This window comes from Streptomyces sp. CA-249302 (assembly GCF_050936785.1).
GTDB lineage: Bacteria > Actinomycetota > Actinomycetes > Streptomycetales > Streptomycetaceae > Streptomyces.
Genome location: NZ_JBNJMG010000001.1, coordinates 9,634,381 through 9,689,280, shown reverse-complemented (window position 1 = coordinate 9,689,280; position 54,900 = coordinate 9,634,381). Strand labels below are relative to the sequence as shown.

Annotated in this window: 54 protein-coding genes, 1 tRNA gene and 2 pseudogenes (2 of these 57 cut by a window edge); 19 read left to right on the top strand and 38 right to left on the bottom strand. The window is 71.0% G+C overall.

Annotation, left to right across the window (positions count from 1 at the left end):
* Positions 1-325 carry the 3' portion of an RNA polymerase subunit sigma gene (locus ACQEWB_RS43710; protein WP_432841401.1) on the top strand. It extends 389 nt beyond the left edge of the window, so the window shows 325 of its 714 coding nt (coding positions 390-714); the start codon falls outside the window, past its left edge; the stop codon is at positions 323-325.
* Here the strand turns inward: ACQEWB_RS43710 and ACQEWB_RS43705 are convergent.
* Positions 317-658 (bottom strand): hypothetical protein, encoded by a 342-nt coding sequence (locus tag ACQEWB_RS43705; protein WP_432841399.1) that lies wholly within the window; start codon positions 656-658, stop codon positions 317-319. The genes ACQEWB_RS43710 and ACQEWB_RS43705 overlap by 9 nt on opposite strands.
* A gap of 245 nt (positions 659-903) precedes the next feature.
* On the bottom strand, positions 904-1,554 hold the full coding sequence (locus ACQEWB_RS43700) for a GntR family transcriptional regulator (protein ID WP_432841397.1): 651 nt from the start codon (positions 1,552-1,554) through the stop codon (positions 904-906).
* A gap of 242 nt (positions 1,555-1,796) precedes the next feature.
* Between ACQEWB_RS43700 and glyA the strand changes: the two are divergent.
* From glyA to ACQEWB_RS43665, 7 genes and pseudogenes are all read left to right on the top strand, one after another.
* Positions 1,797-3,124 (top strand): annotated as a pseudogene (glyA, locus tag ACQEWB_RS43695) (serine hydroxymethyltransferase).
* Positions 3,121-4,341, top strand: a complete 1,221-nt coding sequence (locus ACQEWB_RS43690; protein WP_432841395.1) for a sarcosine oxidase subunit beta family protein — start codon at positions 3,121-3,123, stop codon at positions 4,339-4,341. The pseudogene glyA and the gene ACQEWB_RS43690 overlap by 4 nt, the downstream one beginning before the upstream one ends.
* Positions 4,342-4,360: 19 nt before the next feature.
* A pseudogene (locus tag ACQEWB_RS43685) lies at positions 4,361-7,437 on the top strand (sarcosine oxidase subunit delta family protein).
* On the top strand, positions 7,427-8,020 hold the full coding sequence (locus ACQEWB_RS43680; RefSeq protein ID WP_432841394.1) for a sarcosine oxidase subunit gamma: 594 nt from the start codon (positions 7,427-7,429) through the stop codon (positions 8,018-8,020). Before ACQEWB_RS43685 ends, ACQEWB_RS43680 begins: the two are co-directional and overlap by 11 nt.
* A complete protein-coding gene (locus tag ACQEWB_RS43675) occupies positions 8,017-9,396 on the top strand; it encodes an L-serine ammonia-lyase (protein WP_432841392.1) in 1,380 nt (459 codons plus the stop codon). Before ACQEWB_RS43680 ends, ACQEWB_RS43675 begins: the two co-directional genes overlap by 4 nt.
* A 10-nt stretch (positions 9,397-9,406) precedes the next feature.
* A complete protein-coding gene (gene purU / locus ACQEWB_RS43670) occupies positions 9,407-10,261 on the top strand; it encodes a formyltetrahydrofolate deformylase (protein ID WP_432841390.1) in 855 nt (284 codons plus the stop codon).
* A 49-nt stretch (positions 10,262-10,310) separates the two neighbouring features.
* Positions 10,311-11,177 (top strand): bifunctional methylenetetrahydrofolate dehydrogenase/methenyltetrahydrofolate cyclohydrolase, encoded by an 867-nt coding sequence (locus ACQEWB_RS43665; protein ID WP_432841388.1) that lies wholly within the window; start codon positions 10,311-10,313, stop codon positions 11,175-11,177.
* Positions 11,178-11,407: 230 nt separating this feature from the next.
* Here ACQEWB_RS43665 and ACQEWB_RS43660 read toward each other — a convergent pair.
* Together ACQEWB_RS43660 and ACQEWB_RS43655 are read right to left on the bottom strand one after the other, a co-directional pair.
* A tRNA-Pro gene (locus tag ACQEWB_RS43660) sits at positions 11,408-11,481 on the bottom strand.
* 130 nt (positions 11,482-11,611) lie between these two features.
* A complete protein-coding gene (locus ACQEWB_RS43655) occupies positions 11,612-13,051 on the bottom strand; it encodes an MFS transporter (RefSeq protein ID WP_432841386.1) in 1,440 nt (479 codons plus the stop codon).
* 165 nt (positions 13,052-13,216) lie between these two features.
* Between ACQEWB_RS43655 and ACQEWB_RS43650 the strand changes: the two genes are divergently transcribed.
* Positions 13,217-13,798, top strand: coding sequence for a TetR/AcrR family transcriptional regulator (locus ACQEWB_RS43650; RefSeq protein ID WP_432841384.1), 582 nt, complete (start codon positions 13,217-13,219; stop codon positions 13,796-13,798).
* A gap of 61 nt (positions 13,799-13,859) precedes the next feature.
* Here ACQEWB_RS43650 and ACQEWB_RS43645 read toward each other — a convergent pair whose 3' ends face one another.
* Complete coding sequence (locus tag ACQEWB_RS43645) at positions 13,860-14,609, bottom strand: polysaccharide deacetylase family protein (protein WP_432841382.1); 750 nt, start codon at positions 14,607-14,609, stop codon at positions 13,860-13,862.
* On the bottom strand, positions 14,606-16,018 hold the full coding sequence (locus ACQEWB_RS43640; RefSeq protein WP_432841380.1) for a glycosyltransferase: 1,413 nt from the start codon (positions 16,016-16,018) through the stop codon (positions 14,606-14,608). Before ACQEWB_RS43640 ends, ACQEWB_RS43645 begins: the two co-directional genes overlap by 4 nt.
* 127 nt (positions 16,019-16,145) lie before the next feature.
* Here ACQEWB_RS43640 and ACQEWB_RS43635 point away from each other — a divergent pair, with 127 nt between their 5' ends.
* Both ACQEWB_RS43635 and ACQEWB_RS43630 read left to right on the top strand, forming a co-directional pair.
* The gene (locus ACQEWB_RS43635) at positions 16,146-16,583 is read left to right on the top strand and encodes a BlaI/MecI/CopY family transcriptional regulator (protein WP_432841378.1); all 438 of its coding nucleotides are present in this window, start codon (positions 16,146-16,148) and stop codon (positions 16,581-16,583) included.
* 4 nt (positions 16,584-16,587) lie between these two features.
* Positions 16,588-17,550 carry a M56 family metallopeptidase gene (locus tag ACQEWB_RS43630; RefSeq protein WP_432841376.1) on the top strand — a complete coding sequence of 321 codons (963 nt, stop codon included), beginning with the start codon at positions 16,588-16,590 and terminating at the stop codon, positions 17,548-17,550.
* Positions 17,551-17,602: 52 nt separating this feature from the next.
* Here the strand turns inward: ACQEWB_RS43630 and ACQEWB_RS43625 are convergent, their stop codons facing one another.
* The 5 genes from ACQEWB_RS43625 to ACQEWB_RS43605 all read right to left on the bottom strand — a co-directional run bounded on the left by ACQEWB_RS43625 (position 17,603) and on the right by ACQEWB_RS43605 (position 24,065).
* A complete protein-coding gene (locus ACQEWB_RS43625; protein WP_432841374.1) occupies positions 17,603-18,667 on the bottom strand; it encodes an Ldh family oxidoreductase in 1,065 nt (354 codons plus the stop codon).
* 14 nt (positions 18,668-18,681) lie between these two features.
* Entirely contained in the window at positions 18,682-20,391 is a 1,710-nt protein-coding gene (locus ACQEWB_RS43620) for a thiamine pyrophosphate-dependent enzyme (RefSeq protein ID WP_432841372.1), read from the bottom strand.
* A 13-nt stretch (positions 20,392-20,404) separates the two neighbouring features.
* On the bottom strand, positions 20,405-21,265 hold the full coding sequence (locus ACQEWB_RS43615) for an amidohydrolase family protein (RefSeq protein WP_432841370.1): 861 nt from the start codon (positions 21,263-21,265) through the stop codon (positions 20,405-20,407).
* 132 nt (positions 21,266-21,397) lie between these two features.
* The gene (gene lhgO, locus ACQEWB_RS43610; RefSeq protein ID WP_432841368.1) at positions 21,398-22,606 is read right to left on the bottom strand and encodes an L-2-hydroxyglutarate oxidase; all 1,209 of its coding nucleotides are present in this window, start codon (positions 22,604-22,606) and stop codon (positions 21,398-21,400) included.
* Positions 22,599-24,065: an aldehyde dehydrogenase family protein gene (locus tag ACQEWB_RS43605; RefSeq protein WP_432841366.1), complete on the bottom strand. Its 1,467-nt coding sequence runs from the start codon at positions 24,063-24,065 to the stop codon at positions 22,599-22,601. Before ACQEWB_RS43605 ends, lhgO begins: the two co-directional genes overlap by 8 nt.
* A 181-nt stretch (positions 24,066-24,246) precedes the next feature.
* Between ACQEWB_RS43605 and ACQEWB_RS43600 the strand changes: the two genes are divergently transcribed.
* Positions 24,247-24,534 (top strand): putative quinol monooxygenase, encoded by a 288-nt coding sequence (locus tag ACQEWB_RS43600; RefSeq protein WP_432841364.1) that lies wholly within the window; start codon positions 24,247-24,249, stop codon positions 24,532-24,534.
* A 36-nt stretch (positions 24,535-24,570) separates the two neighbouring features.
* On the opposite strand, the gene ACQEWB_RS43595 is transcribed toward ACQEWB_RS43600, so the two are convergent.
* The 12 genes from ACQEWB_RS43595 to ACQEWB_RS43540 all read right to left on the bottom strand — a co-directional run bounded on the left by ACQEWB_RS43595 (position 24,571) and on the right by ACQEWB_RS43540 (position 35,575).
* On the bottom strand, positions 24,571-25,548 hold the full coding sequence (locus ACQEWB_RS43595) for a methionine synthase II (cobalamin-independent)-like protein (protein ID WP_432841362.1): 978 nt from the start codon (positions 25,546-25,548) through the stop codon (positions 24,571-24,573).
* 3 nt (positions 25,549-25,551) lie between these two features.
* Positions 25,552-26,022, bottom strand: a complete 471-nt coding sequence (locus ACQEWB_RS43590; RefSeq protein ID WP_432841360.1) for a GlcG/HbpS family heme-binding protein — start codon at positions 26,020-26,022, stop codon at positions 25,552-25,554.
* Positions 26,019-26,804 (bottom strand): alpha/beta fold hydrolase, encoded by a 786-nt coding sequence (locus tag ACQEWB_RS43585; RefSeq protein ID WP_432841358.1) that lies wholly within the window; start codon positions 26,802-26,804, stop codon positions 26,019-26,021. The genes ACQEWB_RS43590 and ACQEWB_RS43585 overlap by 4 nt, the downstream gene beginning before the upstream one ends.
* Before the next feature lie 26 nt (positions 26,805-26,830).
* Positions 26,831-27,202, bottom strand: coding sequence for a VOC family protein (locus ACQEWB_RS43580; RefSeq protein WP_432841356.1), 372 nt, complete (start codon positions 27,200-27,202; stop codon positions 26,831-26,833).
* The gene (locus ACQEWB_RS43575; RefSeq protein WP_432841354.1) at positions 27,199-27,969 is read right to left on the bottom strand and encodes a fumarylacetoacetate hydrolase family protein; all 771 of its coding nucleotides are present in this window, start codon (positions 27,967-27,969) and stop codon (positions 27,199-27,201) included. Before ACQEWB_RS43575 ends, ACQEWB_RS43580 begins: the two co-directional genes overlap by 4 nt.
* Positions 27,966-29,414 (bottom strand): NAD-dependent succinate-semialdehyde dehydrogenase, encoded by a 1,449-nt coding sequence (locus tag ACQEWB_RS43570; RefSeq protein WP_432841352.1) that lies wholly within the window; start codon positions 29,412-29,414, stop codon positions 27,966-27,968. Before ACQEWB_RS43570 ends, ACQEWB_RS43575 begins: the two co-directional genes overlap by 4 nt.
* Before the next feature lie 14 nt (positions 29,415-29,428).
* The gene (locus ACQEWB_RS43565; RefSeq protein ID WP_432841350.1) at positions 29,429-30,340 is read right to left on the bottom strand and encodes a VOC family protein; all 912 of its coding nucleotides are present in this window, start codon (positions 30,338-30,340) and stop codon (positions 29,429-29,431) included.
* A gap of 151 nt (positions 30,341-30,491) precedes the next feature.
* Positions 30,492-31,403 (bottom strand): LysR family transcriptional regulator, encoded by a 912-nt coding sequence (locus ACQEWB_RS43560; RefSeq protein WP_432841348.1) that lies wholly within the window; start codon positions 31,401-31,403, stop codon positions 30,492-30,494.
* A 45-nt stretch (positions 31,404-31,448) separates the two neighbouring features.
* Positions 31,449-32,405, bottom strand: a complete 957-nt coding sequence (locus ACQEWB_RS43555; protein WP_432841346.1) for a sugar ABC transporter substrate-binding protein — start codon at positions 32,403-32,405, stop codon at positions 31,449-31,451.
* Positions 32,406-32,460: 55 nt separating this feature from the next.
* The gene (locus ACQEWB_RS43550) at positions 32,461-33,471 is read right to left on the bottom strand and encodes an ABC transporter permease (protein ID WP_432841344.1); all 1,011 of its coding nucleotides are present in this window, start codon (positions 33,469-33,471) and stop codon (positions 32,461-32,463) included.
* On the bottom strand, positions 33,468-34,979 hold the full coding sequence (locus tag ACQEWB_RS43545; RefSeq protein ID WP_432841342.1) for a sugar ABC transporter ATP-binding protein: 1,512 nt from the start codon (positions 34,977-34,979) through the stop codon (positions 33,468-33,470). Before ACQEWB_RS43545 ends, ACQEWB_RS43550 begins: the two co-directional genes overlap by 4 nt.
* 29 nt (positions 34,980-35,008) lie before the next feature.
* Positions 35,009-35,575, bottom strand: coding sequence for a carboxymuconolactone decarboxylase family protein (locus tag ACQEWB_RS43540; protein WP_432841340.1), 567 nt, complete (start codon positions 35,573-35,575; stop codon positions 35,009-35,011).
* 235 nt (positions 35,576-35,810) lie between these two features.
* Here ACQEWB_RS43540 and ACQEWB_RS43535 point away from each other — a divergent pair, with 235 nt between their 5' ends.
* Positions 35,811-36,221: a cupin domain-containing protein gene (locus tag ACQEWB_RS43535; protein ID WP_432841338.1), complete on the top strand. Its 411-nt coding sequence runs from the start codon at positions 35,811-35,813 to the stop codon at positions 36,219-36,221.
* Positions 36,222-36,268: 47 nt separating this feature from the next.
* On the opposite strand, the gene ACQEWB_RS43530 is transcribed toward ACQEWB_RS43535, so the two are convergent.
* From ACQEWB_RS43530 to ACQEWB_RS43495, 8 genes are all read right to left on the bottom strand, one after another.
* Entirely contained in the window at positions 36,269-37,051 is a 783-nt protein-coding gene (locus tag ACQEWB_RS43530; protein WP_432841336.1) for an alpha/beta fold hydrolase, read from the bottom strand.
* A gap of 109 nt (positions 37,052-37,160) precedes the next feature.
* Complete coding sequence (locus tag ACQEWB_RS43525; protein WP_432841334.1) at positions 37,161-38,492, bottom strand: MFS transporter; 1,332 nt, start codon at positions 38,490-38,492, stop codon at positions 37,161-37,163.
* A 113-nt stretch (positions 38,493-38,605) separates the two neighbouring features.
* On the bottom strand, positions 38,606-39,556 hold the full coding sequence (locus tag ACQEWB_RS43520; RefSeq protein ID WP_432841332.1) for a catechol 2,3-dioxygenase: 951 nt from the start codon (positions 39,554-39,556) through the stop codon (positions 38,606-38,608).
* Positions 39,553-40,665 carry a 4-oxalomesaconate tautomerase gene (locus tag ACQEWB_RS43515; RefSeq protein ID WP_432841330.1) on the bottom strand — a complete coding sequence of 371 codons (1,113 nt, stop codon included), beginning with the start codon at positions 40,663-40,665 and terminating at the stop codon, positions 39,553-39,555. Before ACQEWB_RS43515 ends, ACQEWB_RS43520 begins: the two co-directional genes overlap by 4 nt.
* The gene (locus tag ACQEWB_RS43510; RefSeq protein WP_432841328.1) at positions 40,662-41,366 is read right to left on the bottom strand and encodes a 4-carboxy-4-hydroxy-2-oxoadipate aldolase/oxaloacetate decarboxylase; all 705 of its coding nucleotides are present in this window, start codon (positions 41,364-41,366) and stop codon (positions 40,662-40,664) included. The genes ACQEWB_RS43515 and ACQEWB_RS43510 overlap by 4 nt, the downstream gene beginning before the upstream one ends.
* Entirely contained in the window at positions 41,363-42,112 is a 750-nt protein-coding gene (locus ACQEWB_RS43505; protein WP_432841326.1) for a PIG-L deacetylase family protein, read from the bottom strand. The genes ACQEWB_RS43510 and ACQEWB_RS43505 overlap by 4 nt, the downstream gene beginning before the upstream one ends.
* Positions 42,113-42,172: 60 nt before the next feature.
* Positions 42,173-42,823, bottom strand: a complete 651-nt coding sequence (locus ACQEWB_RS43500) for a GntR family transcriptional regulator (protein WP_432841324.1) — start codon at positions 42,821-42,823, stop codon at positions 42,173-42,175.
* A gap of 89 nt (positions 42,824-42,912) precedes the next feature.
* Positions 42,913-43,362, bottom strand: a complete 450-nt coding sequence (locus ACQEWB_RS43495; RefSeq protein ID WP_432841322.1) for an Lrp/AsnC family transcriptional regulator — start codon at positions 43,360-43,362, stop codon at positions 42,913-42,915.
* Positions 43,363-43,483: 121 nt separating this feature from the next.
* Here ACQEWB_RS43495 and ACQEWB_RS43490 point away from each other — a divergent pair, with 121 nt between their 5' ends.
* Positions 43,484-44,254, top strand: a complete 771-nt coding sequence (locus ACQEWB_RS43490; protein ID WP_432841320.1) for a hypothetical protein — start codon at positions 43,484-43,486, stop codon at positions 44,252-44,254.
* Between the two features lie 34 nt (positions 44,255-44,288).
* Here ACQEWB_RS43490 and ACQEWB_RS43485 read toward each other — a convergent pair whose 3' ends face one another.
* Positions 44,289-44,792 (bottom strand): MarR family winged helix-turn-helix transcriptional regulator, encoded by a 504-nt coding sequence (locus ACQEWB_RS43485; RefSeq protein WP_432841318.1) that lies wholly within the window; start codon positions 44,790-44,792, stop codon positions 44,289-44,291.
* A 260-nt stretch (positions 44,793-45,052) separates the two neighbouring features.
* Here ACQEWB_RS43485 and ACQEWB_RS43480 point away from each other — a divergent pair, with 260 nt between their 5' ends.
* From ACQEWB_RS43480 to ACQEWB_RS43470, 3 genes are all read left to right on the top strand, one after another.
* Positions 45,053-46,090 (top strand): zinc-dependent alcohol dehydrogenase, encoded by a 1,038-nt coding sequence (locus tag ACQEWB_RS43480; RefSeq protein ID WP_432841316.1) that lies wholly within the window; start codon positions 45,053-45,055, stop codon positions 46,088-46,090.
* A 125-nt stretch (positions 46,091-46,215) separates the two neighbouring features.
* The gene (locus tag ACQEWB_RS43475) at positions 46,216-47,391 is read left to right on the top strand and encodes a sensor histidine kinase (RefSeq protein WP_432841314.1); all 1,176 of its coding nucleotides are present in this window, start codon (positions 46,216-46,218) and stop codon (positions 47,389-47,391) included.
* 94 nt (positions 47,392-47,485) lie between these two features.
* Positions 47,486-48,961 carry an MFS transporter gene (locus ACQEWB_RS43470; protein WP_432841312.1) on the top strand — a complete coding sequence of 492 codons (1,476 nt, stop codon included), beginning with the start codon at positions 47,486-47,488 and terminating at the stop codon, positions 48,959-48,961.
* Between the two features lie 78 nt (positions 48,962-49,039).
* Here the strand turns inward: ACQEWB_RS43470 and ACQEWB_RS43465 are convergent, their stop codons facing one another.
* Genes ACQEWB_RS43465 through ACQEWB_RS43450 form a run of 4 tightly spaced genes read right to left on the bottom strand, consistent with a single transcriptional unit; the run spans position 49,040 to position 52,179 of the window.
* Positions 49,040-50,122: a maleylacetate reductase gene (locus ACQEWB_RS43465; RefSeq protein WP_432841310.1), complete on the bottom strand. Its 1,083-nt coding sequence runs from the start codon at positions 50,120-50,122 to the stop codon at positions 49,040-49,042.
* The gene (locus ACQEWB_RS43460) at positions 50,119-50,985 is read right to left on the bottom strand and encodes an intradiol ring-cleavage dioxygenase (protein ID WP_432841308.1); all 867 of its coding nucleotides are present in this window, start codon (positions 50,983-50,985) and stop codon (positions 50,119-50,121) included. Before ACQEWB_RS43460 ends, ACQEWB_RS43465 begins: the two co-directional genes overlap by 4 nt.
* A gap of 46 nt (positions 50,986-51,031) precedes the next feature.
* A complete protein-coding gene (locus ACQEWB_RS43455) occupies positions 51,032-51,625 on the bottom strand; it encodes a hypothetical protein (RefSeq protein ID WP_432841306.1) in 594 nt (197 codons plus the stop codon).
* Positions 51,626-51,666: 41 nt separating this feature from the next.
* Entirely contained in the window at positions 51,667-52,179 is a 513-nt protein-coding gene (locus ACQEWB_RS43450) for a hypothetical protein (protein WP_432841304.1), read from the bottom strand.
* Positions 52,180-52,301: 122 nt separating this feature from the next.
* Between ACQEWB_RS43450 and ACQEWB_RS43445 the strand changes: the two genes are divergently transcribed.
* The gene (locus ACQEWB_RS43445; RefSeq protein ID WP_432841302.1) at positions 52,302-52,646 is read left to right on the top strand and encodes a cupin domain-containing protein; all 345 of its coding nucleotides are present in this window, start codon (positions 52,302-52,304) and stop codon (positions 52,644-52,646) included.
* Here the strand turns inward: ACQEWB_RS43445 and ACQEWB_RS43440 are convergent.
* Both ACQEWB_RS43440 and ACQEWB_RS43435 read right to left on the bottom strand, forming a co-directional pair.
* A complete protein-coding gene (locus tag ACQEWB_RS43440) occupies positions 52,636-53,235 on the bottom strand; it encodes a poly-gamma-glutamate hydrolase family protein (RefSeq protein WP_432841300.1) in 600 nt (199 codons plus the stop codon). The genes ACQEWB_RS43445 and ACQEWB_RS43440 overlap by 11 nt on opposite strands.
* 11 nt (positions 53,236-53,246) lie before the next feature.
* The gene (locus ACQEWB_RS43435) at positions 53,247-54,278 is read right to left on the bottom strand and encodes a LacI family DNA-binding transcriptional regulator (protein ID WP_432841298.1); all 1,032 of its coding nucleotides are present in this window, start codon (positions 54,276-54,278) and stop codon (positions 53,247-53,249) included.
* A gap of 128 nt (positions 54,279-54,406) precedes the next feature.
* Between ACQEWB_RS43435 and ACQEWB_RS43430 the strand changes: the two genes are divergently transcribed.
* Positions 54,407-54,900, top strand: the 5' portion of a protein-coding gene (locus ACQEWB_RS43430) for a phytanoyl-CoA dioxygenase family protein (protein ID WP_432841296.1). The gene runs 670 nt beyond the window's last position; 494 of the gene's 1,164 nt are visible here — the first part of the coding sequence; its start codon is at positions 54,407-54,409; the stop codon falls past the right edge of the window.

Sequence of the window (54,900 nt, the reverse complement as noted above, 5' to 3'; positions counted from 1 at the left end):
CCTGCTCACGTCGTTGCTGTGCCCGGACGTCATCGCGTTCTTCGACGGCGGCGGCAAGGTGCGGACGCTGACCTGCCCGGTGCACGGCAGCCGGCAGGTCGCCGACACCCTGCTGACCCTTCTGGCCCACCGCCCACGGACCACTCTCACCACGCATTCCGTGAACGGCCGTACCGGCCTCGTCGTCCGCTACGACGACCAGGTCGCCGCCGTCATCGTCCTCCACGTCGCCGACGACCGGGCCGCCCTGGTCTGGGTCACCCTCAACCCCGACAAGCTGCGGTCCTGGAACCAGCGCAGACGAGGGAGAACTTCTTCAGCGTGACGACGCCAGGACCACGACGACGCACGTGATCATCGACAGCGTGACGAGGACCATCGCGATGAGCGTCCCTCGTAGCCACTGCCGGATCCGGATCTGGTGCTGCTGTTCCACGCCGCTGACGGAGTCGGCGATGTGCTCGGTCACCATGCGGGCCACGTACCGCTGCTCGTCGAGGTACCACTGCTCGATCTCCAGCTTCTGCTCCGGACTCAGCTCCCCCGCCCGCGCGGTGAACTCCGCCACCCGCCGACGCGCCGCTTCCAGATGAGCGTTCCGGTACAGGTACCCCTCGATGTCGATCAGACCGCGCGCGGCCTCGTCCCGTGCGTCCATGGCGTACTCCCCGATGCGAACGAGAAACCCACCTACGCCATAAAGACTGCCCAGAAGCGTGGAATGTGACATGTGGAGCGGCGGATCCAGCGACCCCTTGGCCCTTGGCCGCGCTACGCGGGGGATGCGGGAGTACCCGTCGAGCGTGCCGTAGTGGTAGAAGGCGTCGCCGGCGTGCGGCAGCTACCGGTCGCCGGCGTCGATCGCGTCGAGTTCGCGGGCGGCGACGAACCCACGTGGCGGCGTCAGAGCAGGGAGCGGATCGTGGTCTCGAAGCGTTTCACGTGCTCGGCGGCCAGGTCCGCGGCGCCTGCCGCGTCTCCGGCCAGCACCGCGCGGATGAGCGGACCGTGCTCGCCGACGTGACCGCCCAGCCCGGGCAGCCGGTCGAGGAAGAGGCACCAGATGCGCGTGGCCAGGTTGTCGTAGCGCACGAGTGTGTCGGAGAGGAAGGGGTTCGCGGTGGCCGCGTACAGCGCCCGGTGCAGCCTGAGGTCCAGTTCGATGAGCTCCCCGACCTCTCCCCCGTCGGCCGCGTCCAACTCCGCGAGCAGTCCGGTCAGTACGGCCCGGTCCAGCGCGGTCGCCCGGCGAGCGGCACAGTCGGCGGCCAGCGGCTCCAGCCGGAGGCGCACCTCGGTGAGGTGGCCCAGGTCCGTGATCTGTACTTCGGAGGCGAAGGTGCCGCGTCGGGGAAAGGCCACCACGAGCCGGTCGGCCTCCAGACGTTTGAGGGCTTCGCGCACCGGCGTACGCCCCACTCCCAGCTCCGCCGCGACCTGCTCGTCGTTGATGGGCGTACCGGGCGCGATCCGCAGGGTCACCAAGCGGTCGCACAGGACCTCATAGGCCTGTTCGGCCAGAGACAGCCGACTCTCGGACGCCGCGACTGACATGCACACCCTCCTCGCCAGGGTTCCACCACCCTTCACCCTAGCCCAACAATTGATATATCAGCCGCGCTCGGGCTCGGCCGACGTCGGAGGACGGCTGCGCCCAATGACGGCGCGGTCGCCCATCCACACCCGGCTGCCCGTTCTGAGCGGGACGTCGGGGTCGAGACCTCTTGACGTTCGAGTCGACTTGCGCCTACAACTGATATATCAGTCGTACGCATCTAGTCTTCCAAGGGGACTGCATGAGCCTCGACGTCACGGAGGAACGCCCGGCCGGTGCCGCCGCAAGCGCCCTCTCCCAGCCGTTGGCCCAGTTCGACCCGGAGGTGGCCGCGGCGGTCAACGCGGAACTGGAGCGCCAGCAGTCGACGCTGGAGATGATCGCCAGCGAGAACTTCGCGCCGCTGGCGGTGATGGAGGCCCAGGGGTCGGTACTGACCAACAAGTACGCCGAGGGCTACCCCGGAAAGCGCTACTACGGCGGCTGCGAACACGTCGACGTCGTCGAGCGGCTGGCGATCGAGCGGATCACGGCCCTGTTCGGCGCCGAGGCGGCCAACGTCCAGCCGCACTCCGGCGCCCAGGCCAACGCCGCCGCGATGTTCGCCCTCCTCCAGCCCGGCGACACGATCCTCGGCCTGGACCTGGCGCACGGCGGGCACCTCACCCACGGCATGCGGCTGAACTACTCCGGCAAGCTCTACAACGTCGTGCCGTACCACGTACGCGAGTCCGACCTGCGTATCGACATGGACGAGGTGGAGCAGCTCGCCCTCGCCCACCGGCCGAAGCTGATCGTGGCCGGCTGGTCGGCCCACCCCGGCAGCTGGACTTCGCCGAGTTCCGCCGGATCGCCGACAGCGTGGGCGCGTACCTGATGGTGGACATGGCGCACTTCGCCGGTCTGGTGGCCGCCGGACTCCACCCGAGCCCCGTGCCGTACGCGGACGTGGTGACGACGACCACGCACAAGACCCTGGGCGGTCCCCGCGGCGGCGTGATCCTCAGCAAGGCGGAGCTGGCCAAGAAGATCAACTCGGCGGTGTTCCCGGGACAGCAGGGCGGGCCCCTCGAGCACGTGATCGCGGCCAAGGCGGTCGCCTTCAAGATGGCCGCGAGCGAGGAGTTCCGCGAGCGGCAGCGGCGCACGCTGAAGGGCGCGAAGATCCTCGCCGGGCGGCTGCTGGCCGACGACGTGGCGGAAGCGGGCATCACGGTGCTGACCGGGGGCACGGAGGTGCATCTCATCCTGGTGGACCTGCGCAACAGCCCGCTCGACGGCCGCCAGGCCGAGGACCGGCTGCACTCGGTCGGCATCACCGTCAACCGCAACGCCGTCCCCTTCGACCCACGCCCGCCCATGGTGTCGTCCGGGCTGCGCATCGGCACCCCCGCCCTGGCCACCCGGGGCTTCGGCGACGTGGAGTTCCGCGAGGTCGCCGACATCATCGCCCAGACGCTCAAGCCCGAGCAGCTCTCCGCCGAACAGGCCGAGGAACTGCGCGCCCGGGTGACGAAGCTTGCCTCCGCGTTCCCCCTGTACCCCCAGCTGAACGGAGAGGCGGCATGACCGGCACCCCGCTCCCGGACCACCCGGACTTCCTCTGGCGCAACCCCGACCCCAAGCCGTCGTACGACGTGGTGATCGTCGGTGGCGGCGGGCACGGTCTGGCCACCGCCTACTACCTGGCGAAGAACCACGGCATCACCAACATCGCCGTGCTGGAGAAGGGGTGGCTGGCGGGCGGCAACATGGCCCGCAACACCACGATCATCCGCTCCAACTACCTGTGGGACGAGAGCTCCGGCATCTACGAGCACTCCCTGAAGCTGTGGGAGACCCTCGAAGAGGACCTCGACTACCCGATCCTCTTCAGCCAGCGCGGTGTGCTCAACCTCGCCCACACCCTCCAGGACATCCGCGACAGCAAGCGCCGCGTCTACGCCAACCAGCTCAACGGCATCGACGCCGAGTGGCTGGAGCCGGACGAGGTCGCCAAGGTCTGCCCGATCGTCAACATCGACCCGGACGTGCGCTATCCGGTGCTCGGCGCGACCTACCAGCCGCGCGCCGGCATCGCCAAGCACGACTACGTCGCCTGGGGCTTCGCGCGGAAGGCCGACGCGTACGGCATCGACCTGATCCAGAACTGCGAGGTCACCGGCATCGACGTCGAGGGCGGGCGGGTGACCGGCGTACGGACCACCCGTGGCCGTATCGCCGCCGGAAAGGTGGCCCTCGCCGGCGCCGGGCACACCTCGGTGCTCGCCGCCATGGTGGGCCTGCGACTCCCGCTCCAGAGCCACCCGTTGCAGGCGCTCGTGTCGGAGCTGCTGGAGCCGGTGCACCCGACGGTCGTCATGTCCAACGCCGTGCACGTCTACGTGTCGCAGGCGCACAAGGGCGAGTTGGTCATGGGCGCGGGCATCGACAGCTACAACGGGTACGGCCAGCGCGGCGCGTTCCACATCATCGAGCGGCAGATGGCGGCCGCCCTGGAGCTGTTCCCGGTGTTCGCCCGCGCGCACATGCTGCGCACCTGGGCCGGCATCGTCGACACCACCCCGGACGCCTCCCCCATCGTCGGGCTCACCCCGGTCCAGAACCTCTACCTCAACTGCGGCTGGGGAACGGGCGGTTTCAAGGCCACCCCGGGTGTCGGCTGGTGCTACGCGCACACGATCGCCCACGACGAACCCCACCCGTACAACGCGCCGTTCACCCTGAACCGGTTCGTCACCGGCGCGCTGGTCGACGAGCACGGCGCGGCCGCCGTCGCCCACTGAGCACCCTCCGGAGACCCCGATGCAACTGATCGCCTGCCCCTGGTGCGGCGAGCGCGAGGAAGCCGAGTTCCACTACGGCGGCCAGGCGCACGTCCCCTACCCCGAGCGGCCCGCCGAGCTCGACGACGAGCAGTGGGCGCACTACGTCTTCTTCCGCGACAACCCCAAGGGCGAGTTCGCGGAGCGGTGGATGCACTCGGCGGGCTGCCGCCGCTGGTTCAACGCCGTGCGCGACACCGGCACCCACGAGTTCCTCGCCGTGTACCGACCGGGTGAGGAGGCCCGCGCATGAGCAGCACGTTCCGTGTCGACGGCCTCGGCTCCGTGGACCGCGCGAAGACCCTGTCGTTCACCTTCGACGGCCGCGCGTACACCGGCCACCCCGGCGACACCCTCGCCTCCGCCCTGCTGGCCAACGGGGTCCACCACGTGGCCACCGGCATCAAGTACGGGCGGCCGCGCGGCATCATGACCGCCGGGGTCGAGGAGCCCAACGCCCTGGTGCAGATCGAGGCCCCCTTCCCCGAGCCGATGCTCACGGCCACCACCGTCGAGTTGTACGACGGTCTCGTCGCCCGCGGCCTCAGCGGTCAGGGCCGACTCGGCTCCGAGCCCGACCCGGCCCGGTACGACACGATGCACGCCCACTGCGAGGTGCTGGTCGTCGGCGCCGGTCCGGCCGGACTGGCCGCCGCGCTGACCGCCGCACGCTCCGGTGTCCGGGTCGTCCTGGTCGACGAACTCCCCTCCCCCGGCGGCTCGTTGCTCGGCAGCCGGGACGGCCTCGACGACTGGCTCACCGAAGCCACCGCCGAACTCGCGGCCAACGCCGACGTCCGCCACCTCCAGCGCACCACCGCCGTCGGCTACTACGACGACGGTCTCGTCCTCGCCCTGGAGAAGCGCACCGACCACCTCGGCGCCGACGCGCCCGCGCATGTCTCCCGGCAGCGGATCTGGCGCATCCGGGCCAAGCAGGTCGTCTTCGCGACCGGCGCCTACGAGCGGCCGATCGCCTTCGACGACAACGACCGCCCCGGCATCATGCTGGCGAACTCCGCCCGCACCTACCTCAACCGCTTCGGCGTCCTGCCGGGCCGTGAGATCGCCGTGTTCACCACGAACGACAGCGCCTACCGCGCGGCGACCGAACTCGCCGACGCGGGCGCCGAGATCGTCGCGGTGATCGACGTACGCGAGAACGTGCCCGCGCACTGGCGCGAGGCGTGTGCCGCGCGGGGCATCGAGATGCGCACCGGGCAGGTGGTCACCGGCACGACCGGCACCGAGCGGATCACCGGCGTCAAGGTCGGCTCCGAGGAACTCGGCTGCGACCTGCTGCTCGTGTCGGGCGGCTGGAACCCGGCCGTGGCACTGTTCAGCCAGGCCCGTGGCGCGCTGCGCTATGACGCCGACCTGGGCTCCTTCGTACCCGCTGCCGCTCTGGACACCGTGCGGGCGGCGGGTGCCGCCAACGGCGCCCTCACGCCGTCCGGGGTTCTCGCGGACGGCGCCGAGACGGCCGTAGAAGCGCTGTCGGCGCTTGGTCGGACCGCGCAGCCGGTCGCTCTCCCGGCCGTCGCCGACGAGCCCGCCGGCGAACAGGGCGCGGTGCTGTGGCGCGTCTCCGGGGGCTCCGGAGACGTCCAGTTCGTGGACCTCCAGCGCGACGGGACCGTCACGGACGTGCTCCGGGCCACCGGGGCCGGTCTGCGCTCGGTGGAGCACGTCAAGCGGTACACCACCATCGGCACCGCCCACGACCAGGGCCGTACCTCGGGCGTGCTGACCTCCGGGATCATCGCCGAGGCGCTGGGGCTGGACATCGCCGAGCTGGGCACCCCGAAGCTGCGGCCGCCGACGGTGCCGGTGTCGTTCGCCGCGTTCGCCGGCCGCAACCGGGGCGAGCTGTTCGACCCGGTCCGGATCACCGCCGTACACCCGTGGCATGTCGCGCACGGGGCGCTGTTCGAGAACGTGGGGCAGTGGAAGCGGCCGTGGTACTACCCCCTCGACGGGGAGACCATGGACGAGGCCGTGCTGCGGGAGTGCCGGGCGACCCGTGAGGGCGTCGGCATGATGGACGGCTCCACGCTCGGCAAGATCAGCGTCCAGGGACCGGACTCCGGCATCCTGCTGGACCGGCTCTACACCAACCTGATGAGCTCGCTGAAGGTCGGCCGGGTCCGCTACGGCGTGATGTGCGGCTTCGACGGCATGGCACTCGACGACGGCACCGTGCTGCGGATCGCCGACGAGGAGTTCCTGGTCACCACGACCACCGGCAACGCCGCCAAGGTCCTTGACTGGATGGAGGAGTTCCTCCAGACGGAGTGGCCGGACCTCAGGGTCCACCTCGCCTCCGTCACCGAGCACTGGGCGACGATCCCGCTGGTCGGACCCCGCTCGCGGGACGTGCTGGCGCTGGTCGCGCCCACCCTGGACGTGAGCAACGACGCGTTCGGGTTCATGACCTGGCAGGACACCGTCGTCGCGGACGTCCCCGCCCGGGTGGCCCGGATCAGCTTCTCCGGTGAGCTCGCCTACGAGATCAACGTGCCCGCCTGGTACGCCCGTTCGGTGTGGGAGGCCGTGTACGCGGCGGGCGGTCCGTTCGGCATCACGCCGTACGGCACCGAGACCATGCACGTGCTGCGCGCGGAGAAGGCCTACCCGATCATCGGGCAGGACACCGACGGCACGATCACCCCGCAGGACCTGGGGATGTCGTGGGTGGTGTCCAAGAAGAAGGACGACTTCATCGGCAAGCGGTCCTTCGGCCGGGCCGAGAACCAGCGCACCGACCGCAAGCAGCTGGTCGCCCTGCTGCCCGTCGACGAGCAGACCCTGCTGCCGGAGGGCGCCCAGATCATCGCGACCGAGACGGTGCCCGCGCCGCCGGTCCCGATGCTCGGGCACGTCACCTCCAGCTACCGCAGCGACGCCCTGCGGCGCACCTTCGCCCTCGCCCTGCTGCGCGGTGGCACCGGCCGTGTCGGCGAGACCCTCTACGTCCCGCTGGCAGGACGCACCGTACCGGTGCTCGTGACCGACCCCGTGGTCTTCGACAAGGAGGGAACCCGCCGTGACGGTTGACACCCCCGCCCGTTTCAGCCCGCTCGGCGACTGGCAGGAGGCCTTCGGGCGGCTGCCCGCCGGCTTCCAGGTCCAGGAACTGCCCTTCCTCACCCAGCTCACCCTGCGGGTGGCGCCGGACAGTCCGGCGGCGAGGGCCGTCGAGTCGGTCCTGGGCTTCCCGCTGCCGTCCGCCTCGCATGCGGAACTGTCCGGTGAGGTCAAGGCCCTGTGGCTGGGTCCCGACGAGTGGCTGCTGGTCGCCCCGGCGGACACCGCCGAGGCGCTGGCCGAGAAGCTGCGGTCGGCGATCGGCGAGGAGTTCGCCACCGTCACCGACGTCTCCGCGCAGCGCACCGTGCTGTCCCTGCGGGGCAGCCTCACCCGCGAGATCCTCGCCCAGGGCTGCGCCATCGACCTGGATCCCAGGGTGTCCCCCGTCGGGTCCTGCTACACCACCCTCCTCGCGCAGACAGGCATCACCCTGGTCGTCCGCGAGGAGGCGGCCTCCGGCGTGTGGCTGCTGGTCCGCTCCTCCTTCGCCCCGTACGCGGCGGCCTGGCTGGTCGACGCGGCCTCGGAGTACGGCGGAGGCACCGGATGACCCTCAGCGTCTTCGACATGTTCAAGGTGGGCATCGGACCGTCCAGTTCGCACACGGTCGGCCCGATGCGGGCCGCGAACTCCTTCGCGCTCGCCCTCGAACAGGAAGGACTGCTGGAGGACACGTACGGCGTCCATGTCGAGCTGTTCGGCTCGCTGGGCGCCACCGGACACGGGCACGGCAGCGTCAAGGCGGTCGTGCTCGGTCTGGAGGGCCACGCCCCCGAGACGGTGGACCCCGCCCTGGCCGAACCGACCATGGACCGGGTCCGTACGACGGGCAGCCTGCGCCTGCTCGACAAGCACCCCCTCGCCTTCCGTGTTGACGACGACATCGTCCTGCACCGCGGCAAGCGGCTGGAGTTCCACTCCAACGCCATGACCTTCGAGGCGGTCGACAGCGCCGGCCGTCGCGTGTCACTGCGGACCTACTACTCCGTCGGCGGCGGCTTCGTCCTGGACGAGGACCAGGCGAACGGCCCGCAGATCGTCCCGGACACCACTGCGGTGCCCTATCCGTTCACCACCGGCGCACAGCTGCTGGCGCACACCGAGGCCACCGGCCTGTCGATCAGCTCGATCATGATGGCGAACGAGACGGCCTGGCGCAGCGAGGCCGCGGTCCGGGCCGGGCTGCTGCACATCTGGTCCGTCATGCAGGAGTGCGTCCGGCAGGGGTGCGCCACCGACGGTGTGCTGCCCGGCGGCCTGAAGGTGCGCCGCCGGGCCGCCGCGCTGCACCACCGGCTCCTCAACGCGGACGACGACGCGGAGACCGACTCCCTGCACGCCATGGAGTGGGTGACGCTGTACGCGCTGGCCGTGAACGAGGAGAACGCGGCCGGCGGCCGGGTCGTCACCGCCCCGACCAACGGCGCCGCCGGAATCATCCCCGCCGTACTGCACTACTACGAGCGGTTCGTGCGCGGCGCGAACGCGGACGGCATCGTGCGGTTCCTGCTGACCGCGGCGGCCGTCGGTGTGCTGTTCAAGGAGAACGCCTCGATCTCCGGGGCCGAGGTCGGCTGCCAGGGCGAGGTCGGATCGGCCTGCTCGATGGCGGCCGCCGGGCTGGCCGAGGTCATCGGCGGCACCCCCGAACAGGTCGAGAACGCCGCCGAGATCGGCATCGAGCACAATCTCGGCCTCACCTGCGACCCCGTCGGCGGGCTCGTGCAGATCCCCTGCATCGAGCGCAACGCCGTCGCCTCGCTGAAGGCGATCACCGCCGCGCGGATGGCCATCCACGGCGACGGCACCCATCACGTCTCCCTCGACAAGGCGATCAAGACCATGCGGGAGACCGGGGCCGACATGAAGGACAAGTACAAGGAGACCGCGCGTGGCGGTCTCGCCCTCAACGTGGTCGAGTGCTGAGGAGACAGCCATGAGCACCCAGTTCGTATTGACCCTGAGCTGCCCCGAGCGCCCCGGCATCGTCAACGCCGTGACCAGCTTCCTCGTCCGGCACAGCTGCGACATCACCGAGCACCAGCAGTTCGACGACCCCGACCACGAACTCGTCTTCCTGCGCACCGAGTTCAGGACCGCCGACGAGACGATCACCCTCGCCGGCCTCAAGGAGGCCTTCGCCACCGTCGCGGACACCTACGGGATGCAGTGGGAGCTGCGGGACGCGTCGGTGCAGCCCCGCGTCCTGGTGATGGTGTCGAAGTTCGACCACTGCCTGGCCGACCTGCTCTACCGCTTCAAGAGCGGCACCCTCGACGCCGACATCGCGCTCGTCGTCTCCAACCACGCCGATCTCAAGCCCATGGCGGACGCGGCCGGCATCCCCTTCGAGCACGTCCCGGTCAGCGCGGCGACCAAGCCGCAGTCCGAGGCCCGGCTGCTGGAACTCGTGGCCGAGCACGACATCGACCTTGTGGTGCTCGCCCGGTACATGCAGATCCTCTCGGACGACCTGTGCAAGAGCCTCGAAGGCCGGGCGATCAACATCCACCACTCGTTCCTGCCGAGCTTCGTGGGTGCCAAGCCCTACCACCAGGCCTACCAGCGCGGCGTGAAGCACGTCGGCGCCACCGCGCACTACGTCACGGCGGACCTGGACGAAGGGCCGATCATCGAGCAGGAGGTCATCCGGGTCGACCACCGGCTCTCCGCGGACCAACTCGTCCTGGTCGGCCGGGACGCCGAGCGCACCGCCCTGGCACGGGCGGTCAACTGGCACTGCCAGAACCGCGTTCTGCTGCACGGCAACCGCACGGTCATCTTCAGCTGACATCACGTTCTCAGCCGACATCACGCTTCACGACGGAAGGTGTGCCCCCTTGTCCACCGCGACCGTTCTCTCCGGCTCCGCAGCCGCGGCAGACATCAAGCGTGAACTCGCCGACCGGGTCGCCGCGTTGCGGACCCGCGGCATCGTCCCCGGGCTCGGCACGATCCTCGTCGGCGACGACCCCGGCAGCCGTTCCTACGTGGGCGGCAAGCACCGGGACTGCGCCGAGGTCGGCATCGCCTCGCTGCGCGTCGAGCTGCCGGCCACCGCGACGCAGGCCGACGTCGAGGCGGCCGTGCTGCGCCTGAACGCCGACCCGGCGTGCACCGGCTTCATCGTCCAACTCCCGTTGCCCGCGCACCTCGACATGCACGCGGTGCTGGAGCTGGTCGACCCGGCCAAGGACGCCGACGGGCTGCACCCGACCAACCTGGGCCGTCTGGTGCTCGGGACCCCCGCGCCCCTGCCGTGCACACCCCGGGGCATCCTCGATCTGCTCCGGCGCCATCAAGTCCCCATCACCGGCGCCCAGTTCTGTGTCATCGGCTGCGGTGTGACGGTCGGCCGACCCCTCGGGCTGATGCTCACCCGGCGCACCGAACACGCCACGGTCACCCTGTGTCACGAGGCGACCCGCGACATCGCCGCCCACACCAGCGCCGCGGACGTCGTGGTCGCCGCCGCCGGGGTGGCCCATCTGGTGCAGCCCGACTGGATCAAGCCGGGCGCGACCGTGCTGTCCGTGGGCCTCACCCGGACCGTGGAGGGCATCCTCGGCGACGTCCACCCCGACGTCGACCGGATCGCCGGGAGCCTCGCTCCCCCGATCGGCGGCGTCGGACCGATGACCCGCGCCATGCTGATCACGAACATCGTGGAGGCGGCGGAGCGCCGGACTGCCGTCGAGGCTTCCTGAAGGGTGCCGCGCGAGGCTGTTTCATATCCCGATACTGACCGCTTTCGCCGAGTGCGAGCAGCCGTTGATCACGGGGACATCGATGGGCCCTTTACGGCTGCCCGTCGACCCGGCGCTGCTGGTCTGGGAACCACTGACAGGGTCTGCCCGGGGCGGCGGCACCGCCGAGAATGATGAACGGGCGGCTTCGGATTCCTCCGAAACCGCCCCTCACCTGCGACTCCATCGAGTCGGGACGACAGGATTTGAACCTGCGACCCCTTGACCCCCAGTCAAGTGCGCTACCAAGCTGCGCCACGTCCCGGTGCCTCTCGCGCGGTGAACCGCGTGATCGTGCAGGTCAACCTTACCGTACAGGCACGGGTGTTCCGGCGGACCCGATGGGCGCGAGCGGGCGGTGGGGCCGGCCCGGCGTCCGGGCCGGCCCCTGTTCGTCAGCCGCGTGTGCCGGTCGTGACCGCTTCCGGCTCGCCGTCGGCCACCCGCGTCGTACCGGTGAGCCGTCCCGCCCGGGCCACCGGCACCAGCAGCGCAGCCAGCGCGGCGGCCAGGCAGGCCACCGCCAGCAGGGTGAAGCCGTGGGTGTAGCCGGAGGCGTACGGCAGGCCCGAGGGCTGGAGCCGGCCGGTGACCAGGACGCTGGTCAGGGCGGCGCCTATGGAACCGCCGATGGTGCGGATGTTGGCGTTCATGCCGGTCGCGGCGCCGGTCTGGGAGGCCGGGACGCTGCCGACGATGAGGTTGGCCATGGAGGCGAAGGCTAGTCCGATGCCGAGGCCGAACACGCCGGAGACCAGGGCTACTTGCCACTGCTCCTCGTGCCAGGCGGCGAGCATCCCGAGGGCCAGGGCGCCGAGTGCGGCGCCGGCGGTCAGCAGGGCCTTGGCGCCCACGACGGGCTGGAGCCGGCCGCTGAGGATGCCCGAGAAGAACATCGTCACCAGCATGGGCAGCATCAGCAGCCCGGAGGCGGTGACGCTCGCGCCGAAGCCGTATCCCGCGGAGCTCGGCGTCTGCACGAAGCCGGGCAGGAAGGACCACAGCCCGTACATGCCCGCGCCGAACAGCAGGGCCACGGTGTTGGTGGTCCACACGGCGGGCAGCCGCATCACACGCAGGTCGATCAGCGGGGTGCGGGAGCGGGCCTCCGTCAGCAGCCACACCGCGAACAGCACGACCGCGGCGGCGAACAGACCGATCACCTTCGGCGAGCCCCAGCCCCACACGCTCGCCTGGCTCAGCGGCAGCAGCAGCGCCACCAGCCAGGCCGACAGCAGGCCGGCGCCGAGCCAACTGACGCTCCCCTCCGCCCGGTTGGGCGACTCGGGGACGTAACGCAGGGCGATGAGGACGGTGGCCGCGACGACGCCGACCGGGATCCAGAACAGCCAGCGGTAGTCGAGGGCCGACACGATCGGGCCGGCCGCGACGATGCCGACGCCGCCGCCCGCGGCGATCACGGCGGACAGGTTGCTGATGCTGCCGCTGACCTGCGACGGGGCGAACTCGTCCCGGATGATGCCGAACGACAGCGGGAACAGGGCACCGCCCACGCCCTGGAGGACCCGGGCGACGATCAGTACGCCGATGTTCGGGGCGAGCGCGGCCAGCAGACAGCCGGCCATCACGACGAGCAGGACGGAGACGAGGGTGCGCTTCTTGCCGGCCAGGTCGCCGACGCGGCCGAGGATCGGCGTGAAGACGGAGGCGGACAGCAGATAGGCCGTCATCACCCAGGTCGCCGTGGACTGGGAGGTGTGCAGCGCGTGCTGCACGGTCGGCAGCGCCGGTGCGATCAGCGACTGCAGCATGGAGAAGACACCGGCACCGGTCGCGAGGACGGCGAAGGTGAGACGGGTGGACTTGCGGGGCATGGAGGGCCTCTCCGAACGAACGGGGTGCGGCCGAGGTTCTCGGGCCATGGCTGTACGGGCCCTGAGCGCGGGGGCGTGCACACCCACACTGCTAAAGTGGAGGTACGCCTCCACTGTAGCGGAGGCACACCTCCGGTTCAACCGAGTCCTTCCCGGGAGGCAGCAGTGACGGCCCAGCCGTACCCCGTCCGTGAACTCGTGGCGTCCCGCCGCCCGCATCGCAAGGACGCCGCGCGCAACTACGACGCCCTGCTGGCGGCTGCCCGGGAGGCGTTCGCCGAGCACGGGGCGGAGGCCTCGCTGGAGGACATCGCGAAGCGCGCGGGTGTGGGGATCGGCACGCTGTACCGGAACTTCCCGTCCCGCCGCGAGCTCTTCGAGAGCGTGTACGCGGACGAGGTCAACGAGCTCGTCAGGGTGGCCGAGGAGGTCGCCGTCCTGGAGCCGTGGGAGGCGCTCACCTCCTGGCTGACCCGGTTCACGGGCTACATGGTGACCAAGCGGGCCGTGCGCGAGGCGCTCGACGACGAGTCCGAGATCTTCGACGCCTGCCGCGAGTCGATGTTCGCGGCCGGCGGCCCGCTGTTCGAGCGGGCTCAGGAGGCGGGCGTGGCCCGCACGGACATGGACTTCGGCGACCTGCTCCGCCTGGTCGCCGGCATCACCGCCACGGTCTTCGTCGACGACGCCCAGCGCGACCGGGTGCTGTCCATCGCCCTGGACGGGGTCCGCGCCACCGCCGGCTGAGCGCGGCGCCCACCGTCAGAACAACGTCACGCCCGCTGCCAGAACAGCGGCACGCCCACTGTCAGATCAGCGGCGCCTCTCCCCCGTACCACCCGTGCTCGCGCAGCGGTCCGACGGACAGTCCCCGGTCCTCGCAGGTGTCGAGGATCCTCGGGAGCGCGCCCAGGGCCGAGCGCCAGGCGCCCGGGGCCGAGGTGCAGTCGGAGTCGTGGAGCAGGATCGTGCCGCCGCCGTGCAGGTCCCCGGTGACCGTGCGGTGGACGGACTCCGGTGTGGCGCGGGCCGTCCAGTCCTCGCCCCAGCTGGTCCACAGCACGGGAGTGAGGCCGAGGCGGCGGGCCGCGAGGTGGGCGGCGGTGGACATCACGCCGTAGGGCGGCCGGAAGAGCGCGGGCGGGCGCCCGGCGAGGTCGCCGACCGTGTCCCTGGCGCGGGCGAAGTCGTCGTACGTGGCACGCGGGCCGCGCAGCAGCAGGGGCCGGTGGTGCCAGCCGTGGATCCCGATCTCGTGGCCCGCGTCGGCGATCTCGCGGACCAGGCCGGGCGAGCGGCGCGCCTGGCGGCCGAGCAGGAAGAAGGTGGCCGTGACCTTCCGCTCCGCCAGGGCCCGCAGGAAGAACGGGGTGGACAGCGGGTCGGGTCCGTCGTCGAAGGTCAGGGCGACGTGGTCGGCGCGGCCGCGGCCGGCCAGGCGGGGCATGGTCCGGTTGCGCAGCGGGCCGAAGGTCGACACCACGGGTGCCGCGTGCGCGGCGGCGAGGACCGGGAGGGCGACCAGGACGGTCGTACGGAGCAGGCGCGCGGCGGTCACGAGTGGTGCTCCGGGTGGTGCGGGCCGTCGGGGTGCGGCGGGTCGTCGAGGTCGAGGCTGCGGCCGATGGCGTGCATGACGCCGGTGCCGCTGCCGGTGGTGGCGACCGCGGTGCCGACGGCGCCGGCCCAGACCGTGCAGGCCACGGCCGCCGTGGCGACGAGGCGCCGTACGACCGATCGGGGCCTGGTCCGTCGTACGACCGGAACGGGCGGTACGGGGAGGGGGCCCGCGTTCCGGCAGGCCCTCGCTATCTCGTCCGCGGGGCCCTGACCGGCGCTCGCGAAGAGTCCGAACCCCGCCTCGCGCTGGAGCAGGCCGCGTGGTCCGTCGATCAAGTCGCAGAGGACGTCCTTGAGTTCGGCGGGGTCCTGGGTCCAGGCCGCCACGCCCGCCTCGTCGAGCGCGGCGGAGTTGGTCAGCCCGTGGCCGGGTATGCAGCGATAGCTGAGGACGGGCAGCCCCGCGGCGAAGGCCTCCAGGGAGGTCAGGCCTCCGGCGTTCTGCACCAGAACATCGGCCGCGTGCATCAGGCCGGGCATGTCGTCGACCCAGCCGTGGACGTGCTCGATGCCGTCCGCGCGCAGCTGCTGGGCCAGCACCTCGTTGCGCCCGCAGACGACGACCGGTACGGCCGCGCCGCACTCGCGCAGCTCCAGCGCCACCTGCCGGACCGGTCCGACACCCCAGGAACCGGCCACCAGCAGCGCCAGCGGGGCGCTGTCGGGCAGCCCGAACCGGGCCCGCGCGGCGCTCCGTTCGGCCGCCCGTGCGGGGCGGAATCGGGGGTCGACGACCGGCCCCGCCACCCGGACGTCGTGCGCGCCGAGGGCCCGGGCCTGGGCGGCGGGCACGGCGTGGGCGGCGAGGTGGACGTCCACGCCGTCGGCCACCCAGAGAGGGTGCACGGAGAAGTCGGTGAGGTAGGTGAGCACCGGCACGTCGAGGCGGCCGGCCAGCCGGAGCCGGCCCAGCACCCGGCTGGCCCCGGGGTAGGTGGAGACGACGGCGCCGGTGTCCGCGGGCAGAGCGCGCAGCATCCGGTCCTCGGCGGTGCGCAGCAGCGCGCGGGCCAGCGGGCCGCCGCCACCGGAGCGCTCGGTGCTGTTGTAGATGCGCTGGTAGGCCCAGGGCGCCCGGACGAGCATCCGGTGGTAGCCGTCGCGGACGGCCCGGCCGATCCGGGCGGGCAGCAGGTCGAGCAGGTCGAAGCGGTCGACCGTGACGCCGGATGCCAGGAGCCGGCGATGCAGCTCGTGCGCGGCACCGTCGTGGCCGGCTCCGATGCTGGCGGAGACAATCACGACGCGCTCGCCCGGGGCCGTACGGCGGGGCGGCGGCGCGGGCCGGGCACCCAGGGTGGCGGCCGCGAGGGCGCGCAGATGCACCGTACTTCCGAGGTGGGGCATGGGCTTGTTCCTCCGCAGGTGGAGTGAGGCGGCGAAACTCTACAACATGTAGTAGGTAAGCTCGTACAACATGTAGTAGCCCAATGGGTAAGCTGTGCGGCCGAGCGACGAAGGACGGTGAGGTTCGGTGCACGACCAGGAGGGCGAGGCGGCCGGCAGGCGGGCGCGCGGTGAGCTGGAGAGCGGTGTGCTCGCCACGCTGTGGGCGGCCGACGAGCCGCTGACCGCACGGCAGGTCCTGGGCCGGCTGCCCGGCGACCTCGCCTACACGACCGTGCTGACGATCCTGTCGCGGCTGTACGACAAGGGCATGCTCGTCCGGCACCGCGCGGGCCGCGGCTACGCCTACGCGCCCGTCCGGGACGAGGCCTCGCACACGGCCGAGCAGATGCACGCGCTGCTGGAACACGGCTCCGACCGCGAGGCGGTGCTCAGCCGTTTCGTCTCCGAACTGTCGCGCGAGGACGAGGAGTTGCTGCAGCGACTGCTCACCGACCACGAGCCCGGCCAGGGCTCCGGACCGGACTCCGGACCGGACTCCGGTCCCGACGGCAAGGAGCCGTGAGCCGGTGCGGATCAGTGTCTACGTCCCCCTCCTGGTCACCGTCGTCCTCGCGGTGCTCGCGCCCCGTCCGGCGCGGCGGCTGGCCCCGCGTCCCGCCGCCTGGGCGCTGGCCTGCGCCGCGCTGGTGACGGCGCTCGGCTGGCTGGGGTCGCTGGCCCTGCTGGCCTTCGCCGGGTTCGCCCGGATCCCCGAGGTCGCCGAGGAGGGCGAGTGGTCGGTGGCGGCGCTGCGGGCCGACGACCCGGTGTACCTGACCGTCGCGACGGTCGCGGCGCTCGCCCTGGCCGCGTCCTGCGTGGGGCTCGGGGTGGCCGCCGTACGGCAGGCGCGGCACCTGCGGTGGGCGCGCCGGGAGTGCCGGCTGCTGCCGGGCGACACCGAACTCGCCGTCCTCGACGACGCGTCGCCGGCCGCCTTCGCGCTGCCGGGTGCGCCCGGGCGGATCGTGGTGTCCCGGGGCATGCTGCGGTGTCTCGGCGACGGGGAGCGCGAGGCGCTGCTGGCCCATGAGCGGGCCCATCTGAGGGGTCGGCACCATCTGTTCCAGACCGTCTGGCGGCTGACGGCGGCCGTGACGCCGCTGCTGCGGCCGGTGGCCGACACGGGCGGCTTCATTCTGGAGCGGTGGGCCGACGAGGAGGCGGCGGCGTGTGTCGGTGACCGGCGGGTCGTGGCGCGGTCGGTGGGCCGGGCGGCGCTCGCGTCCGTCGCGCCGGTCCCTGGCCGGCTGGCCGCGACCGGAGGTGCGGTGCCTCAGCGGGTGCGGGCGTTGTTGGCGCCGCCGCCTCGGCGGCGGGCTCTGCCGTTCGTCGGGGGTGCGTTGTTGCTCGTGCTGTGTTGTACGAGTCTTGCCAACGCCGCGTCCGACAGTGAGGACATGATCGAGAGTGCTCAGCGGGCCGCGTGTCTGGCGGAGCACGGGCATGTGCCTTGCTGTCTGCCCGGGGCACATCGGGAAGGTCGCTGACAGCGCGGTTCCCCGCGCCCCTGAAGAAGGGGCGCGGGGGTGAACCGGCATATCAAGCAGACGTCTGCGGCAGCTCCACACCCAGCTTCTCCGCCTGTTCCGTCAGGTCTCGCCAGACCTTGGGGGCCACGGGGATGCCCTGCTCTCCCCGCTTCTCCGCCACCGTCGCGCTGCGCTCGCCCGGGTAGTACACGCCGTCCGCGTCGTCCGCCACCGGCAGGCCCTTCAGGGTGCTCAGGGTCGCGTCGACGTCCTCGGTGAACGCGTCCGTGCCGCCGAAGGCCGCCGGGTCCACGGCGATCAGGAGGGCGTTCTGGCGGTGCTTGCGGCCTGCCGGGTCGTCCGAGTGGAAGGACGCGAAGATCGGCGCGCCGACCAGGACGCTCGTCAGGAGTTCGAAGGCCAGGGACATGCCCGAGCCCTTCGCGCCGCCCAGCGGCAGCGGCATGACCGCCTTCTCCGGGTCGGTCGTGGGGGTGCCGTCCTCCGTTGCCGCCGCGCCCTCCGGCAGCGGGGTGCCGCTCGCCTTCGCCTGGCGGATCTTGCCGAGGGCGATGGTGGCGGTGGCCATGTCGAGGAGCAGCGGGGCGTGTTCGCCCGCCGGTACGGCGATGGCGAGGGGGCTGGTGGCGACCGCGGCGCCCTTGACGCCGGTGTACCCCATGTTCGGCATGCCGGCCACGAAGCCGATGCCGACCAGGCCCTGCTCGGCGATCCGGGAGACGTAGTACCCGATGGCGCCGGTGTGCACGGTCCGCCGTACACCCACGGAGGCGATGCCCGTCTCGCGGGCCCGCCGTACGGCCTCGTCGGCGGCGGCGGTCAGCGCGACCGGGCCGGGGGCGCGGTCGGCGTCGATCACCGCGGCGGCCGGGGTCGTCGACTCGACCCTGATGTCGGCGCCGGCGTTGGCGACACCCTTCGCGAGCAGCTCCAGGTAGGCGGGGACGCGGGCGATGCCGTGCGAGTCGACGCCGCGCAGGGCGGCCCAGACGAACACGTCGGCGGTGGTGGCCGCGTGCTCGGGGCTCAGCCCGCCCTTCTCGAGGAGTGCCGCGGAGAAAGTGCGCAGGTCGTCGGCGGGGACCAGGACCTTCTTGGGGGGTGTGGTGGACATGGATGTCTCCTGGATCATCGGGTGACGAGGACGTCGACGACGGCGGTGGTTCCCTCGGCCACGGCCTTGAGGGCACGCTCCAGCGCGGGGGCGAGCGCGTCCCGGGTGTCGACGGTCTCGGTGTGCATGCCGAACGGCTCGGCGAAGGAGGCCAGTCGGGGCAGCCGGTGCAGGTCGGTGCCGAGCCACTCCCCGGTCTCGGCCGCCGCGCCCTCGGGGTAGAAGCGGCGGTGGTTGAGGTTCATCGACTTGTAGACGCGGTTGTTGAACACCACGATCAGCAGCGGGAGTTCGTACGCCTTCGACGCGTCGTACGACGGGATGACCGGGTTGTAGGTGAACGCGCCGTCGCCGATCGTGAGCACCACCGGGCGTTCCCGCGCGGCGAGTTTGACGCCGAGCGCGACCGCGATGCCCTGGCCGAGGCCGCCCTGCACGTAGAAGTACGAGTCGGGGTCGGCGGTCTGGACGTGCCGCTTGACGACGCGGCTGTGGGTGATGGTCTCGTCGACGACGATGCCGTCCGTGCCGTCGAGCAGCTTGCGCAGGGTCGCGGCGACGAGGACGGGGTCGATGCCCTCCGCGGCGGCCGCCTTGGTCTCGGCAGCGGCGATCGCGGCCTGCTCCTCGGCGTGCCGCTCCTCCTGAGCCGCGCGGCGAGCGGTCACCGCGGTCTCGTCGAGGTCCTTCGCCCGCTTGGTCAGCTGGCGCAGGGTGTTGGCGACGTTTCCTTCCAGGTACCGGTCGGCGAACAGTACTTGGTAGACCACATGCGGGCGTTGGGGCACCTCATCGATGACCACGACCTTCGCCTTGGAGGGGCGGCGCGACGGCGGGTAGAAGGGCGCGCGGCAGTTGACCAGGAGGATCAGGTCCGCCTCGTCCATCCACGGGCCGATGTCGCTGCCGGCGTGCAGGGGGTGCGTGCGCGGGAAGTTGCCGCAGACCGCCGAGTCGGGCTCGACGACCGGGATGTTCCAGGCCTCGGCGAAGGCGACGAGGGCCTCGAAGCCGCCGGCCTCGCGGCCCGCCGTCTCCGTGACGATCACGGGGTTGGCGGCCTCGCGGATCAGCTGGGCGACCGGGTCGACCTCTTCGGGCGAGCTGTGCGTGGAGCCCGGGGCGACGACGGGCTTGGCCTCGCGGCCGTCCCAGTCCTCGAGGAGGATCTCCAGCGGGATGTTCAGGTACGCCGGTCCGGCCGGGGCCCGCCAGGCCAGCTCCGCCGCGCGGGCGACCATGGTCGGCAGCGTGTGGACGCTGGCCGCCTCGGTGGACCACTTGGTGAACGGCTGCGCCACCTGGTGCGGGCCGCCCACGATGGAGAGGTTGCGGTACCACTGGCCGCCCGGGTCCTGGCCGGGACCGTCGCCGTACGTGGTCGACTCGGACGAGGAGACCACCATCGGGACGCCGGCGAGGAGCGCGCCGTGCACCGCCATGGAGCCCTGGAGCAGGCCGGGGGCGGCGTGCAGCAGGACGCCCTGGGGGCGGCGCCGGACGAGGCCGTAGCCGGTGGCCATGCCGACCGCGACGGTCTCGTGGGTGAGGTCCAGGTACTCGGGACAGGGCAGCCCGTCCCGGTGGCGCCGGGCCAGGGACTCCCACACGGGGGCCCACTCGGACCCCGACGAGCAGAAGATGTAGTCGGCGCCGACGGCGTTGAAGGCGGTTACGAGAGCGTCGCCGCCGTCGGCGCCTGGGGTGTTGCGGGTGTCGGTCATCTCTCGTGCTTCCTCAGCCCTCGATCGGCCAGTTCAGGACCTCGGAGATACCGCGGCCCATGATCCATTCAAGCTCCTCGGGCGTGAAGTCCCAGTGCTTGGTGAACTGCTCGATCGTGTCGGTGTAGGTGATGCCGTGGCCGAGCAGGCGGGTGATGTCGGTGCCGTAGAAGCAGCGCTGCGGGCCCATCTTGTCGACCATCTCGCGCACGTACTTCTGGATGTTGTTGTTCGGGAAGGGCTGGGTGGAGTAGCCCGGCAGCGCCGACACCTTGACGTAGATGTTGGGGTGGACGGCCAGGTCGGCGGTCTCCTGGACCCAGTATCCGATCGCGTCGTCCACGCAGCGGGCCATGATGCCCATGTGGTCGATGATGATCTTCAGCTCGGGGTGCTTGGCGGCGATCTCGCCGAGCTCACGCTTCCAGATCGGGGCGTGGACCATGGTCGGGACGCGCAGCTCCTCGGCGATCGGCCAGTACCAGTCGTTGGTGCCGTCGATCATCCAGTTGCGGTCCTGGGGCCGGTGGAAGGTCAGGCGCGTGCCCTTGACGTGCGGGTTCTGCGCGAAGTCCTTGAGCATCGCCTTGCCCTCTTCGGGCTTGTTCTGCGGGATGCGGGCCATGATGCCGAAGCGGTCGGGGTGCGCCTCGCACGCCTCCAGGGCGTAGTCGATGCGGTCGCCCTCCCAGGACGGCGGCAGGATCAACGCGCGGTTGACGCCGGCCTCGTCCATCAGCTCCAGGGCCTCCTCGTAGGAGAAGGGGTCCTCGCGGTGGCCGTTGAGGCGGATGCGCTCCCGCGCGCCGGGGACCCAGGGGCGGTCCGCGGACTCTTCCAGCCAGATGTGGATCTGGGTGTCGACAACGAACATGTCCTCAACTCTCTCTGTGGTACGAGGTGACGGGGTGCTGCGGAGGGAACGCTAGGCGGGTCGCGGGGCCTTGCTAAGCCCCTGGGAGCGCAACCACTTGTTGCGCGTGACCGCCCTGTGAGCAGGGCATTCTCAGGTTGCGGCGGACGCGCCGAAGACGGCGTCCACGATGTGTTCGGCGATCGCCAGGGAGGCGGTCGCGGCGGGCGAGGGGGCGTTGCGCACGGCGGTGATCCGGCCGGTCTGGTGGATGCGGAAGTCGTCCACGAGGGTGCCGTCGCGGTCCAGCGCCTGGGCGCGGACGCCCGCTCCGCCGCGTACCACGTCCTTGGCGCCGACACCGGGGACGTACAACCCCGCGTCCTTCATGAAGGCGGAGGCGGACAGCGAGCCGCGGTACTCCTTGACGCCGGTGCGCCAGTGCTGGGCGGCCATCCGCCAGGCGCCCGGGTAGGCGGCGAGCCCGAGGAGGTCCTTCGGCGAGATCCTGGTGAGCTTGTAGCCCTCCCTGGCCAGGGCCAGGACGGCGTTGGGGCCGACCTCGACGGAGCCGTCGACGCGAGGGGTGAAGTGCACGCCGAGGAAGGGGTAGCGCGGATCGGGCACCGGGTACACGAGGCCGCGTACGAGATGCGTCCGGTCCGGCTTGAGGAGCATGTACTCGCCTCGGAACGGGACGATCCGCGGCTCCTGCTTGTCCTGCGCGAGCCGGGCCACGGAGTCCGACTGGAGGCCGGCGCAGAGGATCAGCCGGTCGACGCGGACACGGTTCTGTCCCGAGGCGACCTCGATGCCGTTCGGGACGTTGGTGATCGAGGTGACCGGGAAGCCGAGTCTGACCTCGCCGCCCGAGTCCTCGATGTCCTTGGCGAACTCGCGGGCGATCGCCGGGTAGTCGGTGATCGCGGTGCGCGGGGAGTGCAGGGCCGCGATGCCGCCGGCGTGCGGCTCGAGCTCCCTGATCTCCTCCTTGGAGACCTTGCGCAGCTCGGGCACGTGGTTGTTCCGGGCCCGCTCGTAGAGGTTCTCCATCCGGCCGAGTTCGTCCGGCCGTACGGCCACCACGAGCTTGCCGATCTCGTCGTACGGCAGTCCGCGTTCCCCGCAGTACTCGCGCAGCAGGGACACGCCCCGCACGCACAGGTCGGCCTTGAGGCTGCCCGGCGCGTAGTAGATGCCGGCGTGCACGACGCCCGAGTTGTGGCCGGTCTGGTGGACGGCGACCTCGTGCTCCTTCTCCAGGACCACGACCCGGGTGCCGGGGCGGCGCAGGGCGATCTCGCGGGCCGTGGCCAGGCCCACGATGCCGGCGCCGACGATGCCGATGGTCTCGTCAGCCACGGGCCTGCTCCGGAGCGCCGAGGTTGATCGCCACGGTCTTGACCCGGGTGGAGAACTTCAGGACTTCCTCGCCCTGCTCCTTGTAGCCGGTGCCGGAGTCGCGGAAGCCGCCGAAGGGCAGGTGCACGTCCCAGCCGGGGGTGGTCGTGTTGACCGCGATCTGGCCGCACTCGGCCTCCTCGGCGAAGCGGTACGCGCTCGCCAGGTCGCGGGTGAACACGGCGGCGGCGAGCCCGAAGTCCGAGTCGTTGACCGCTTCCACGGCGGACGCGAAGTCCTCGACCGCGAGGAGGGCGATGACCGGCCCGAAGACCTCCTCGCGCCAGATCGCCGTCTCGGGAGTGATGCCGGCCAGGACGGTGGGCTGGACGTAGCAGCCGTGCGCCCGCTCGCCCTCGGTGTCGGCCTTGCCGCCGGTGAGGACGGTGGCGCCCTGCCGGCTCGCCTTGTCCAGGTCGGCGAGGACGGAGTCGCGCTGCTTGGGGCTGGACAGCGGGCAGAGCGTGGTCGCGGGGTCGGTGCCCGGGCCGACCTTGAGCTCCTCGACCTCGGTGACCAGGAGCCGGGTGAACTCCTCGTACACCGGCTGCTCGACGATGACGCGGCTGGTGGCGGTGCAGCGCTGGCCGGCCTGTCCGAAGGAGGCGGCTACGACGGCCTTGGCGGCGGCAGGCAGATCGGCGTCGCGCAGGACCACGGAGGCGTTCTTGCCGCCGAGTTCGCCCTGGAAGCGGACGTTGCGGTCGGCGAGGCGGCGGCGGATGCGGTTGCCGACCTCGTTGGAGCCGGTGAAGGTGATGCCGACGATGCGCGGGTCGTCTAGGAGGGCCTCCTCGATCTCGGCCGTGCGGCCCGTGACGACGTTGAGGACACCGGCGGGCAGGCCCGCGTCGTGCAGGGCGCGGGCGAAGTGCAGTCCCGACAACGGTGTCTCGGTGGCCGGCTTGAACACGGCCGCGTTGCCGGCGGCGAGCAGCGGGGCCAGCTTGCGGGCCGGGGTGATCAGCGGGTCGTTCCAGGGGCTGATCACCAGGATCACGCCGATGGGCTCACGCTGGGTGTGCGTACGGTGGTTGGGGCGTACGTCGTGCAGGAGGGTGCCGTAGCCCTGGCGGGCCAGGCCCGCGTAGTACTCCAGGAAGTCGGCGGCCTTGAGGGTCTCGCCGGTGGCCTCGGCCAGCGTCTTGCCGTTCTCGGCGGTGACGTCCGCGGCGATGTCCTCGACGCGCTCCCGGATCAGCCGGGCCGCCTCGGTGAAGACGCGGGCCCGCTCGAAGGGGCTGGTGCGCTTCCAGACGGCGAAGCCGCGCTCGGCGTGGTCGTAGGCCCGGGTGACGTCCTTGGCGGCGAGGGCGGGGATACGGGCGATCGGGGTGCGGACGTCGGCGGGGTTCTGGACGCCGATCCACTCGCCGGTCGCGACCCACTCGCCGCCGGAGAGGGTTTCGAGGGTACGCATGGAGATCACTTCCTTGGTCGTCCGCGCGGCGCGGATCGTGCGGGCCGGATGTGACAACACACCATGTGGGGGCGGTGCCACCAGGCCCGTGGGGGCAGGCATTGCTTGCACCGTGCGCGGGTGGGCGGGCGCATGATCCGTGCTGGAATCGGCTGGCCGGACCAGTTATGAGGAGAAACAGATGGCCTACACAGTTGTCGCCCACTACCGCTGTGCGCCTGCCGACTCGGAGGCTGTGCGGGACGCGCTGCTGAAGGCTCGGGAAGCGACGCTCACCGAGCCCGCGAATCTCGGGTACGAAGTGCATGCCGTGGTGGGTGAGCCCGGGGGGTTCCTGCTGTACGAGCGGTATGCCGATCAGGACGGGTTCGAGGCGCACAAGGCGGCCGAGCACTTCAAGGAGGTCGTCGTGGGGACTGTGTGGCCGTTGCTCACCGACCGCTCCGTCACCTTCGCCGAGTCCCTCTGAGACAAGAAGGGGCCGGGATTCCCCGGCCCCTGAACATCAGAACTCGTTGCCCCAGACGTACCGGGCGATGGTCTCGACCAACACCAGCTTCCTGTGCTGGTTGTCGGCCGTCAGCAGCGGGCTGTTCGCCACGTCCGCGAAGCCCCTCGACGGGGACACGGCGCCGTCCTCCAGGTCCTTGAACTCGCCCACCGCGTCGATACGGGCCATCACCGCGTCGATGTCCTCCAGTTCGGGCGTCGTCGCGTCGACCACGCCCAGGCAGAAGTCCCGGTCCTCCGGCAGGGCCTTGACCAGGGCCAGTTCGGCCGGGGTGCCCTGGTCGAAGGGGAGGATCCAGCGGTCGGCCGGGATTCCGGCGTAGAGCTGCTCCGCGCGGGCCGGGTCGACGGTGTCGGGGGCCGTCCAGCCCGGAGACACCGCGATCCGTACGCCCTCGGGGCGCTCGTCCAGGCGTACCGCCAAAGCATCGACGGCCAGCGCGTCCTCGAAGGACAGGGCCCCCGTGGCGGCGTCCAGCAGCAGCGGGTTGTTGAGCTGGATCAGACGTACGCCCTTGGAGACCAGCAGTTCGATCTCGGCCTGGATGATCTCGGCCAGGGACTCGCCCAACTCGCGGGCGGAGGACGGGCCGAGGCCTTCCTGGTAGGTGGTGGCCGCGAGGTACGCCGGCGACGGCAGCGAGACCTTCGGCGCGATCACCGTCAGCGAGGCGAGCCGCTCCGCCCACTCCGCGACGAGCGGGCCGTTGGCCTTGGGCAGCGACTCGGCGACCCATCGCGTGAGCCCGTCCGCGTCCTTCTCGTCCGTACGACGGAATCCTGACACTCCGTCAAGAACGGCGCTGCGGAAGTCCTCCCGGGGGAAGTCGCCGTCGGTGACGACCGTCGAGCGCAGCTTGCGCTGGTAGACGACGGCGTCCTGGACCGCCTGGTCGACGCCGACGGTCGCGAGGTCGTTCGGGCGTACCAGGCTTCCGTGGTGGTCGATGCGGTAGTTGAAGGTGTCCGCCATGGTTCACGCGTCCTTTCCAGAAGGCTTGCCGGAAACGCCCCACGCGGCGAACTCCAGTTCGTAGCCGAGGGATTGGAGGACCTCCTCGGCGATCTGCTGGTCCTCGTCGGCGGTGCCGCCGGCGATGCCGAGGCCGCCGATGATCTCGCCGTCCTTCTTGATGGTGACGCTGCCCTCGGTGGCCATGATCGGCATGGCGGCGCCGGGGAGCTGGGAGAGCTGGGAGAAGAAGACGGGCTGGCTCTCCTGCCACTTCTTCAGCATCTTGCCGGGGCGCTGCATGATCGCCGCGGTGTACGCCTTGGCGCGGGCGATGTCGGGGGTGAGCGGGCGGGCGCCGTCGGGGCGGCGGATGGCGATCGGGAAGCCGCCGGCGTCCACGACCGCGACGCTCACCGCCTTGCCGATCGCCTGGGCGCGCTTGTGGGCGGCGTCGATGAGCTCCTCGGCGGCGTCCAGGGTGAGGCTGGTCATGCGGCTTCCTTCGGTGCGGTGAGGGTGTGGCGCAGACGGGCGAGCGCCGCGTTGTACTTGTCGGGCGTCTCCCAGTACATGGAGTGCGGGGCGCCCTCGACGATCTCCAGGTGCGAGCCGGGGAGGAGTTCGTGGGCGCGGGTGACGGTCTTCACGCTGAGCACCGCGTCCTTCTCGCCGGCCAGGAAGGCGACCTTGACGCCGGAGGCCTGGATCTCCTCCAGGGAGGGGCCGTTGGTGTCGAGGTTGCGCAGGTCCTGCATCTTGGCGACGTTGAAGGTGCCCATCTGCTGGAACAGGAAGGTGAGATCGGCGCGGCCGGTCTGGAACTCCTTGGTCAGCAGGCGGTCGATGACGGGCAGCTTGACGGCCTCGGCGCGGTCGGCGGCGGCCAGTTCCTTGAGCTCGGGATGGCTGATGCCGCCGAGGGAGTGGCCGAGGACGACCGAGGAGACGCGCTCGGGGCGGAGCAGTCCGGCGCGCAGGGCGGCGACCGAGCCGATGGACTGGCCGACGAGCATCGCATCGGTGATGTCCTCCTGGTCGAGGACGGCGACGACGTCACCGGGGAAGTCCTGGCCGTCGAACTCGTCCATCGACGAGTCGGACTTGCCGAAGCCGCGCAGGTCCACGGTGACGACCGTGAACTCCTCGCGCAGTGCGGCCACTTGCTGCCACCAGGCGGCGTGATGACCACCGCTGCCGTGCACGAACAGGATCGCCGGACCGCTGCCGTGGCGCTCGTAGTAGATGGAGGTGCCGTCGGAGTCGGCAATAGGCATGAGGGTGAACTCCCGTACGTGCAGACTTAGTTGGGGCGCTTGCCGTGCCAGACCAGCTCGATCATGGTGTGGTCGGGGTCGTGGATGTAGCAGAACTTCGACTGGTTCTCGGGGCGTTCGATCGGCCGGGTGTGCCGGATGCCCAGCTCCGTGATGTGGGCGAGGAACTCGTCCCAGTCGTCGACCTCGACCGCGAAGTGGTAGGGCGCCATGCGCTCCATCTCCTCGACCGGCGTGAAGTGCAGGTCGAAGTTGCCCCGGGTCATCAGCACCACTTTGGTGTTGGACTTGGGCTGGATGCGCTTCATCCCGAAGACCTTGGTGTACCACTCGGCGGTGCGGTCGGGGTCGGTGGTGGGGAAGTTGACGTGGTGGATGTAGCGGGGTGCCTTGCTCATGGCTGGTTCCCTTCGAGTTGTACGGGGTTGGACAGCACGCCGATGCCGCTGATCTCGACGTCCACGGTGTCGCCCGGCTCGATCTGGCAGACGGACTCGGCGCCCATCCACAGCACGTCGCCGGGGTGCACGGTGAGGTGTCTGGTCATCTCGACGAGGTAGTCGAAGGGGTCGAACACCATGTCACCGGTGGGGAATTCGGACCGGACCTCGCCGTTGACCCGCAGTGTGGTGGTCTGGGCGAGGGCGTCGACGTCGGTGTCGATCCAGGGCCCCATCGGCTTGAACGTGTCGCTGTTCTTGCTGCGCCAGAAGGTGCGGTCCTGGTGCTGCCAGGCGCGGGCGCTGACGTCGTTGCCGATCGTCCAGCCGAAGACGGCCTTGCGGGCCTCCTCGTAGGTGGCGTGCCGCAGCGTACGGCCTATGACGGCGACGAGTTCGGGCTCGGCCTCGAAGCGGCCCTCGACCTCGGCGGGCTTCACGATCGGCGAACCGTGCCCGGTCAGCGCGTTGTTGGCCCGATAGCCGATCTCGGGGCGGGCCGGGGTCTCGACGCCGGCGTGCGCGATGTGCCGCGGGTAGTTCATGCCGACCGCGTAGAAGACGGGCGGCACGACCGGCGGCAGCCATACGGCGGTCGGGCGGGCGACCGCGCCGACGACCTCCGGTTCGCCCTCGACAGGGGAACCGGACAGCAGCTCCACGTCCTCCTCCCCGACCCGGCCCCACACCGGCCGGCCGTCGATCAGGACTCGCGCGTACCTCATGGCACCAGCAGGTGGGAGACGCGCTTGGTGACCAGGTAGGCGTCCAGGGCCTCGGGCCCGCCCTCGCGGCCGTAACCGCTCTCCTTCACCCCGCCGGACGGCGCCTCGTGGACCGAGCCGCCGCAGTGGTTGAGGGAGAGGATGCCGGCCTCCAGCTCGTCCGAGAGGCGCTCGGCGGTGGCGGCGGACCTGGTGAAGCCGTAGGCGGCGAGGCCGTACGGCAGCTCGTTCGCGGTCTTCAGGGCCTCGTCGAGGTCGGTGAAGGGGACGATCGGGGCGAGCGGCCCGAAGGGCTCCTCGTGCAGGAGGTCGGCGTCCGCCGGTACGTCGGTCAGGACGGTCGGCGTGAAGAAGTAGCCGGGGCGGTCCGGGCGTTCGCCGCCGGTGAGCACCTTGGCGCCCTTGGCGACGGCGTCCTCGACCAGGCGGATCATGGCCTCGAGGCGGCGCTCGTTGGCCAGTGGGCCCATCTTCGTGCCCTCGGCCAGTCCGTCGCCGACGACGACGGCCTCGGCGGCCTTCACGAACTCGGCGGTGAACTCCTCGACCAGGTTCTCGTGGACCAGGAAGCGGCTGGGCGAGGTGCACACCTGTCCGGCGTTCACGAACTTCGCCTGCGCGGCACGGCGGGCCGCCATGGCCGGGTCGGCGTCGGCGCACACGATCACCGGGGCGTGGCCGCCCAGCTCCATGAGCGAGGGCTTCATGACCTTGCCCGCCTCGGCGGCCAGCAGCTTGCCGACGGGGACCGAGCCGGTGAAGGCGATCAGACGCGTGATCGGGGAGGCGATGAGGTGGGCGGAGACCTCGGCCGGCTCGCCGAAGACGAGGTTGAGGACACCGGCCGGCAGGCCCGCGTCCGCGAAGCAGGCGACCAGCGCGGCAGCCGTCGCCGGGGTCTCCTCGGAAGCCTTGATCACGATCGAGCAGCCCGCGGTCAGCGCGGAGGAGATCTTCCGCATGGGACCGCCGGCCGGGAAGTTCCACGGCACGAACGCGGCGACGGGGCCGACCGGTTCGCGGCGCACGGTGAGCACGGTGCCGGGGGCCGAGGGGATGATACGGCCGTAGGCGCGGCGGGCGTCCTCGATGTGCCAGCGCAGGGTGTCGGCGACCCGGCGGGCCTCGCCGGTGGCCTCCGCGAGGGGCTTGCCCTGCTCCAGGGTCATGACCCGGCCCACCTCGGCGGCGCGCTCGGTGAGCAGGTCGGCGGCGGCGTGCAGGATCTGGGTCCGCTTGGCGACGGAGGTGTTGCGCCAGGTGCGGAAGCCCTGGTCGGCGGCCTGGAGGGCGCGGTCCAGGTCGGCGGTGGTGGCGAGGGGTACTGCCCCGATCACCTCCTCGGTGGCGGGGTTCACGATGGGGGCGGTGCGTCCGGTGCCGCCCTGGCACCACTCGCCCGCTATGTACATGCGGACGGCGGGGTAGCCGTGGTCGGTCGTCATGGGTGGGTGCCCTCTCAAGAGGCTTCGTTGTCGCGGTTGGTGCGCAGGGCCCAGATGTGATGGGGCGGGGTCGTCTCGTGGTGCCGTGTCTCGTAGCTGTCGTCGACCCGGTCCATGTCGGCGGCGTACTCGACCCGGCCGCCGCACGGGGCGTGCACGAAGCGGAAGACGTTGGAGCCGACCGTGTGCCGGCCCAGTCGGCGCGCCTCCCGCCACCCCTTCTCGATCATGTGGTTGCCGCCCTCGATCACGTCGTCGAAGCCCGGCACCTCGTAGGCGATGTGGTTGACCCCGGCCCGGTCGGGGCGGTGGCAGAGCAGCATGGTGTGCTGGTCCTGGTCGCCCGGGGCCTGCATGAACACGCCCATCGGCTCGACGACGTCGGTCGGGCGGAAGCCGAGGAGGCCGGTGTAGAAGGCGACCGCCTCGTCCTTGCCCGGCTTGGGGATGTTCAGGGCCACGTGGCACATGCGCAGCGGGCGGACCCGCTCGATGGCCTCCAGGGCGGTGTTCCAGCGGGTCACGTTGCCGAGCGCGTTGGCGGGGCGGGGGGTGACGGGGGCCGGCTTGGGGCGGGCCAGGGTGAGGCCGACGCCGAAGCCGGTCTCGTCGACGGCGTGGTGGACGCCGTCGGCGCTCTCGCGGACCTCGTGGTCCTTGGCGACGGCGGCCACCAGCCGCTCCAACTCCTCCGGTGTGTCGACGCCCCACACGACCTCGCGCAGGGTCGGCCCGGCCTCCACCGGCGGCGGCAGCAGCGGGCCGGGGAGGGTGTCCAGGTGGAGCGTCTGCCCGGTGAGCGTCTCGAAGACGGCGTGCTCGTCGGTCCGCTCCACCGGGAACAGCCCGAAGTCGTCGAAGAAGCGGACGCATTCGTCGAGGTCGTCGACACCGTAGGTGACCGATTCGATCCTCTGGATTCCCATGGATTCCTCTTTTCGCGGGTCGCCTGTGAGCCTAGATTTCCGCAGGCCGCAGGCTCAACGGAGCGGACGGGTCGGAATCCGCAATCGTTTCTTGCGGCCCGCGCCCGTCCGCGGATCACGACGGCCGCGCCCGCGGTCCGCCGCACCGGACCTAGTGGTCGATCGCGGGGATGGGGTTCCGCGAGAACCAGTCGGTGAGGAAGTCCAGGAACACGCTGATCTTGCGCGGGGTGCCCTGACCGGGACCGTAGATCGCGTACAGCGGGCGGTCGGGCACCGCGAGGTCGGGCAGCAGCACCCGCAGTGCTCCGGAGACGAGGTCGTCGTAGGCCGGACGCTGTGGCAGCAGCGCGATGCCGCGGCCGTGCACGGCCGCCTTCTGCAGGGCGAGGTAGGAGTTCGACGAGAAGGCGATGTTGCGGATCTTGTGCAGGGTGGAGGCATGGCCGTGGCCCAGGCGCCAGACCGGGTCGTTCACATGGACCAGGCAGTCGTGGTTGGCGAGGGCGTTGGGTTCCTCCAGCGGGCCCTCGCGGTTCAGGTACTCCTCGGAGGCGCACAGCACGAACGGCAGCGAGGCGATCTTCTTGAGTCGCACGCTGGAGTCCCTGAGGTCCCGGGTGTGGAAGGCGACGTCGAATCCGCCGTCCAGGAAATCGTAGGTGCGGTCGGACATTCCGCCGAGTTCGAATCTGACCTGGATTTTCGGGTGGGCCGCGGAAAAGGCGGCGATGGCGTCTCCGAGATCGAGGCTGCCTATCCATTTGGGGCAGATGATGCTGAGGGTGCCTTCCGGCCGGTCGTGCAGATGGGCGATCCCGGCGTCCTCGGCCTCGATCTCGTTCAGAATGCGTTCGGCGAATTCCGCATAGCGCCGACCTGGTTCGGTGAGACTCACCGAGCGGGCCGTACGGTTGACCAGCCGTACGCCCACCTGCCGCTCCAGCTCCGCCACGTGCCGTGACACCAGCGAGCCCGACGAGCCCAGCTTCTTGGCGGCACCACTGAAGCTGCCGACCTGTGCGACGGTGACGAAGCTGTGCATCAGGAGCAAGCGATCCATTTTTTCCTCCGGCCCTCCCGCTCACCTCGTCGTGAGGGGGGTGTCTTACTTGGGGCAGTACTGAGGCGCTTCGCTCAGGTTGTCCTTGGTCACCAAGACAAGAGGAATGTTGGCAATCTTGTCAACCTTCTTCTTGGCCAGTAGACCGACGGCGTTCTTCACCGCGGTGTCCCCGATCGTCATGGCCGAATTCGCCACGGTCGCGGAGAACTCTCCGCTCTTCACGGCCGCGAGACCCTCGTCGGTGCCGTTCGCGGTGACGATCTTGACGTCCTTCTTGCCGGCCGCGTCGAAGGCCTTGCGGACGGCGAAGGCCATGTCCTCGTTTGCCACAAAAGCGTAGTCCAGGTCCGGGTGGGCCTCGATCATGTTCTCGGCGACGTCCTGGGCCTTGGCCGGGTTGAACATGCCGGGCTGGTTGGCGACCACCTTGGCGTTGGCCGGCAGGGCGCTCTTGAAGCCGCCCACCATCAGGTCGGAGGCGGCACCCGGGGCGCCGGCCACGATGCCGACCTTGACGTCCTTGCTGCCCGCGTCCTTCGCGATCCAGCCGGCGTCCAGGCTGCCGAGCTTCTTCAGGTCGACGACGGCCGCGCCGAGGATGTCGTCGACGTCGCTGGTGGCGACGGACGTCAGGTAGATCGGGATGCCCGCGGCCTTCGCCTTGGCTATGTCGCCCTTGAGGGAGTCGACGTTGACCGTCTGCACGATCAGCGCGCTCACGTTGCGGGAGATCATGTCCTCGATGTTGGACAGCTCGGTGCCGGCGTTCTGGTGCGAGTTCGCGGTGTAGACCTTGGCGCTCTGGGTCTTGGCGGTCTGCTCGACGGCCTTCTGCAGGCAGGTGTGGAAGCTGGTGTCGCCGCCGTTCACGAAGCCGAGGGTCACATCGCCGGAAGAGGCGCTGTCACTGCCTTTGTCGCTGCCACAGCCGCTCAGTACGAGGGTGGAGGTCACGGCCGTGGCGAACAGCGCGCTGCGGGAGCGGGCGGAAAATCTCATGAGGTGCCGCCTTTCATAGGAGGAGCAGGTCACATCGCAGGGGAATTACGGGAATTCAGTGCCGGGAAGCGGAGCGCGCCTTGTGCATCTCATTGGCGATCGCCGCGACGAGCAGGACCGCGCCGACCGACACGGGCTGGTAATTGCTGGAGAAATCCAGGAGGTTGAGCGCGTTGGCGACCACACCGAGCAGCACCAGGCCGAGGGCGGTGCCGACGACGGTTCCGTAGCCACCCGCGAGGGAGGTGCCGCCGATGACGACCGCCGCGACGACGGCGAGCTGGAGCGAGAGCCCCGCGGTGCCGCCGGGGCTGGAGGAGCCGAGGCGGGAGAGGAGCATCAGTCCGGCGAGGCCCGAGAGGGTGCCGGTCAGGCCGTACAGAGTGAGTTTCCGGACCGTGACGTCGATGCCGCTGAGGCGGGCGACGTGCTCGTTGCCGCCGATCGCGAAGGCGTCGCGGCCGAACACGGTGAACCGCATGACCAGCGCCGTCGCGACCAGCACCAGGACCGCCACGATCAGCAGGTACGGCACACCGAGGACCTTGTCGTTGCCGAGGGCGAACATCCGGGTGCCGATGGAGATGGTGTTGCCGTCGTGCACCAGCAGCGCGACGCCGTCCAGCAGCGTGGCCGAGGCCAGGGTCGCCACGAACGGCGCCACCTTGGTGAAGGTCACCACCAGCCCGTTGACCAGCCCGATCGCGGTGCCCAGGAGCAGCGCGACCACCACCGCGTACGTCGTGGCGTGTCCGCCGGCAAGGAGTTTCGCGGCCACGGCGGCCGTCACGGCGACGTTGGAGCCCATGGAGAAGTCCATGCCGCCCGCGGTCATCAGCAGCGTGAGCCCGGCGGCCAGCACCGCGTTGACGCTGATCTGGCCGAGCACGTTGATGATGTTGCGGTCGGTGGCGAAGGTGTCGCTCTGGACGGCGGTGAAGACCACGACCAGGGCGAGGACCACGATCAGCCCGGCGTGCGGGATGTCGCGCAACCCGCCTATGGACATACGGGACTTGGGCGGGTCGGAGACGCCGGGGGCATCGGGAAGTGTCTTGACGCTCACTGCGGTTCGCCTCCGAGGGCCGTGGCGACGAGTTCGTCGCGGGTGATGGCGGTGATGTCGTGCTCGGCGACCGTGCGGCCGGCGCTCACGACGACGACCCGGTCGGCCAGGCGCATGACCTCCTCGGCGGAGGAGGAGGCGAGCAGTACGGCCACGCCCCGGGAGGCGAGGTCGTCGACGAGGGCGTGGATGTCGGCCATGGCGGCGATGTCCACGCCGTTGGTGGGGTCCTCCAGGAAGCAGGCGGCGGGCGAGGTCTCCAGCCACTTGCCTAGCAGCACCTTCTGCTGGTTGCCGCCGGACAACGCGCTCACCGGCGGGTTGCCGGCGAGGGCCTTCACGCCGTAGCTACGCCTCAACGGGGCGGCGCGGCGGGCGAGTTCGGTACGGCGGTGCAGACGCCGGCGCGCGAAGCGGTCGTCGGCAAGCATCAGGTTCTCGTCCAGAGAGAGCTCCGGGACGAGGCCCAGGGCACGGCGGTCGCCGGTGACACAGCGCAGGCCGCTGCCGAGCGAGGCGGCGATGCGGCCGAAGGGCACCGTCCGTCCCTCGACGTGGAGTTCGCCGGTGTCGGGGCGCTGCCGTCCCGAGAGCAGGTCGAACAGGCGGGACTGGGCGTCCCCGGCGGGCCCGAGGACGGCGACGATCTCGCCCTTCCTGACCTCGACGGTGAAGTCCCGGATGGCCCGGCCGTGGGTCAACCCCCTTACGGACAGGCCCACTTCGTCCTTGGGGGCGGGGCGTTCGGGTCGGGTGGAGACCACGTCCCGGCCCACCATGGCCCGTACCAGCTCCACATGGTCCATCTCGGTGGCGGGTGCCGTGCGCACCACTCCCCCGTCCCGCAGGACGGTGAGGCGGTCGGCGACGGCCATGACCTCGTCGATGTAGTGCGAGATGTAGACGACGGCGACGCCCTCGTCCCGCAACTTCCGTACCAGGTCCCGGATCTGGTTGGCCGCCTCGGCGCTGAGGCAGGCGGTCGGCTCGTCCAGGATCAGGATGCGGCCGCCGCGGCGGACCTCGCGGGCCACCTCGACCATGGTCTGTTCGGCAACGCTGAGCGAACCGGCGGTGCGCTCCACGTCGATGTCGATGCCGAGCGCGTGCAGGGCCTCGCGCGCCGCGTCCCGCACCGCCTTCCAGTGGACGGTGCGGGCGCGGGTGGGCAGGTCGCCGAGGAGGACGTTCTCGGCCACGGTCAGGCCCATCGCGAGTTCGCGGCGCTGCGGGACCGAGGCGATGCCGAGGCGGCGGGCCCTGCGCACGGTCAGCCCGTGCTGCACGTGTCCGTCGACCTCGACCGTGCCGCCGTCGGCCTGGTGGACCCCGGAGAGGATCTGCACCAGGGTCGACTTGCCGGCGCCGTTCATGCCCATCAGGGCGTGGATCTCACCCGGGTACAGGTCGAGGTCGACGCCTTTGAGGGCGGCCGCTCCGCCGAAGCTCTTGGTGACGCCCCGGACGCGGAGCACCGCCGCGGGCAGCGCGTCGCTCGTCGGTGTCACGACGGTGCCTCCCTGTCTGGCCGGGTCGGTCATGGCTGCGTACGGTCGTCGCCGTCCGGCGCGACCCGGCCGTAGCCGCGGATGTCGGGGAACGGGGGCTCCTTGTCGGCCTGCAGGTCCACCTGGAAGGTGTTCAGGCACATACCGAGCATGGTGAAGTTGCCGAGCGCGCCGATGGTGTCGACCAGGCCCTTGGAGCCGAAGTGCGCCAGCGCCGCGGCGAAGGTCTCGTCGGTGACGAAGTGCTCGTCGAGGATCTCCCGGCAGAACTGGTAGAAGGCCTGGTCGGCCTCGTTGTCGAAGACCGCCTCGCGCTTCTCGGCGATGGCCTTGACCGCGGCCTCCGGGATGCCGGCCTCGATCGCCTGGTGCACATGCGCGTTCCAGGAGTACTGCGCGTCCCAGTTCCGGGCGGCCATCAGCAGCGTCAGCTCGCGCAGGTGCTTGGGGAGGCTGCAGTCGAAGCGGGCGAAGGCGCCCAGGGACTCGGCGCGCTCGCACATCTCGGGGCTGTGCAGCCAGACGCGGAACGGGCCGCGGACGGCACCGCGCCGGCCGGCGATGCGGGCGGCCAGCTCCTGCTGCCGCGCATCCATTTCCTCTTCGCTGAGAACGGGGAGCCTCATCTGGCCGATACCTGCCTTTTCTTTCCGGCGCGTTACTGGCACGGAAACGGGAAGCCGTGCGACGCCAGCCGACCGTACAGCCGGGTTCCGGCAGCTCAGCCCCCCTCGGACTGCAACGTAAAGGTGCACGCTGGAGGGCACCCAACAGAGGGGACGCCGCCTAACGTCGGTCGACGCAACATCCCGAAGTGGAGAGGAACTCCGGATGACCACGATCATCAAGGTCGCGTCGGTCCCGCTGCTGGACCGAGGGGGCGCCGTCGTCACGACGCCGCTGATCACCACGCCGTCGGCGAACGGCGAGAACAGGATCACCAGCGGGATGAGCGTCTACCCGGTCGGCTCCGGAGCCCCGCTGCACTCGCACAACTGCGACGAGCACGTGACGATCCTGGAGGGCGAGGCGGAGGTGTGGGTCGACGGCGAGGTGACCAAGCTGGAGCAGTTCGACACCACCTATATTCCGTCACCCATCCCCCACCTGTTCCGGAACGTCGGGGACACTCCCCTGCGCATCCTGTGGGTGTACTCCTCGGGCCATGTGACGCGGACGTTCACCGAGACCGGGAAGACGGTGGAGCACCTGTCCGCCGAGGACCAGATGGGCAAGGACTGACCCGACGAGGTCGACGTACCGGATCTCGTCGTCGAGCTCTGACAGCCTCAGCGAGAGGCGATCGCGTCCACGATCACATCCGCGACGCGGGCGGGCTGCTCGACCAGGAGCATGTGCCCGGCGTCGGGCACCGTGACCATGCGGACGTGCGGGCAGGCCTCCAGGTCCCGGCGTTCGCCGTCCGTCAGGCCGATCTCGTCGTGGTCGCCGCGCACCACCCAGGCCGGGACGGCGGCCTGGCACAGCCGCGGGACCAGTGAGGGATACCGGTCCAGGTACTCGTAGTAGCGCCGTACGATCCTTCGGCAGACCGCCCAGTCGTTGCCCGCCATGTCGGCCGACAGCGTCTCGGCCCGGTCGGCCGGCATCTCGCGCTTCATCGCCCTGGGCAGCACCTTGAGCATGCCCGCCCAGGCCGCGCCGCCGAGCCCCGGCGCCTTCCCCAGCGTGTTCATCACCGCCAGGAACTTCGCCTCGTCGCCGCGCGAGAAGGTCGGTGACAGCAGCACCAGCGGGCCCTTGAACAGCCCGGCGGCGGCCATCTCGATCGCCACGTTCGCGCCGAGGCTGTGGCCGACCAGCACATCGCAGCCGGTGTCGTCCGCGAAGCGTGCCATCAGCTCCGCGTAGTGCTCCATGCTCACGTCCTCGGGCGGGGCGGTCCCGGCGAACCCGGGCTGGGTCACCGCCACGAGGCTCAGGCCGGCGAGGGCGGGCTCGGCCATCACATCGGCGTAGAACTCGGTCGAGCACAGCCCGCCGGGGATCATCAGCACCCGGTGCGCGGCCTCGGCGGGGCCGGCGCGACGGACGTCCCAACGCTCGCTCATACACCGAGCGTGACCCCGTCACCGGCTGATCGCATCCGCTGCGCACGCCGGACGCCGGCCCCCGCGTCCCCTGCGGTGGCCGGCGTCCGTCCTGGTCCCCGGTGAGCGGTCAGTGAGCGGCGACCAGCTCCTGGTCGGCGTCGGCCGGGGCGCCCTTCTTCGGGCTGCGCAGGGCCGCGATCCCGATGAAGACCATGGACGACAGACCGGCGATGGCGAAGGCGGTGAAGCCCCAGTCGCCGTTGCCCGCGGCGAGCAGCTGGCCGCCGAGCCACGGGCCGAAGACGGCGCCGAAGCGGCCCATGCCGGAGGTCCAGCCGACGCTGGTGGCGCGGTTCTCCGGGGTGGAGCGGATCGAGACGGTCGCGTAGATCATCGTCTGGGCGCTGTTGAGGAAGACACCGGTGAGGAAGACGACGATCATCGTGACGGTCTGCGCCATGTGGACGCTGAGCAGGAAGACTCCCGCGGCGGTCAGCGCGAACCACAGGGCGGAGATGCGCGGGGCGCCGAAGCGGTCGGCGGCCCGGCCGGCGACCAGCATGCCCACGATGCCGCCCAGGTTGAAGACGACCACGAAGGACAGGGCGTCGCCGAGCGCGTAGCCCTCGGTGCGCATCAGGGTGGGCAGCCAGGTGGCGACGCCGTAGACCAGGAGCAGGCCGCCGAAGGAGGCGCACCAGTACAGCAGGGTCTGGACCCACTCGCCGCCGCGGAACAGGTTCTGCAGCGCGTCCCAGCGGTCGGCGGCCGTCTTCTTGCCGGCCGCGGCGGGCAGCTCGACGTCGTAGCGGGCGGCCAGCGAGGCGGCCTCCTCGGTCCGTCCCTTGGCGACCAGGAAGCTCAGCGACTCGGGCAGGAACTTGGCCAGTACCGGGGCGAAGACCAGCGGGGCCACGCAGACCCAGAAGGCGGCGCGCCAGCCGACCGGGTCTATCAGCCACTTCGCGACGTAGGCGGAGAGGATGCCGCCCGCGTGGTGCGCGGTCATCAGCATGCCGATGACGATGGCGGTGCGGCCGCGCGGGGCGTAGTCGGAGACCATGCTGATCGCGGTCGGCAGCAGACCGCCGAGGCCGACGCCCGCGAGGGTGCGGCCCAGGCCGAAGACCTCGACGCTGCCGGCGACCGCGCAGATCGCCGAAGCCAGCGAGAAGATCGTCACGCAGACGACCAGTAGCTTCTTGCGGCCGATCCGGTCGGCGACCGTGCCCGCCGTCAGCGCGCCGACCAGCATGCCGAAGGTGGCGTAGGAGCCCAGGTCGCCGGCCATGTCGGGGGTGAGGCCGAAGGTCTTGGTCTCCAGCAGGTGCGGCAGCACCGAGCCGTAGATGAACATGTCGAGGCCGTCGAAGAGCACGGCCAGCCAGCACAGTCCGATGACCAGGAAGGCCAGTCTGCTGACGCGAGCGGACGCGGTCGGGGAGGGGGAGGAAGACATCGTTGGTTACCTCTCGTACTTGGTGCGCTAGACGCTAGGGAGCCACCCGCCGAGAGTCAACATTTTTGTCAACAATCTCATCGACAATCCTGGCGAGTGGCCCCGAGGCCGGTTCAGCCGACCGGCGGCGTCCCGTGCGTGTGGAACGACTCGATGGTCTTCAGGCCCCAGGCCTGCCCCTTCTTGCGCTCCTCCTCGGTCCAGGTGATCAGCGGCCAGTCGGGCGCCAGGACGAGGCGGGTGAGCGGGTTGCACAGCTCGATGCGGTTGCCGCCCGGCTCGTAGACGTACAGGAAGAACGTCTGCTGGATGGCGTGCTTGTGCGGCCCCGTCTCGATGAACACGCCGGTGTCGATGGCGAGATCGGCGGCGCGCAGGATGTCCTCGCGGGTGTCGGTCGCGAAGGCGATGTGATGCAGCCGCCCTTCGGAACCGGTCCAGTCCTCGGTGTAGACGACGTCGTACGACTTGTTGGTGTACGTCAGCCAACGCGCGGCGATCCGCCCGGAGTCGAGCTGGATCTGCTCGGTGGGCCGGGCGCCGAGGACCTGTTGCTGGAACTCGGCGTTGGCCAGTACGTCGGCGGCGAGGAAGTTGATGTGGTCGAGCCGTCGTACGCCGACTCCCTTGTTGGGCTTGGCCTGCGGCTGGTTCTTGAGCGCGGGCCTGAGTCCCTCGGGGGCCTGGTAGTGCTCGCTCTCCCAGTACAGGGCGTGCTCGTGCCCGTCCGGGTCGGTGGTCAGGTACAGCCTGCCGAGGCCGGGTTCGTCCTCGACCCACTTACCGCTGCCGCCCGCGTCCTCGACCGCCTTGATACGGCGATGGAGCGCGTCCTCACTGGAGGTGCGCAGGGCGAGCCGGCCGAGGCCGGGCTGTTCGCGGGCGGTGAGGACCAGGCTGTGGTGCTCGTAGTCGTCAAAGGTCCGCAGGTAGACCGTGTCGCCGTCCTGGCCGTTGACCGTGAGGCCGAGGTAGTCGGTGAAGAAGGCGACGCTGGCGTCCAGGTCCGGGGTGTAGAGCTGGGCGTGGCCGATGTGCGCGATGTCGCCGAGCGGCGGAGTCATCGGTGACCTCCTTGGGGTTGCGGGGGGATCGGTGCCGTCTCGGCGGACCGCGGGAAGACGGTGCCGTCGAAGATCTTGCGGGCCGTGCGGACCACGGCGGTGCGGCGGGCGGCGGGGCGGCCGTCGGGGGTGGCTCCGAGGCTACTTTCGATGTCCAGGAATCCCGTGGGATGTTCTATGCGAATTCGGTCACTATCGGGATTGATCTCCGAGAGCTCAGCACCCACGCTGCCCTCGATCCGCAGCCCGGCGGCCACGCTGGCCGCGCCGAGCACGCCGATCGAGGTGTGGCAGCGGACCGGGATGAAGGTGCGGGTGGTGACCGCTCCCCCGTCCCGGGGCGCGGCGAGCAGCGTCAGCTTGGGCACGGTGGTGTCGGAGACATCGCCGAGGCCCATCAGCCGGCCGGCCTCCAGGCGGATCTCGTGCAGCCGGTCGGCGAGCGCGAGGTCCTCCTCCAGGTCCTTGGGCGTCTCGTAGCCGGTGACCTTGACGGACGTGGCCTCGACGAGGACGGTCGGCATGCCGTTGTCCACGCAGGTCACCCAGACGCCGGCGATCTCGTCGCGGACGTTGCCGGTGGGCAGCAACTGCCCCGCTCCGGCCGGGAATTCGATGACGACGGGCGCTGCCGTACCGGGCACGCCCGAGATCTCGGCGTCTCCCGCGTAGTCGACGCGGCCGCCCGGGGTCGGGAAGGTCGCCGTCGCGTGGTCGCCGGTGTTGACCATGCGGATGCGGACGGAGGTCTCCTCCTCCCCCGCCGGGACCAGCCCGCGTTCGACGGCGAACGGGCCGATGCCGGCGAGGATGTTCCCGCAGTTCTGACGGTCGCTCACCTCGGCCCGGTCGACGGCCACTTGGAGGAAGAGGTAGTCGACGTCGGCGTCCGGGTCGTCCGATGGCGACACCACGGCCACCTTGCTGGTGAGCGGGTGCGCGCCGCCCAGGCCGTCGATCTGCCGTTCGTCCGGGCTGCCCATGATCCTGAGCAACAGGTCGTCACGCAGGGCCGGTTCGGCGGGCAGGTCGGCGGCGAGGAAGTAGGCGCCCTTGGAGGTGCCGCCCCGCATCAGCAGGCAGCGCACCTCCTCGGGCCCGCCGGTCACGGCGACTCCTCCGTGTACTCCTCGTAGGTCCGGTACTCGACGCCGAGTCGCACCAGGGTCTCCCGCAACCCGTAGCGGTCCAGGCCGAGTTGGCCGTTGATGAAGGCGGCGCGAGTGGCGGCCTCCTTGGCCTCGCGGGCCTCCGACCTCTCCGCCGTCTCACGGGCGCGCTCACGCGGTACGACCACGACACCGTCGTCGTCGGCGAGGATCACGTCACCCGGGCGGATCACCTGGCCGTCGATGGCGATCGGCACGTTGACCGAACCGCCGGTGGCCTTGACCGTGCCCTGCGAGGAGACGGCCCGGGACCAGGCGGCGAAGCCCATGTCGCGCAGCTCCTGGGTGTCGCGGATGCCCGTGTTCAGCACGACGCCACGAACGCCGCGCGTCTGGAGGGCGGTGGCGAACAGCTCGCCGAACAGGCCGTCGGTACAGGGCGAGGTGGTGGTGACGACCAGGATGTCGCCCTCGCCGCACTGCTCGACGGCCGCGTGGATCATGAGGTTGTCGCCGGGCCAGCCGATCACGGTGACGGCGGTGCCCGCGACCCGTACACCCTGCTGGACGGGACGGATCTCGGGGCCGAGCAGGCCGGTGCGGCCCATCGCCTCGCTCACCGTCGCCACCCCGAAGCCGGCGAGCGCCTCGACGTCCTTCGGCTCCGTCTTCGGCGGGTTGGTGACGATCACGCCGCTCATGCCAGCTCCTTCGCGATCTGCGGGAACGGCCGCATGAACGCCTCGGCCATGGTGTTGTGCGCGAGGCCCAGGTTCGGGCCGGCGTTCCGCTTGAGCTGGACGCCACGGCGGACGGCGAGGTCGGTGTAGTAGGCCCACAGGTGCTGCTGGGCGCCGAGGCACTCCATGGCCTTGCGCTTGGTGTCCCAGACCTCGGTGATGTCGAGCAGCACCTCGGGCCTGAAGCCGCTCATCTCGGGCTGGTGCGGTTCGAAGTAGAAGACCGGCGGGGCGCCGATGATGTCGCCCTCGCCCGGGTAGCCGATGGCCTGCGCGAGGATACGGGCCTCCAGGGCCATCCGGTTGGCGGCCGGGTGGTCGCCGTTGTACGGGTCCTCGACGGGGTGGGTGAGCACGACGTCCGGCTGGGTGTCGCGGTAGACGGCGACGAGCTGGTCGGTCAGCTCGGCGGTGGCGATCAGCGGGTAGTCACCGGCGTCGAAGAAGCGGACCTCGGCGCCGAGGGTGTCGGCGGCCTTCTCCGCCTCCTCCCTGCGTATCGCCTTGATCTCCTCCAGTTTCTTGCCCTCGCGCCACGCCTTGGCGGACTCGCCGCGCTCGCCGAAGGTCAGACACGCGATGGTGACCTTCTCGCCGCGGGAGGCGGCCAGGGCGATGGCGCCGCCCGCCCGCCACACGAAGTCCCCGGCATGGGCGGTGACCACGAGGGTGGAGCGTGGGGTGGCGGGCGCGTTGGCCTCGGTCATGCTGAATTCTCCTTGATGACAGGTGGGCACCCGCCTCCCCCGCGTCCGGTACGCGTCGCGTCAGTCGCGCAGCGCCTCGATCACGCTGGTGAGGTGGGCACGGACGGCCGCCTCGGCCGCCTGCGGGTCCCTGGACCTGATCGTCTCGATCATCGCCAGATGCTCGTTCAGGGAGTGCTGCGGCCGTCCCGGTCGCAGCGCCAACTGGAAGCGGTGGCGCACCAGTTGGGCGTTGAGCCGCTCCAGCAGGTCCACTGCGGTGCGCTGGCCGGAGTACTCACGCACCTTGGCGTGCAGCTCCTGGTTGAGCTCGGAGTAGGTCACCGGCTCACCGTCGGCCACGGCCTTGGTCATCGCCGTGCCCAGCTCGGTCAGCTCGGCGAGCTGCTCGTCGCTGGCCAGCGTCGCCGCCTTGGCCGCGCACAGTCCTTCGAGGACCATCCGGCACTCGGTGATGGCGACCGCCTCCTCGACGGTCACCACCCGCACCCGCGAGCCGCGGTTGCGGATCCGCTCGACGAGGCCCTGGGCCTCCAGATCGATGAGTGCCGCACGGATGCTGGCCCGTGTCACACCGAACTGCTCGGCGAGCTCGTTCTCCACCAGCCGCTGCGCCGGTGCCATCTCGCCGTGCAGGATCGCCTGCCGCAGCTGCGCGAGCGCATGCTGTTTGGCCTGCTCCCCGGTGCTCGGACGGGCTTCTTTCGGCATCGCTGCCCTCCCTGAGTGAGTGCCTGTCGAACCTAAATCTAGCCAAACAAGATTGTCAACAATTTTGTCCGCCGTGTTGCCCGGGCAGGTCAGGTGTCGAGGATGCGGTCGACGCCCAGTGGCACCTCGTGCAGCACCAGTCGACTGCGCAGCTCCCGCACCCCGAGTTCGGCCTTCAGCCGGTCGATCACCGCCTCGAACTCGCGCGCGTCGACGCAGCTCATCCTCAGCTGGAAGTCGTAGTCGCCGGTGAGTCTCATGGCGCCGATCACCTGCGGCACGTCGTTCAACTGCGCCTCGAAGGCCTTGCGGTCCATCCGCTCGCCCAGGCGGATGTCGCTGATCATCTGCATACCGCGCCCGAACGCCTCCAGGTTCAGGTCGGCACGGTAACCGCGGATGACTCCGACCGCCCGGAGTCGACGCACCCGGTCGGCCACCGTGTTGGCCGACAGTCGCACCTGACGACCCAGTTCCTGGTAGGTCGCCCGGCCGTCCTGAAGGAGCAGGGCGAGGAGCTCGCGATCGATACGGTCCATGCCCCCCAGGCTACAGATCATCGGCGAATCTCTGCCTTCATCGAGATTTACGCGGCCCTTGAGCCGCAATCGCCGATAACTCCGAGCCAAAATCGGCGATATCGCTGCCAGCATCGCAGACATGGAAAACCTGCTGCTCCGGGTCGCTCTGACCCCATGTCTGGTGTTGGCCGTCTCCGTCGCCGCCCGTCGGCTCGGACCGCATCGGGGCGGCCTGCTGATCGGAGCGCCGACGAGCACGGGGCCGTTCCTGCTGCTGATGTGCTCCACCTACGGACCCCGAACCGCGGCGCGCGCCGCGCACGGCTGTGTGACGGGAACCCTGGTAGTGGCCTGCTTCGGCTTCGCCTACGCGCACTTCGCCCGGGCCCTGCGGCCGGCCTGGACACTGCCGTCGGCCCTGGCGGGCGCGGCCACCGCCGGCCTGGCCGGCACCCTGCTCGGCAACACCCTGGCGACCGCCGGCCTGACCGCGGCGGTGATCCTCGCCGGTCTGGCGACATGCCCTCCCGGCGACCGGGGCCACCGGCCGCCGAGCCGGTCCCGGGCCTGGGAGATACCGCTGCGGATGGCGATGGCGACCACGATGGTCCTCACCGCCGCGGCCGCCGCCCGCACACTCGGTTCCTTCGTCGGCGGCATGCTGTCCGCACTGCCGATCCTGCTGGCCATCATGGGCACGGCGCTGCACCGCACGGCCGGAGCGCCCGTCGCGACCGACCTGATGCGAGGGGCGCTGAGCGCCACGACCGGGACACTCTGCTTCCTGCTGGTGCTCGGCGCCACGCTGGTGCCGCTCGGCCCGGCCCTCGCCTTCCCGCTCGGCCTGGCCGCACTGACAGCGGCCCAGTCGCTGGTACGACTCCCCCTGGCCCGCCCGGCCACGACCTGACGGACGGAAGCCCGGGCGGCCGGGACCGTGGGCGTCAGCCGGCCGGCGTCACGGGCAGCGAATCCTCCGCATGGGCCACGAAGTCGTCGACCAGTCGGTGGAAAAGCGCGGCGAGCTGTTCCAGGTCGCCCTCCGACCACTCGGCCAGGGCCATCTCCAGACCCTTGCGGCTGACCTCGCGGATCCGTTCGACCGCCGCGATGCCGAGGTCCGTGAGCTGGACGCGCTGGGCTCTCCGGTCGTCCGGGTCGGCGATCCGGACGACGTAGCCGCCCTGCTCCAACTGCCGCAGCTGACGGGTGACATGGGAGGCCTCCACCGAGAGGCGGACCGCCAGCACGCCGGGGCGCATCGGCTCGCTCTCGGCGATGTGCCGCAGGATGGCGACGGCGGCCCGGTCGAGCGGCAGCTCGGCCATGGCCATCAGACGCTCATGCTGCCGGGCCCGTCCGGCCAGGTAGGTGACACGCGTGAGCGCCTGCTCGATGTCGGTCACGTTCGCCGGAACGGAAGCCGAGGCGGATCGTTGTGCGGGCATGCACACCAGCGTAAATCTACTTGCCTAACTTAAGCAATATGCAGATGGTTGCTTGACTTAAGTAATGCGACTGTGCTTGCCTAAGTCAAGCAAGCCCATGCAGACCGGGCCGCAACTGAGCGGAGGCGGCCCCTGCGCGCCGGTTCCGTGGGGACGGGAACGGCGCAGTCACCGGGCCCGGCCCGTCGGAGCACTCCCCCCTTCCGACGCCGGGCCCGGTGGCACCCCCACTCCCGCACCTCCAGAAAGCGAGTCCTTCCATGGCCACGATGAAGTCCGTCACGACCGGCGCCGAGAACAAGATCGACGTCGTCGACATCGAGCGTCCCGTGCCGGGGCCGAAGGACGTGCTGATGAAGATCCGCGCGTGCGGCATCTGCGGTACCGACACGTTCTTCCTGCACATCGGCGGGATGCCGGCCGGCGCCGACGGATCGATGCGGCCCATTCCGCTGGGCCACGAGCCGGCCGGCGAGATCGTGGAGGTGGGGGCCGAGGTCACCGAGCTGAAGGTCGGGGACCGCGTGGTGGTCAACCCGCAGGGCGTGCCCTCGGGGATCATCGGGTGCGGCGGCGAGCACGGCGCGATGAGCGAGTACCTGCTGCTCGAGGACGCGGAGATCGGCAAGACCGTCGCGGTCTTCCCGGACACCGTGCCCTTCGACGTGGCCTCGCTGAACGAGCCGATGGCGGTCGCCCGCCACTGCGTCAACCGGTCCGAGGCCAAGCCGGCCGACAAGGTGGTGGTCTTCGGCGCCGGGCCCATCGGCCTCGGCGCCACCATCTGGCTGAAGCTGCGGGGTGTCGAGCACGTGGTCGTCGCCGACGTCATTCCCGAGCGCCTCGAGACCGCGCTGGCGGTGGGGGCGGACGCCGTCATCAACTCCGCCACCGAGGACGTCACCGCCCGGCTGACCGAGCTGCACGGCGAGGCGACCAACGCGCTGGGGCAGCCGCGGGCCGGGACCGACATCTACATCGACGCGGCGGGTGTCGCCGCCGTGTTCAACGCGACCGTGGACGCGGCCAAGTGGGGCGCCAAGCTGGTGATGGTCGCCGTGCAGAAGAAGGGCGCCGACATCGACCTCGGCGGGATGCTGCGCAGTGAGCTGACGCTGGTCGCCTCGCAGGGGTACCCGACGGAGATCTTCGAGGTCACGCCGGAGATCGTGGAGCACCACGAGCGGTTCGCGAAGCTGATCAGCCACCGGGTGCCGTTCACGGAGGCCGAGCGGGCGTTCGAGCTCGCCATGACGCCGGGCGCTGCGGAGAAGGTCGTCGTCACCTTCGATTCGTAGGCCTTCTGATCCGGGGCGTGGCGGGTTGTCGGGTGGCTGCGGGTTCGTCGTGGCTGGTCGCGCAGTTCCCCGCGCCCCTTACGGGGCGCTTTCCCCACGGCGTTTCTGACAGGAACCCCACTTCCATGATCGACCATCTGATACGTCCGTCCCGTACCCGGCCCCGACCCGTTGACGCCGTCGTCGCGGGCACGCTCTTCGCCTGCTCGTTTCCCGGCAGTCTGATCACCGTTCCCGGGCGGAACCTCGGGGTTTCCTGGTGGCCGGGTGTGCTGTTGGCCGGGGTGTCCTGTGTCGCGCTGCTGTGGCGGCACGGTCGGCCGCGGGCCACCGTCGTCGTCACCCTCTTCTGCGCCACCGTCGCGTCCGTGCTCGGTTATCTCCTCACCGTGCTGTTGCTCGCGCCACTCATGGTCGCGCTGTACTCGCTGGCCGTCGGGACCGACCGCAGGACCGCCAACACCTTCACCGTCACCGGCATCGCCGTACTCGTCGGCTCGGGACTGCTCGCCGGCTCCTCGGGCGAGCCCCTGGTGCTCAAGCTGCTCGGGCCCGCCGCCTGGCTGCTGCTGCCGACCTCGCTCGGCACGGTGAGCCGGCTGCGCGCCGCCTACCTGGACGCCGTACAGGCGCGGGCCGAGCATGCCGAGCGCACCCGGGAGGAGGAGGCCCGGCGGCGGGTCACGGAGGAGCGGATGCGGATCGCCCGGGACCTGCACGACGTCGTGGCCCATCACCTCATCCTGGCCAATCTCCAAGCCGGTGCGGTGGTACGGCAGTTGCCGGGGCGCCCCGAGGAAGCGGCGCGGCTCGCCTCGGAGTTGAGCGGTACCACCGCCTCCGCCGTCCGGGAGCTCAAGGCCACCGTCGGGCTCCTGCGGCACAACGGCGACGCCGAGGAACCGCTGCAACCCACGCCGGGCTTGGCCCAACTGCCCGCGCTGGCCGCCTCCTTCGAGCACGCCGGGCTCGCGGTCAGGGTCAGCACCGAGGGTGAGCCCGGTCCGCTCTCCGCCGGTGCGGATCTCACGGCGTACCGGATCGTCCAGGAAGCACTGACCAACGTCACCAAGCATGCCGCAACCCGCGAGGCCGAGGTGCGGCTCGTCTACTCCGCCGGGACCCTCGCGGTCACCGTCGCCAACGAGGGGACGGGCGCGCCGGTCGTGCCCGCTCCCCCGGGCGGTGGGTACGGCGTGATGGGCATGCGTGAACGGGCCCGCTCGGTTGGCGGGCGGCTGCGCGTGGGGCCCCGCCCCCGGGGCGGCTTCGAGGTCGTCACCGAGCTGCCGCTCGGCTGAGAGACCCACCCGCAAAGTTCCACTTGCTTAAGTCAATCAATTCTGTATATGCTTGCGTAAGTCAAGCAATGAACCCCTTGCTGGAGGCCCAGCCATGTCCGACGCCCTGACCCGACCCGCCGACGCGGGGACATCAGCCCCGCCGAAGCCGAACGCCGTGGTGGCGGTGCTGGCCCTGGCCGGAATCGTCGTCTCCCTGATGCAGACCCTGGTCATCCCGATCGTCCCGGAGCTGCCCACCCTGCTGAACGCCTCGGCCTCGAACACCGCCTGGGCCGTCACCGCCACCCTGCTCGCGGCCGCCGTGGCCACCCCGGTCGTCGGACGCCTCGGCGACATGATCGGCAAGCGGCGGATGCTGCTGGTCAGCATCGTGCTGCTGGTCTCCGGCTCCGTGGTCTGCGCCCTCTCCGACTCCCTGGTGCCGATGATCATCGGCCGTACCCTCCAGGGTCTCGCCGCCGCCGTGGTGCCGCTGGGCATCAGCATCATGCGGGACGCGCTGCCGGCCGACCGGCTGGCCGGGTCCACCGCGCTGATGAGCGCCTCGCTGGGTGTGGGTGGTGCGCTGGGTCTGCCGGCCGCCGCGTTCATCGCCGACAAGTGGGACTGGCACATCCTGTTCTGGGTCTCGGCCACGCTGGGTGCCGTCGCCTTCGCGCTGGTGCTGATGATCGTCCCCGAGTCCAAGGTCCGCACCGGTGGCCGCTTCGACGGGGTCGGCGCGCTCGGTCTGTCCGCCGGTCTGGTCTCCCTGCTGCTGGCCGTCTCCAAGGGCGGTGACTGGGGCTGGACGTCCGGCAGCACGCTGGGTCTGGGCGCCGCCGCCGTCGTGATCCTGCTGAGCTGGGGCTTCTGGGAGCTGAGGGCCAAGCAGCCGCTGGTGGACCTCCGTACCACCGCCAAGCCGCAGGTGCTGTTCACCAACCTCGCCTCGATCGCCCTCGGCTTCTCGATGTTCGCGATGTCCCTGGTGCTGCCGCAGCTGCTCCAGCTGCCCACTCAGACCGGCTACGGCCTCGGCAAGTCCATGCTGACGGTCGGCCTGGTGCTCGCCCCGCAGGGCCTGGTCATGATGGTCATGTCCGCTGCCTCCGCGAAGGTCACCCAGGCGAAGGGCCCGAAGGTCACCCTGATGATCGGCGCGTTGATCGTGGCTGCCGGCTACTCGCTGAACATCGTGCTCATGAGCGAGGTCTGGCACCTGATCCTGGTCTCCTGCATCATCGGCGCCGGTGTCGGCTTCACCTACGGCGCGCTGCCGGCCCTGATCATGGGTGCGGTCGACCCCTCGCAGACGGGTGCCGCGAACAGCCTCAACACCCTGATGCGCTCCCTGGGCACCAGCTTCGCCAGCGCCCTGGCCGGTGTGATCCTGGCCCAGATGACCACCGACTTCGGCGGTCACGCGCTGCCCGCGGAGAACGGCTTCAAGGTCGTGATGGCCATCGGCGCCGGAGCCGCCCTGCTGGCCTTCCTGGTCGCCTCCTTCATCCCGCGCCGCCGGACCCCGGCCGCGGTGGAGGCCGAGACGGACAAGCAGCCCGAGGAGGTCGCCGCCAAGGCCTGACGCCCCGTCAAGCGCCGTACAGACGGCCGTCGTTCCGCTTCGGCGGGGTGGCGGCCGTCCGGCGTTCGCGATACCGGTTCAGGGCGCCGGGAACTCCGGTTCCACGCCCTCGTACGCCGCCCGCAGCACCGCGAGCGCCCCGTCCGCCGTGACGGCGCGGGGGTTGGCGTAGGCCTGGCCCGCGGTCTCGGTGGCGGCCTGGGTCAAGTCGGTCTCCTTCAGACCGAGTTCGGCGAGTGAGCGGGGGGCGCCCAGGCGGACGGCGAGGTCGCGGAGGGCTCGGGGGACGTCGGTCGTGTCCAGGGCGCGGGCCAGCGTGGCCACGGCGTCCGGGACCGCGGGGGCGTTGAAGGCAAGGGCGTAGGGCAGGACCACGGTGTGGGTGTCGGCGTGCGGGAGGCCGAAGGTGCCGCCGAGGACGTGGCAGAGCTTGTGGTGCAGGCCCATCGTGGTGGCGCCGAGGCAGGAGCCGCACAGCCAGGCGCCGTAGAGGGCTTGCCCTCGGGCCGCCGGGGAGTCGGGGGCGTCGGCCACCGCGGGCAGGGCGGTCGCCATGGCCCGTACGCCTTCCGCCGCCATCAGGGCGATCAGGGGGGAGGTGTCGGGGGCGTACAGCGCCTCGACGGCGTGCGCGATCGCGTTGACACCGCTGGTCACGGAGAGCGGTACCGGGAGGGAGAGGGTGAGCTCGGGGTCGTAGACGACCGCGCGCGGGAGTACGACGGGGTCGCGGCCGGTGCGTTTGGCGCCGTGCTCGGTCAGGCCCCAGACCGGGGTCATCTCCGAGCCCGAGTAGGTGGAGGGCACGGCGATCAGCGGGAGGCCGGTGCGCAGGGCGATCGCCTTGCCGAGGCCGATCGAGGAGCCGCCGCCGACCGCGACGCAGCCGTCGGCACCGGCCGCGCGGGCCGCCTCGACGGCCCGGTCGGCGACCTCGACCGGGACGTGCATCCGGGCCCCGTCGTGCAGGCCCGCGCAGGCGGGCCCGAGCGAGTCGGCGACCGCCCGCGCGGTGGCCGCCCCGTGGCTGCCGCAGACCACAAGGAGCCGGCGCAGGCCGAGCCCGGCGGCCTCGCCGGCGGTCGCGGTGGTGGCCGCGCCGGGGCGGAAGACGACCCGGACCTGCCGGGATTCATGGGTGAAGTCGAGGAGGTCCTTCACGAGCGCTCCAGTACGAGGTCGAAGCGGGCGTGCCGGAACGGGTTCGGGATGCCGAACTCCCGCGCCAGGGACGGGTCGTCGGTCTCGGTGAAGTCCTGGACCAGGCTTTCCTTGACGGCGAACACGGCGTCCGAGTCGAGGTAGTCGGTGCCCGCGACGAAGATGTGCGTGGTGACCGGCGCGTGTCCTTCGGCCGAGGCGATGAAGTGGATGTGGGCCGGGCGGTAGGGGTGACGGCCGGTGGCCTGGAGGAGGTCGCCGACCGGGCCGTCGGTGGGGATGGGGTAGGGGCTCGGCACGCAGGTGCGGAACCAGAAACGGCCCTCGGCGTCGGCCGTGAACAACCCGCGCCCGTTGCCCGGCGGCTGAACCTCCGGCTGCTGGACGTCGTAGAAGCCGTTCCCGTCGGCCTGCCAGACGTCGACTGCCGCGCCCGGCAAGGGAGTTCCGTCCCGGGACAGGACCCGGCCGCTGACCACGCAGGGCTCGCCGCCGCCCACCAGGTCGATGTCCGCGCCGAGTCGGCGGGCCGGGGACTCGGTCATGTGGAAGGGGCCCAGGACCGTCGACTCGGTGGCGCCGGGGGCGCGGTCGCCGTTGATCGTCTCGACGAGCATCGAGAGGCCGAGCACGTCGGAGAGGAGGATGAACTCCTGCCGGGTGTCCGTACAGGTCTGCCCGGTCGCGGTGAGGAAGCCGATCGCCCGCTCCCACTCCCCCTGCGTCAGCCGGGTCTCGCGGGCGAAGGCGTGCAGATGGCGGATCAGGCCGGTGAGCAGCTCGTGCAGGCGTGGGTCGGTGGTGCCGGCCAGGCTGGTCACGGCCTCGTCCGTGACCGTCCGGTCCGTGGCGTCCGTGGTCATGTCGGCTCCCTTCCGCGGTGTGCGTGGATTCCGCGGTGTGCGTGGCTCAACCGAACCAGACGAGAAGCCGCACGTGCTCGTCGCCGTACCCGGCCGCCAGCTCCCGCATGGTGCGCCACACGTGCGCCCAGCATCCCCCGTCCGGTGGGGCGAGCATCCGCGCGGTGGGTACGACGGGCCGGTAGACGGCGCCGTCGAGGTGCACCTCGCTGCCGGGCGGCCACTCGGGCGGGGCCAGCAGGAGGTCCCCGCCGAAGGTACGGGCGGCGGCCTCGCGCAGGCCCGGTGTCACCCGTACGAGATCCTGGCCTTCACGGTCTTGCCGCAGCGCCCGGTTCCAGGCGGGGCCGGCGGCGAGCGGCTCGTCCCAGTCGACGGCGGCCACCTCGGGCCAGGTCGCGTACGTATGACTGTGCTGCCAGTCGCCGACGGCCGCCTCCCGCGAGGCCTCCGAGACGTCCGGCGGCAGTCCGCGGGCGGCCCACAGCGGCCGCTGTACGTCGCCCGTGCCGCGGACGCCGAAGAGGCACTCCCAGGCGTCGTAGTCGCGCGGCGGCCGGAAGTCCAGCAGATCGGCCTCCAACTGCCAGTGCCCGTCGGCCGATCGGCATTCGATGACGCCGTCGATGTCGGTCCCCACGGCGCACGACCCTACGGCACGTCGGGCCGCCTCGGGCACGATCACTTGATGATCGCGTTCGCGATGACCACGACGACCCCGAGCAGGGCGTCCACCGCGCCGATGAGCAGGGCGACCGGCCAGGTGCGGCGGGACCAGCGGGCGGTGACCAGGCCGAGGGTGAACAGCAGAACGATGTTCAGGGCGAACGCCACGTACTCCACCCCTTTGGGCGGCCACCAGCCCCAGCCGGCCCCCGCGAGCAGCAGCACGGTCGGCAGCACCGCCGTGACCAGGGGCCACTCGTCGGCGAGGGTGTGCAGGGCGTCCCAGCGGCGGTGCGGTTCGCGCTCGGCGATGTAGTGGGCGTAGCCGTGGGCGAGGGCCGAGGCCAGCGCGGTGACCAGGAGCCAGAGCGCGTCGTAGCGGCGGCTGGCGCGGGAGGTCTCGCCGTACTGGGTGAGCGCGGCGACCATCGAGCAGGCGAGGACGGAGCCGTAGACCCCGCCGAAGAGCACGGCCTCCCGGGTGTCGTGCTGCCGTGGCTCGCGGACGGCCGTGGTGGTCTGCGCCATGCCTTCCACGATCACCCGGCTCCGGCCGGGCCGCCAGTCGCGACGAAGTGTCCTCCCACCTGCGCCGATACCGCACACAGTGTCCACGCCCGGCGGCCCGTCGATCTCGGTAGGGTCGGCCCATGACCCACAGCTTCGTAGTGCACGTCCCGGACGCCGAGCTCGAACCGGAGCCCCTCGCGCCGGAGCAGATCGTCTCCGGGACGCCGGAGGTGACCGGGAAGGTCGTCTGGGAGTCGGCGGACGGGAAGCAGATCCGGGGCGTCTGGCAGATCACGCCGGGCGTGGTCACGGACACCGAGGCGGACGAGCTGTTCGTGGTGATCAGCGGGTCGGCGACCATCGAGGTGGCGGGCGGGCCGACGCTGACGGTCGGGCCCGGGGACCTGGCGGTGCTGCGTGAGGGCGACCGTACGACGTGGACGGTGCACGAGACCCTGCGGAAGGCGTACGCCATCAATCTGTAAGCAGCCCAACGCCTTTGGCGAGCGCGTCGACGACGGACTGCGGTGGCTCGTCGGGGACGCCGGGTCGCCAACCCGGCCGCCGGGTGCGGGCGGTGAGCGGGAGTTCCACCTGGACTCCCCCGCCGCGGGTCAGGTTGACCGGGTTCCTGGAGTGCAGGCCGCGCAGGGCGACGGGGATCTCCTCCAGGTCCGTGACCGCGTGGAACTCCGGGTGCAGGGCGGCCAGTCCGGAGGCCAGCAGGTGCGCGGCGGGGCGGTTGGCGCCGCCGAGGAAGATGGACCGGGGTGTCGCCCGGCGCATGTGGCCGTGCAGGGAGACCGTGACGGCCACGTGGGACAGGAAGTCCCGCAGCAGTTCGCAGTGTTCGACGGCCATCCGCGGGGACGGGATGTGCACCGGCTCGGGCTTGCCGGGCTGGGTGAAGACCAGGCTGGTGGCGCCGCAGCGCCCGGCCACGGAGCGCGCGAGTTCGGCCGTACCGCCCTCGTTGCTGCCGTGCAGGGCCAGCAGGCCGACCTCGCCGCCCGTGGTCAGGGTGGCGAGGATCCGTACCCCTTCGATCTCCACCTCTTCGGTCCTCGTCGTCACTCGGCGTCCCCTCAACTCGTCGCCTGCGGTGGCATGTTGTACGGCGTCACCACTTGGATCGCCGACGGCAGGGTGGGTCCCGCGGGCGGCAGGGCGCCGTGTGCGCGCATGACGATGTGGCAGGCCTCGCGCATGTCCTGGCGCAGGTCGTGGTGGAGGACGGCGGAGAGGCGGTGCTCGCGCAGCAGGCGGGTGTTGTCGTGGTCGAGGTCGTGCGCGACGAACACCGCGCACTCCCGGCCGAGGTCCTCGAAGGCGCGCAGAGTGGCGATGTTGCCGCCGCCGATGGAGTAGACGGCGCGGATCGCCGGGTCGCGTTCGAGGGCGGCGCGGACGAGTTCGTACTGGGTGGCGTCCAGGCCCTGGCCCTCGGCTATCTCGACCAGCGTGCGCTCCGGGTGCAGGGTGCGCATGGCGCTGCGGAAGCCCATCTCGCGCTCCTCCTCGTTGCGGAAGAAGCCGCTGCTGAGGCTGGTCAGCACGTTGCCGGGGCGGTCGCCGAGCCACTGGCCCATGAGGTACGCGGCGGTCGCGCCGGCGGCCCGGTTGTCGATGCCGACATAGCCGAGGCGCGGGGTCGCGGGCAGGTCGGTGACCAGGGTGACGACCGGGATGCCCGCGTCGGCGAGGCGGCCGACGGCGGCGGTGACCTCGGGGACGTCCGGGGCCTTGAGGATCACACCCTGGGAGCCGCGCCGGGCGATCCGGTCCAGGCTCCTGGTCAGCTCCGGCACCGGGCCGGTCTCCCGGAAGTGGAAGCGGGAACGCACGACGGCCGGGTGCAGGGACGGCAGCTCCGCCTCCAGGGCCGCCCGCACGGCGGTGGAGAACCGCTCGGGCGTCTGCATCACGATGTCGATCATGAACGTGCGGCCGACCAGCCGGACCTGGGTGCGCTGCCGGTCCAGGTCGGCGATGGCCTGCTGGACCTCCCGCGCCGTGCTGGCGCGGACCCCGCCCCTGCCGTTGAGCACCCGGTCGACGGTGGCCTCGCTCAGGCCCGCCTGACGTGCGATCTCCCGGATCGGGAAGGGGTGCCCCATGGGCCGGCTCCTTGAGGGGTTTTTGATGGCCGCCTGCTGGTTGTTCGACGGGTTTGTACTGACAAGAATGACAGCGCGGCCCCGACCTGTCACCGGTGCCGCTGGCCCCTCCCCCAGAAGGGACGACGATGTCCTTCACCTCCGTACGACACCGTGCGTGGCTGTCCGAGCGGGACTGCGACCTCGACGGCTTCCGTGAACTCGTCGAGCGGACCACCGACCTCGCGGACTACCCGTACGCCTCCGCGGTGGAGCGCAACGTCCTGGTCTACGACAGCGAGCGGCTCCTGAAGGCCGAGCGGCGGGCGGTGCAGGCCGAGCTCGCGCGGGCCCTCGGCGACGGGCCCGGCATCGTCGTCTTCCAGGGCGCCTTCCCCGACCACTCGGTCGTCGACCGGCTCAGCGCCGTGTTCGACGCCCTGATCGCCGAGCAGCGCGCCTCGGGCGCGGGCGCCGGGGACCACTTCGCCAAGCCCGGCGCCAACGACCGGGTGTGGAACGCGCTGGAGAAGGCGGCCCTGTACGACCCCGAGGCGTTCGCCGACTACTACGCGAGCGACATCCTGGCGCTGGTCTCGGAGGCCTGGCTCGGCCCCGGCTACCAGGTCACCTCGCAGGTCAA

Coding starts and splice junctions, on each gene's coding strand:
- ACQEWB_RS43705 (WP_432841399.1), bottom strand. CDS start 658: ATGGACGCACGGGACGAGGCCGCGCGCGGTCTGATCGACATCGAGGGG.
- ACQEWB_RS43700 (WP_432841397.1), bottom strand. CDS start 1,554: ATGTCAGTCGCGGCGTCCGAGAGTCGGCTGTCTCTGGCCGAACAGGCC.
- ACQEWB_RS43690 (WP_432841395.1), top strand. CDS start 3,121: ATGACCGGCACCCCGCTCCCGGACCACCCGGACTTCCTCTGGCGCAAC.
- ACQEWB_RS43675 (WP_432841392.1), top strand. CDS start 8,017: ATGACCCTCAGCGTCTTCGACATGTTCAAGGTGGGCATCGGACCGTCC.
- purU (WP_432841390.1), top strand. CDS start 9,407: ATGAGCACCCAGTTCGTATTGACCCTGAGCTGCCCCGAGCGCCCCGGC.
- ACQEWB_RS43655 (WP_432841386.1), bottom strand. CDS start 13,051: ATGCCCCGCAAGTCCACCCGTCTCACCTTCGCCGTCCTCGCGACCGGT.
- ACQEWB_RS43640 (WP_432841380.1), bottom strand. CDS start 16,018: ATGCCCCACCTCGGAAGTACGGTGCATCTGCGCGCCCTCGCGGCCGCC.
- ACQEWB_RS43625 (WP_432841374.1), bottom strand. CDS start 18,667: ATGTCCACCACACCCCCCAAGAAGGTCCTGGTCCCCGCCGACGACCTG.
- ACQEWB_RS43620 (WP_432841372.1), bottom strand. CDS start 20,391: ATGACCGACACCCGCAACACCCCAGGCGCCGACGGCGGCGACGCTCTC.
- ACQEWB_RS43615 (WP_432841370.1), bottom strand. CDS start 21,265: ATGTTCGTTGTCGACACCCAGATCCACATCTGGCTGGAAGAGTCCGCG.
- ACQEWB_RS43605 (WP_432841366.1), bottom strand. CDS start 24,065: ATGCGTACCCTCGAAACCCTCTCCGGCGGCGAGTGGGTCGCGACCGGC.
- ACQEWB_RS43600 (WP_432841364.1), top strand. CDS start 24,247: ATGGCCTACACAGTTGTCGCCCACTACCGCTGTGCGCCTGCCGACTCG.
- ACQEWB_RS43595 (WP_432841362.1), bottom strand. CDS start 25,548: ATGGCGGACACCTTCAACTACCGCATCGACCACCACGGAAGCCTGGTA.
- ACQEWB_RS43590 (WP_432841360.1), bottom strand. CDS start 26,022: ATGACCAGCCTCACCCTGGACGCCGCCGAGGAGCTCATCGACGCCGCC.
- ACQEWB_RS43585 (WP_432841358.1), bottom strand. CDS start 26,804: ATGCCTATTGCCGACTCCGACGGCACCTCCATCTACTACGAGCGCCAC.
- ACQEWB_RS43580 (WP_432841356.1), bottom strand. CDS start 27,202: ATGAGCAAGGCACCCCGCTACATCCACCACGTCAACTTCCCCACCACC.
- ACQEWB_RS43575 (WP_432841354.1), bottom strand. CDS start 27,969: ATGAGGTACGCGCGAGTCCTGATCGACGGCCGGCCGGTGTGGGGCCGG.
- ACQEWB_RS43570 (WP_432841352.1), bottom strand. CDS start 29,414: ATGACGACCGACCACGGCTACCCCGCCGTCCGCATGTACATAGCGGGC.
- ACQEWB_RS43565 (WP_432841350.1), bottom strand. CDS start 30,340: ATGGGAATCCAGAGGATCGAATCGGTCACCTACGGTGTCGACGACCTC.
- ACQEWB_RS43560 (WP_432841348.1), bottom strand. CDS start 31,403: ATGGATCGCTTGCTCCTGATGCACAGCTTCGTCACCGTCGCACAGGTC.
- ACQEWB_RS43555 (WP_432841346.1), bottom strand. CDS start 32,405: ATGAGATTTTCCGCCCGCTCCCGCAGCGCGCTGTTCGCCACGGCCGTG.
- ACQEWB_RS43540 (WP_432841340.1), bottom strand. CDS start 35,575: ATGGATGCGCGGCAGCAGGAGCTGGCCGCCCGCATCGCCGGCCGGCGC.
- ACQEWB_RS43535 (WP_432841338.1), top strand. CDS start 35,811: ATGACCACGATCATCAAGGTCGCGTCGGTCCCGCTGCTGGACCGAGGG.
- ACQEWB_RS43530 (WP_432841336.1), bottom strand. CDS start 37,051: ATGAGCGAGCGTTGGGACGTCCGTCGCGCCGGCCCCGCCGAGGCCGCG.
- ACQEWB_RS43525 (WP_432841334.1), bottom strand. CDS start 38,492: ATGTCTTCCTCCCCCTCCCCGACCGCGTCCGCTCGCGTCAGCAGACTG.
- ACQEWB_RS43520 (WP_432841332.1), bottom strand. CDS start 39,556: ATGACTCCGCCGCTCGGCGACATCGCGCACATCGGCCACGCCCAGCTC.
- ACQEWB_RS43510 (WP_432841328.1), bottom strand. CDS start 41,366: ATGAGCGGCGTGATCGTCACCAACCCGCCGAAGACGGAGCCGAAGGAC.
- ACQEWB_RS43505 (WP_432841326.1), bottom strand. CDS start 42,112: ATGACCGAGGCCAACGCGCCCGCCACCCCACGCTCCACCCTCGTGGTC.
- ACQEWB_RS43500 (WP_432841324.1), bottom strand. CDS start 42,823: ATGCCGAAAGAAGCCCGTCCGAGCACCGGGGAGCAGGCCAAACAGCAT.
- ACQEWB_RS43495 (WP_432841322.1), bottom strand. CDS start 43,362: ATGGACCGTATCGATCGCGAGCTCCTCGCCCTGCTCCTTCAGGACGGC.
- ACQEWB_RS43490 (WP_432841320.1), top strand. CDS start 43,484: ATGGAAAACCTGCTGCTCCGGGTCGCTCTGACCCCATGTCTGGTGTTG.
- ACQEWB_RS43485 (WP_432841318.1), bottom strand. CDS start 44,792: ATGCCCGCACAACGATCCGCCTCGGCTTCCGTTCCGGCGAACGTGACC.
- ACQEWB_RS43480 (WP_432841316.1), top strand. CDS start 45,053: ATGGCCACGATGAAGTCCGTCACGACCGGCGCCGAGAACAAGATCGAC.
- ACQEWB_RS43475 (WP_432841314.1), top strand. CDS start 46,216: ATGATCGACCATCTGATACGTCCGTCCCGTACCCGGCCCCGACCCGTT.
- ACQEWB_RS43470 (WP_432841312.1), top strand. CDS start 47,486: ATGTCCGACGCCCTGACCCGACCCGCCGACGCGGGGACATCAGCCCCG.
- ACQEWB_RS43460 (WP_432841308.1), bottom strand. CDS start 50,985: ATGACCACGGACGCCACGGACCGGACGGTCACGGACGAGGCCGTGACC.
- ACQEWB_RS43450 (WP_432841304.1), bottom strand. CDS start 52,179: ATGGCGCAGACCACCACGGCCGTCCGCGAGCCACGGCAGCACGACACC.
- ACQEWB_RS43445 (WP_432841302.1), top strand. CDS start 52,302: ATGACCCACAGCTTCGTAGTGCACGTCCCGGACGCCGAGCTCGAACCG.
- ACQEWB_RS43435 (WP_432841298.1), bottom strand. CDS start 54,278: ATGGGGCACCCCTTCCCGATCCGGGAGATCGCACGTCAGGCGGGCCTG.